The organism is Kribbella sp. NPDC055110, from assembly GCF_053607525.1.
Genome location: NZ_JBSGTS010000026.1, coordinates 1 through 56208 on the forward strand (window position 1 = coordinate 1; position 56208 = coordinate 56208).

At 68.5% G+C, this 56208-nt stretch carries 55 protein-coding genes; 18 read left to right on the forward strand and 37 right to left on the reverse strand.

Annotated elements, in window-relative coordinates; translation table 11 throughout:
• Positions 1-294: 294 nt before the first annotated feature.
• On the reverse strand, positions 295-2166 hold the full coding sequence (locus ACWF0M_RS30525) for a glycoside hydrolase family 76 protein (protein WP_452239179.1): 1872 nt from the start codon (positions 2164-2166) through the stop codon (positions 295-297).
• 114 nt (positions 2167-2280) lie between these two features.
• Positions 2281-3675: a DUF2252 domain-containing protein gene (locus ACWF0M_RS30530; RefSeq protein WP_452239180.1), complete on the reverse strand. Its 1395-nt coding sequence runs from the start codon at positions 3673-3675 to the stop codon at positions 2281-2283.
• Positions 3676-3780: 105 nt separating this feature from the next.
• On the opposite strand from ACWF0M_RS30530, the gene ACWF0M_RS30535 reads away from it, so the two are divergent.
• The 3 genes from ACWF0M_RS30535 to ACWF0M_RS30545 all read left to right on the forward strand — a co-directional run bounded on the left by ACWF0M_RS30535 (position 3781) and on the right by ACWF0M_RS30545 (position 6216).
• Positions 3781-4830 carry an LLM class flavin-dependent oxidoreductase gene (locus ACWF0M_RS30535; protein WP_452239181.1) on the forward strand — a complete coding sequence of 350 codons (1050 nt, stop codon included), beginning with the start codon at positions 3781-3783 and terminating at the stop codon, positions 4828-4830.
• 122 nt (positions 4831-4952) lie between these two features.
• A complete protein-coding gene (locus ACWF0M_RS30540) occupies positions 4953-5849 on the forward strand; it encodes a peptidoglycan recognition protein family protein (RefSeq protein WP_452239182.1) in 897 nt (298 codons plus the stop codon).
• A 61-nt stretch (positions 5850-5910) separates the two neighbouring features.
• The gene (locus ACWF0M_RS30545; RefSeq protein WP_452239183.1) at positions 5911-6216 is read left to right on the forward strand and encodes a pyrophosphatase; all 306 of its coding nucleotides are present in this window, start codon (positions 5911-5913) and stop codon (positions 6214-6216) included.
• On the opposite strand, the gene ACWF0M_RS30550 is transcribed toward ACWF0M_RS30545, so the two are convergent.
• The 6 genes from ACWF0M_RS30550 to ACWF0M_RS30575 all read right to left on the reverse strand — a co-directional run bounded on the left by ACWF0M_RS30550 (position 6204) and on the right by ACWF0M_RS30575 (position 10404).
• Positions 6204-6770 carry an HAAS signaling domain-containing protein gene (locus tag ACWF0M_RS30550; protein ID WP_452239184.1) on the reverse strand — a complete coding sequence of 189 codons (567 nt, stop codon included), beginning with the start codon at positions 6768-6770 and terminating at the stop codon, positions 6204-6206. The genes ACWF0M_RS30545 and ACWF0M_RS30550 overlap by 13 nt on opposite strands.
• Complete coding sequence (locus tag ACWF0M_RS30555; RefSeq protein ID WP_452239185.1) at positions 6767-7114, reverse strand: hypothetical protein; 348 nt, start codon at positions 7112-7114, stop codon at positions 6767-6769. The genes ACWF0M_RS30550 and ACWF0M_RS30555 overlap by 4 nt, the downstream gene beginning before the upstream one ends.
• A gap of 8 nt (positions 7115-7122) precedes the next feature.
• The gene (locus ACWF0M_RS30560; RefSeq protein ID WP_452239186.1) at positions 7123-7464 is read right to left on the reverse strand and encodes a PadR family transcriptional regulator; all 342 of its coding nucleotides are present in this window, start codon (positions 7462-7464) and stop codon (positions 7123-7125) included.
• Positions 7465-7536: 72 nt separating this feature from the next.
• Positions 7537-9117 carry a DUF6297 family protein gene (locus tag ACWF0M_RS30565; protein WP_452239187.1) on the reverse strand — a complete coding sequence of 527 codons (1581 nt, stop codon included), beginning with the start codon at positions 9115-9117 and terminating at the stop codon, positions 7537-7539.
• The gene (locus ACWF0M_RS30570) at positions 9114-9758 is read right to left on the reverse strand and encodes an ABC transporter ATP-binding protein (protein WP_452239188.1); all 645 of its coding nucleotides are present in this window, start codon (positions 9756-9758) and stop codon (positions 9114-9116) included. The genes ACWF0M_RS30565 and ACWF0M_RS30570 overlap by 4 nt, the downstream gene beginning before the upstream one ends.
• A gap of 10 nt (positions 9759-9768) precedes the next feature.
• Entirely contained in the window at positions 9769-10404 is a 636-nt protein-coding gene (locus ACWF0M_RS30575; protein ID WP_452239189.1) for an O-methyltransferase, read from the reverse strand.
• A gap of 96 nt (positions 10405-10500) precedes the next feature.
• Between ACWF0M_RS30575 and ACWF0M_RS30580 the strand changes: the two genes are divergently transcribed.
• Positions 10501-11499, forward strand: a complete 999-nt coding sequence (locus ACWF0M_RS30580; RefSeq protein ID WP_452239190.1) for a carbohydrate kinase family protein — start codon at positions 10501-10503, stop codon at positions 11497-11499.
• Here ACWF0M_RS30580 and ACWF0M_RS30585 read toward each other — a convergent pair.
• Positions 11496-12020 carry a hypothetical protein gene (locus ACWF0M_RS30585; protein WP_452239191.1) on the reverse strand — a complete coding sequence of 175 codons (525 nt, stop codon included), beginning with the start codon at positions 12018-12020 and terminating at the stop codon, positions 11496-11498. The genes ACWF0M_RS30580 and ACWF0M_RS30585 overlap by 4 nt on opposite strands.
• A gap of 364 nt (positions 12021-12384) precedes the next feature.
• Positions 12385-12615 (reverse strand): ester cyclase, encoded by a 231-nt coding sequence (locus ACWF0M_RS30590; RefSeq protein WP_452239275.1) that lies wholly within the window; start codon positions 12613-12615, stop codon positions 12385-12387.
• 17 nt (positions 12616-12632) lie between these two features.
• Here ACWF0M_RS30590 and ACWF0M_RS30595 point away from each other — a divergent pair, with 17 nt between their 5' ends.
• On the forward strand, positions 12633-12773 hold the full coding sequence (locus ACWF0M_RS30595) for a hypothetical protein (protein ID WP_452239192.1): 141 nt from the start codon (positions 12633-12635) through the stop codon (positions 12771-12773).
• On the opposite strand, the gene ACWF0M_RS30600 is transcribed toward ACWF0M_RS30595, so the two are convergent.
• The 10 genes from ACWF0M_RS30600 to ACWF0M_RS30645 form a co-directional block, all read right to left on the reverse strand.
• On the reverse strand, positions 12761-13447 hold the full coding sequence (locus ACWF0M_RS30600) for a GntR family transcriptional regulator (RefSeq protein WP_452239193.1): 687 nt from the start codon (positions 13445-13447) through the stop codon (positions 12761-12763). The genes ACWF0M_RS30595 and ACWF0M_RS30600 overlap by 13 nt on opposite strands.
• A 42-nt stretch (positions 13448-13489) precedes the next feature.
• Complete coding sequence (locus tag ACWF0M_RS30605; RefSeq protein WP_452239194.1) at positions 13490-14767, reverse strand: alpha/beta fold hydrolase; 1278 nt, start codon at positions 14765-14767, stop codon at positions 13490-13492.
• Complete coding sequence (locus tag ACWF0M_RS30610; protein WP_452239195.1) at positions 14764-15582, reverse strand: ATP-binding cassette domain-containing protein; 819 nt, start codon at positions 15580-15582, stop codon at positions 14764-14766. Before ACWF0M_RS30610 ends, ACWF0M_RS30605 begins: the two co-directional genes overlap by 4 nt.
• Positions 15579-16397 carry an ABC transporter ATP-binding protein gene (locus tag ACWF0M_RS30615; RefSeq protein WP_452239196.1) on the reverse strand — a complete coding sequence of 273 codons (819 nt, stop codon included), beginning with the start codon at positions 16395-16397 and terminating at the stop codon, positions 15579-15581. The genes ACWF0M_RS30610 and ACWF0M_RS30615 overlap by 4 nt, the downstream gene beginning before the upstream one ends.
• Complete coding sequence (locus ACWF0M_RS30620; protein WP_452239197.1) at positions 16394-17377, reverse strand: ABC transporter permease; 984 nt, start codon at positions 17375-17377, stop codon at positions 16394-16396. Before ACWF0M_RS30620 ends, ACWF0M_RS30615 begins: the two co-directional genes overlap by 4 nt.
• Positions 17374-18324: an ABC transporter permease gene (locus ACWF0M_RS30625; protein WP_452239198.1), complete on the reverse strand. Its 951-nt coding sequence runs from the start codon at positions 18322-18324 to the stop codon at positions 17374-17376. Before ACWF0M_RS30625 ends, ACWF0M_RS30620 begins: the two co-directional genes overlap by 4 nt.
• Positions 18325-18379: 55 nt before the next feature.
• Positions 18380-20092: an ABC transporter substrate-binding protein gene (locus tag ACWF0M_RS30630; protein ID WP_452239199.1), complete on the reverse strand. Its 1713-nt coding sequence runs from the start codon at positions 20090-20092 to the stop codon at positions 18380-18382.
• On the reverse strand, positions 20092-22068 hold the full coding sequence (locus tag ACWF0M_RS30635; RefSeq protein WP_452239200.1) for a glycoside hydrolase family 127 protein: 1977 nt from the start codon (positions 22066-22068) through the stop codon (positions 20092-20094). The genes ACWF0M_RS30630 and ACWF0M_RS30635 overlap by 1 nt, the downstream gene beginning before the upstream one ends.
• A 1228-nt stretch (positions 22069-23296) precedes the next feature.
• Positions 23297-25819 carry a polynucleotide kinase-phosphatase gene (locus tag ACWF0M_RS30640; RefSeq protein ID WP_452239201.1) on the reverse strand — a complete coding sequence of 841 codons (2523 nt, stop codon included), beginning with the start codon at positions 25817-25819 and terminating at the stop codon, positions 23297-23299.
• Complete coding sequence (locus tag ACWF0M_RS30645) at positions 25816-27216, reverse strand: 3' terminal RNA ribose 2'-O-methyltransferase Hen1 (RefSeq protein WP_452239202.1); 1401 nt, start codon at positions 27214-27216, stop codon at positions 25816-25818. Before ACWF0M_RS30645 ends, ACWF0M_RS30640 begins: the two co-directional genes overlap by 4 nt.
• A 218-nt stretch (positions 27217-27434) precedes the next feature.
• On the opposite strand from ACWF0M_RS30645, the gene ACWF0M_RS30650 reads away from it, so the two are divergent.
• Positions 27435-27758, forward strand: a complete 324-nt coding sequence (locus ACWF0M_RS30650) for a hypothetical protein (RefSeq protein WP_452239203.1) — start codon at positions 27435-27437, stop codon at positions 27756-27758.
• Positions 27759-27780: 22 nt separating this feature from the next.
• Here ACWF0M_RS30650 and folE read toward each other — a convergent pair whose 3' ends face one another.
• Positions 27781-28392 (reverse strand): GTP cyclohydrolase I FolE, encoded by a 612-nt coding sequence (gene folE / locus ACWF0M_RS30655; protein ID WP_452239204.1) that lies wholly within the window; start codon positions 28390-28392, stop codon positions 27781-27783.
• A gap of 75 nt (positions 28393-28467) precedes the next feature.
• On the opposite strand from folE, the gene ACWF0M_RS30660 reads away from it, so the two are divergent.
• Positions 28468-29184 (forward strand): helix-turn-helix transcriptional regulator, encoded by a 717-nt coding sequence (locus tag ACWF0M_RS30660; protein WP_452239205.1) that lies wholly within the window; start codon positions 28468-28470, stop codon positions 29182-29184.
• A 67-nt stretch (positions 29185-29251) separates the two neighbouring features.
• A complete protein-coding gene (gene ybaK, locus ACWF0M_RS30665; RefSeq protein ID WP_452239206.1) occupies positions 29252-29737 on the forward strand; it encodes a Cys-tRNA(Pro) deacylase in 486 nt (161 codons plus the stop codon).
• 72 nt (positions 29738-29809) lie between these two features.
• Here the strand turns inward: ybaK and ACWF0M_RS30670 are convergent, their stop codons facing one another.
• Positions 29810-31915: a phosphocholine-specific phospholipase C gene (locus ACWF0M_RS30670; RefSeq protein ID WP_452239207.1), complete on the reverse strand. Its 2106-nt coding sequence runs from the start codon at positions 31913-31915 to the stop codon at positions 29810-29812.
• Between the two features lie 53 nt (positions 31916-31968).
• A complete protein-coding gene (locus ACWF0M_RS30675) occupies positions 31969-33060 on the reverse strand; it encodes a 3-deoxy-7-phosphoheptulonate synthase (protein ID WP_452239208.1) in 1092 nt (363 codons plus the stop codon).
• 317 nt (positions 33061-33377) lie between these two features.
• On the opposite strand from ACWF0M_RS30675, the gene ACWF0M_RS30680 reads away from it, so the two are divergent.
• From ACWF0M_RS30680 to ACWF0M_RS30690, 3 genes are all read left to right on the forward strand, one after another.
• Positions 33378-33740 carry a hypothetical protein gene (locus tag ACWF0M_RS30680; RefSeq protein ID WP_452239209.1) on the forward strand — a complete coding sequence of 121 codons (363 nt, stop codon included), beginning with the start codon at positions 33378-33380 and terminating at the stop codon, positions 33738-33740.
• Between the two features lie 9 nt (positions 33741-33749).
• The gene (locus ACWF0M_RS30685; protein WP_452239210.1) at positions 33750-34298 is read left to right on the forward strand and encodes a histidine phosphatase family protein; all 549 of its coding nucleotides are present in this window, start codon (positions 33750-33752) and stop codon (positions 34296-34298) included.
• Positions 34299-34562: 264 nt separating this feature from the next.
• On the forward strand, positions 34563-34820 hold the full coding sequence (locus ACWF0M_RS30690) for a WhiB family transcriptional regulator (RefSeq protein ID WP_452239211.1): 258 nt from the start codon (positions 34563-34565) through the stop codon (positions 34818-34820).
• Positions 34821-34859: 39 nt separating this feature from the next.
• Here the strand turns inward: ACWF0M_RS30690 and ACWF0M_RS30695 are convergent, their stop codons facing one another.
• The 5 genes from ACWF0M_RS30695 to ACWF0M_RS30715 form a co-directional block, all read right to left on the reverse strand.
• Positions 34860-35273, reverse strand: coding sequence for a PLD nuclease N-terminal domain-containing protein (locus ACWF0M_RS30695; RefSeq protein WP_452239212.1), 414 nt, complete (start codon positions 35271-35273; stop codon positions 34860-34862).
• A gap of 26 nt (positions 35274-35299) precedes the next feature.
• Positions 35300-36172 carry an ABC transporter permease gene (locus tag ACWF0M_RS30700; protein ID WP_452239213.1) on the reverse strand — a complete coding sequence of 291 codons (873 nt, stop codon included), beginning with the start codon at positions 36170-36172 and terminating at the stop codon, positions 35300-35302.
• Positions 36162-36935, reverse strand: coding sequence for an ABC transporter ATP-binding protein (locus tag ACWF0M_RS30705; RefSeq protein ID WP_452239214.1), 774 nt, complete (start codon positions 36933-36935; stop codon positions 36162-36164). The genes ACWF0M_RS30700 and ACWF0M_RS30705 overlap by 11 nt, the downstream gene beginning before the upstream one ends.
• A 49-nt stretch (positions 36936-36984) precedes the next feature.
• Entirely contained in the window at positions 36985-38058 is a 1074-nt protein-coding gene (locus tag ACWF0M_RS30710) for an ABC transporter substrate-binding protein (protein WP_452239215.1), read from the reverse strand.
• 155 nt (positions 38059-38213) lie between these two features.
• Positions 38214-38300 (reverse strand): putative leader peptide, encoded by an 87-nt coding sequence (locus ACWF0M_RS30715; protein WP_452239276.1) that lies wholly within the window; start codon positions 38298-38300, stop codon positions 38214-38216.
• A 154-nt stretch (positions 38301-38454) separates the two neighbouring features.
• Between ACWF0M_RS30715 and ACWF0M_RS30720 the strand changes: the two genes are divergently transcribed.
• Positions 38455-41046 (forward strand): family 78 glycoside hydrolase catalytic domain, encoded by a 2592-nt coding sequence (locus ACWF0M_RS30720; protein WP_452239216.1) that lies wholly within the window; start codon positions 38455-38457, stop codon positions 41044-41046.
• Here ACWF0M_RS30720 and trmB read toward each other — a convergent pair.
• The 4 genes from trmB to ACWF0M_RS30740 all read right to left on the reverse strand — a co-directional run bounded on the left by trmB (position 41018) and on the right by ACWF0M_RS30740 (position 45605).
• Positions 41018-41722, reverse strand: coding sequence for a tRNA (guanosine(46)-N7)-methyltransferase TrmB (trmB, locus tag ACWF0M_RS30725; RefSeq protein WP_452239217.1), 705 nt, complete (start codon positions 41720-41722; stop codon positions 41018-41020). The genes ACWF0M_RS30720 and trmB overlap by 29 nt on opposite strands.
• A 10-nt stretch (positions 41723-41732) precedes the next feature.
• Entirely contained in the window at positions 41733-42167 is a 435-nt protein-coding gene (locus ACWF0M_RS30730; RefSeq protein ID WP_452239218.1) for an SRPBCC family protein, read from the reverse strand.
• Positions 42164-42475 carry an ArsR/SmtB family transcription factor gene (locus ACWF0M_RS30735; protein WP_452239219.1) on the reverse strand — a complete coding sequence of 104 codons (312 nt, stop codon included), beginning with the start codon at positions 42473-42475 and terminating at the stop codon, positions 42164-42166. Before ACWF0M_RS30735 ends, ACWF0M_RS30730 begins: the two co-directional genes overlap by 4 nt.
• 145 nt (positions 42476-42620) lie before the next feature.
• Positions 42621-45605: a bifunctional [glutamine synthetase] adenylyltransferase/[glutamine synthetase]-adenylyl-L-tyrosine phosphorylase gene (locus ACWF0M_RS30740; protein ID WP_452239220.1), complete on the reverse strand. Its 2985-nt coding sequence runs from the start codon at positions 45603-45605 to the stop codon at positions 42621-42623.
• Positions 45606-45768: 163 nt separating this feature from the next.
• Between ACWF0M_RS30740 and ACWF0M_RS30745 the strand changes: the two genes are divergently transcribed.
• Positions 45769-46263, forward strand: coding sequence for a hypothetical protein (locus ACWF0M_RS30745; RefSeq protein ID WP_452239221.1), 495 nt, complete (start codon positions 45769-45771; stop codon positions 46261-46263).
• Positions 46264-46301: 38 nt separating this feature from the next.
• On the opposite strand, the gene glnA is transcribed toward ACWF0M_RS30745, so the two are convergent.
• Positions 46302-47642: a type I glutamate--ammonia ligase gene (glnA, locus tag ACWF0M_RS30750; RefSeq protein ID WP_452239222.1), complete on the reverse strand. Its 1341-nt coding sequence runs from the start codon at positions 47640-47642 to the stop codon at positions 46302-46304.
• Between the two features lie 116 nt (positions 47643-47758).
• On the opposite strand from glnA, the gene ACWF0M_RS30755 reads away from it, so the two are divergent.
• Complete coding sequence (locus tag ACWF0M_RS30755; RefSeq protein ID WP_452239223.1) at positions 47759-48166, forward strand: hypothetical protein; 408 nt, start codon at positions 47759-47761, stop codon at positions 48164-48166.
• Here the strand turns inward: ACWF0M_RS30755 and ACWF0M_RS30760 are convergent.
• Entirely contained in the window at positions 48092-49033 is a 942-nt protein-coding gene (locus tag ACWF0M_RS30760) for an HTTM domain-containing protein (RefSeq protein ID WP_452239224.1), read from the reverse strand. The genes ACWF0M_RS30755 and ACWF0M_RS30760 overlap by 75 nt on opposite strands.
• Positions 49030-49500, reverse strand: coding sequence for a hypothetical protein (locus tag ACWF0M_RS30765; RefSeq protein ID WP_452239225.1), 471 nt, complete (start codon positions 49498-49500; stop codon positions 49030-49032). Before ACWF0M_RS30765 ends, ACWF0M_RS30760 begins: the two co-directional genes overlap by 4 nt.
• Positions 49501-49556: 56 nt before the next feature.
• On the opposite strand from ACWF0M_RS30765, the gene ACWF0M_RS30770 reads away from it, so the two are divergent.
• On the forward strand, positions 49557-50234 hold the full coding sequence (locus tag ACWF0M_RS30770; RefSeq protein ID WP_452239226.1) for a peptidoglycan recognition protein family protein: 678 nt from the start codon (positions 49557-49559) through the stop codon (positions 50232-50234).
• Here the strand turns inward: ACWF0M_RS30770 and ACWF0M_RS30775 are convergent.
• Positions 50180-51379, reverse strand: a complete 1200-nt coding sequence (locus ACWF0M_RS30775) for a DUF418 domain-containing protein (protein ID WP_452239227.1) — start codon at positions 51377-51379, stop codon at positions 50180-50182. The two genes, ACWF0M_RS30770 and ACWF0M_RS30775, sit on opposite strands and share 55 nt — an antisense overlap.
• 85 nt (positions 51380-51464) lie before the next feature.
• Between ACWF0M_RS30775 and ACWF0M_RS30780 the strand changes: the two genes are divergently transcribed.
• The 3 genes from ACWF0M_RS30780 to ACWF0M_RS30790 all read left to right on the forward strand — a co-directional run bounded on the left by ACWF0M_RS30780 (position 51465) and on the right by ACWF0M_RS30790 (position 54280).
• Positions 51465-51674 (forward strand): hypothetical protein, encoded by a 210-nt coding sequence (locus ACWF0M_RS30780; RefSeq protein ID WP_452239228.1) that lies wholly within the window; start codon positions 51465-51467, stop codon positions 51672-51674.
• Between the two features lie 259 nt (positions 51675-51933).
• Entirely contained in the window at positions 51934-52455 is a 522-nt protein-coding gene (locus tag ACWF0M_RS30785) for an AAA family ATPase (RefSeq protein WP_452239229.1), read from the forward strand.
• Between the two features lie 52 nt (positions 52456-52507).
• The gene (locus ACWF0M_RS30790) at positions 52508-54280 is read left to right on the forward strand and encodes an NAD+ synthase (protein WP_452239230.1); all 1773 of its coding nucleotides are present in this window, start codon (positions 52508-52510) and stop codon (positions 54278-54280) included.
• 1247 nt (positions 54281-55527) lie between these two features.
• On the opposite strand, the gene ACWF0M_RS30795 is transcribed toward ACWF0M_RS30790, so the two are convergent.
• Positions 55528-55962, reverse strand: a complete 435-nt coding sequence (locus ACWF0M_RS30795; protein WP_452239231.1) for a hypothetical protein — start codon at positions 55960-55962, stop codon at positions 55528-55530.
• Positions 55963-56208 lie beyond the last annotated feature (246 nt).

Genomic DNA, 56208 nt, shown 5'->3' on the forward strand with positions numbered 1-56208 from the left:
GAGCAAGACCCACCCGAACCAGCCTGTAACACTCCCCATTCGGAGCGGATCGACCCGCGGATCGCATCTTTGAGAACCCACCGACCATTCTCGCGGCTCGATGATGGTCGGTGGCTTCTCAAAGATGGAGCCTGCGGCCGCTTCCGGTGGTTTGGGGAGTGTTGCAGGCTGATTCGGGTGGGTACGGCTCCCCACACCGGTTTGGGGAGGCCCGAGTGCCGTGAATTCCTGGGCGTGCGTCGAACCCCGCCGAACTTATGGCGCGAACTTCCGACTCAGGACGCTAGAGAACGCTCAGCTGTAGATGGCGCTGACGTGGTAGACGCGGCCGCCCCAGCCGTCGTCGGGGAACGAGTCGGACACGCGGACGTAGCCGGCCTTGTCGGCGCCGAGGTAGGGCGTCAGGTCGAACGTCCGGGCCGCCTTGTTCTCGCCGTCGTGGTACGGGTTCGTCTCGGTCGCGACCGTCGTCCAGTTCTGCCCGTCGCCACTGACCTGTACGACGAACTCGTTGTCGATCGTCAGCGTCGCGGACGCCGACGTGGTGTCGGACGGGAACGGGAAGCGGTAGACGAAGTACGAGCGCCCGTCGGCGAACCGGTTCTGTACGCCGTTGCTCTGCGACCCGTCCGCGTCGTACAGCCACGGGGTTTCGGCCGCCGTACCGGTGTCGAAGTCGGCTGTGTGCGCGATGAGGATGTCGGACCGGGTCGTGAACGACAGCTGCGATCCGGACGTCGCGGACGCGGTCACCGAATGCAGGCCGTCCGGCGTACCCGCGGGAATCGTCACGTCGAGGTCGACGGACGCCTGCACCGGTACGGCGTTGCCGCGTGTTCTCAACGTCACGGTCGCCTTCGCAGGGGTGACCGTCCAGCCTGACGGGGCGGCCGCTTGGACATTCGCCGTGATGAGATCACCGACCGGACCAGTGGCCTGTACGTCGACCTTCACCTTCAAATGAGTCGCAGAACCGGTCGCGGGCATCACCACGGGCAGGGCCGGATCGGTTGTCGCGGACAACGATCGCACCGGCGGCGTCAGCGGTACGGCGGCGATCAGGGCGCTCAACGCGCTGGCCTGGGTTCGCCAGTCGAAGACGTTCGGCGTCGCGCCGGACCACCGCTCTCCGAGCCGGTCGGCCGCGTCGTGGTTGTTGTCCCAGATCGTGGCGGCCTGCTGCGCGACGAAGTCGGTGTAGCGACGGTCGTGCGTGGTGTCGGCGAGATCGGTCCAGTAGCGCAGGAAGATGCCCTTGAACTGCTTGCCGTTGTCGTCACACGTGCGGCCCGGCGCATCGCAGGCCTCCGTCAGTACGCCGTCGGTGACGAGTCCGCCCGGGGCGATCGCGGCGTCCGCCAGCCGCCGTACCGTGGTCAGCAGTTTCGGGTCGCGGGTCGCGCGCCACAGCTCGAGGCCGGCGCCGATCGCGAGGCCCTGGTTGTAGCTCCAGACCGTGTCGCCGTTGCTCTCGCAGTTGCTCTTCAGGCCGTCGTTGACGAGGCCGGCGGAGTTGATCATGCCGCTGCCGGTGAACCAGTTCCAGCCTTCCTGCGCACGGCCGAGCCAGCGCTTGTCGTGCGGCAGGCGGTTGTGCAGTTCGGCGGTCAGGCGGATCCAGAGCCCGTTGGTGACGGCGTTCTTGTAGGTGCGTTCGCCGTTCCACCACACTCCCCCGCCGCACGAGCTCGGGTCCCAGTAGCCCTCGACGTACTCCGCGATCGTGACCGCCATGTCCAGGTACTTGCGGTTCTTGGTCAAGTCGTACGCCTGGATCCAGGTCAGGCCCCACCACTCGGAGTCGTCGATAGCGCGGCTGGTGAAGTTGCCGAGCAGCGGGTCGCCGGACAGGTACCCGGCCGGGAACACGCGCTTGTCCTTCTCGAACGTGTTGTCCAGCTGCCCGAGATAGCGCCGGTCGCCGGTGCGCTGCATGTAGTCGCCGATGGTCTGCAACGCGACCGCTGAGTTCCACCAGCTGGACGGGAACCAGGCCTTGTTCGGCTCGTACGAGCCCATCAGTACGTCGGCTGCGACGCGCGCCCGCGCGGTTGCCGTCGCACCGCCGGACCCATCGGTGGCGCCGGCGGGTTGTGGCACGAGGGCCGCGGCGAGCAGGATCGCCCCGGCTGTCAGGACCTTCAGAATCTGGACACGACGATTCACGCGATCTCCTCGAGATGCTTCGTGGCGGCTCGGCTCACCGAGGTCTGGAAACGTTTCGAGAATGTATCGTCGTCGCGCCCGACAACGATGTCAATGCCCTGCTACCGGCTTTGTTCAGACTCCGGTGGTGGCTGCTACCCGGCCGGCGTTCACCGCTTCGGCGAAGGTGGTGTGGTCGTGGCTGTTCCGGTCGGCGTACGTGGTGGCGAACGTTGTCACGGCGTTGTCGAAGCGGTCGGACTTGCCGAGGTAGGCGGCCAGGGCGAAGCGGTCGCCGGAGCGGGCGTGGGCCCGGGCGAGGGTCCAGCCGCAGAGGCGGCCGTAGAGCGTCATGGCCTCGGGGTTCAGGTTCTCGATATCGGCGGAGAGCTTCCAGTCGCGCAACTGGCGGACGTAGTAGTCCTGTTCACCGTCGGCGGTGTCGGCGCGCATCCAGCCGAGGAAGATGTCGCTCGCGGCCTGCATCAGGCGTTGCCCGGTGACGACACGCTCCCCTTCGTTCGGGTACTCCGACGGATCGACGTACGACGACAACACCGACGGACCCGCCTGTTTCGCCTGCAGGAGCAGCGCTTCGTCGGCCACCGTCGACTCCATGAGGATGATCCACGCGCGCGTCCCGACGCTGCCGACACCGACCACCTTGTGTGCGACGTCGGTGAGCCGGAAGTGGTCGAGCAGGTGCCGTCGATCCGGCTGCAACGTCTCGCGATACCGGGCGACCAGGTCCTGCAACTGCCCGAGCACCCCTGCCCCGTCGACGAGCTCCCTCACAGGTACGACGAGCGGCGGGTCCGACACGATCCGGCGCCCGTCGCCGGCGGCAGTCGTGAGCTTCCCGATCGCCTGCAGGCTGTTGCGGGTGTACGCCTTCGCGAGCTTCCCCTCGGCCGCCTCGAAAACCTTCCGCTTCCGCTTCCCCGACGACAGCGTCGCCCTGTACCGCGTGACGAAATCCTCGATATCCATCCGCGCGTACCAGACCGAAAGAATCGTCTGCCCCGCGAACTCGCGCATCGCCTCGCGATAACTCCGTACGGCGGTCGACGCGACCTCCCGGCACTGCTTCGAACTGAATCCGTTGTCCCGCCCCGCCACCACGAAGCTGGTCGCGAGTCGCTTCACGTCCCACTCGAACGGCCCGGGCAGCGTCTCGTCGAAGTCGTTGATGTCGAACACCAGCCGTCGCTCGGGCGATGCGTAGGCGCCGAAATTCGACAGGTGCGCATCGCCGGACAACTGCACCGCGAGCCCGGTCGCCGGCGCCTCCGCCAGGTCGGCGGCCATGATCAGCGCGGCACCGCGGTAGAAGGTGAACGGCGAAACCAGCATCCGCCCGTGCCGAATCGGCACCAGCTCCGGCACTCGCCCCTCGGCCTGGGCCAGCAGCAGCGCGACCGGATCCCGGGTGTCGCTCGACCCGACTTCGGCATGCGACTCGCGCGGCACCTTCTGACGCTCGGCCTTCCCGCGCGCCGCCCGTTCCTCGACCGTCAACTGCTCGCCCATCCCGTCAGCGTCGCCCACCGATCGCCGATTTGCCAGCACCGGCACGACGACCAGCCTGCGAGACACCCCAAAGTGCATTAAAGGAGTGGACTTAATCTGCTTCCCATGACCTTTCTCTGGTACATCCCGAACCAGGTCGACCCCGGTCACCGCGGGGACGACACCGTCCAGGGACACAACAGCATCGAGCGCCTGACAGAGCTGGCCCGGCTCACCGAGGACCACGGGTGGTCCGGCGCGCTGCTCGGCACCGGGTGGGGCCGGCCCGACACGTTCACGGTCGCGACCGCGCTGGCCGCGCGCACCACGACGTTCCAGCCGCTGGCCGCCATTCGGCCCGGGTACTGGCATCCCGCCCACTTCGCGTCCGCGGCGAGCACGCTCGACCAGCTCACCGACGGGCGGCTCCTGGTCAACATCGTCTCCGGCCAGGACAACCTCGCGGCCTACGGCGACAGCGAGGGCGATCAGCCGCAGCGCTACGCCCGTACCAAGGAGTTTCTCCAACTGGTACGGCGCTTGTGGACCGAGGAGGACGTGACGTACGCCGGCGAGTACTTCTCCGTCACCGGCTCCACGGTCGCGACACGTCCCGTCGTACGGGAAGGTCGGCCGCATCCCAGGCTGTACTTCGGCGGCGCATCGGATGCGGCGCAACGGGTCGCCGCGACGGATGCCGACGTACAACTGTTCTGGGGTGAGCCGCTGGACGGGGTCGCCGCGCGGATCGCTCGACTGCGCGAACTGGAGAACGAGCTCGGTCGCGAGCATCCGCCGCTGGAATTCGGGCTGCGCATCACCACGCTCGTCCGCGACACCACCGATGAGGCCTGGGCCGACGCCGAGGCGAAGGTCGCGAAGATGGCCGAAACGCAGGGCTCGCGGGACAAGCGCTGGTTCAAGGCGGTCGGGCAGCAACGCCTTCTCGACCTGGCCGAACGCGGCGAGATCCTCGACGACAACCTCTACACCGCTCCCGGCAAGTACGGCGGTGGCGGCGCCGGCACCACCTGGCTGGTCGGCTCCCCCGACGACGTCGCCAAGTCCCTGAACAAGTACCGCGATCTCGGCATCACCCACTTCATCCTCTCCGACACGCCGTACCGCGAGGAGATCGTCCGCGTCGGCGACCAGCTCCTCCCGTTGCTGTCCTGACGTCGAACCCTCGGCCTGATTGGATGTGATCATCGCTTGACGGACGCATGCCGAGTGTGATCGGTTGATTACCGAGCGCCAACGGTGGGTATGTGGCGCTGTGAGGCATGTGAGGAGCACTGATGGTCGTATACCTGCCCAGGTCCGCGTGGAACGCGCGCCCGCCGAACGGCGGACCGGGCAACCTGACCGTGTCGCGGGTCGAAGGCGCGGTCATCCACTGGCCAGGAACCGGATCGACGAGTGTCATCCACACCAAGGCGGCCGTCGCGTCCGCGTTGCGTGGCTGGCAGGACTACCACATGGACACCCGCGGCTGGTCGGACATCGCGTACCAGATCGCGGTCGACCAGGCCGGACGGGCCTGGACGCTGCGCGGCCTGCGGACCCAGTCCGGCGCCAACGGCGACACCGACGTGAACGAACGGTACGGCGCGATTCTGCTGGTCCTGGTCACCGGGGAGCAGCCGTCGGCCGCGATGAAGGCGACCACCCGCGCGGTGATCGCCGACTTCCGCAGCATCTACCCGCGCGGTACGGCGATCCGGCCGCACTCCGCAGTACGCCCGGAGCCGACCGACTGCCCCGGAGACCCCGCCCGCGCCGCGATCGCCCGCGGCGAATTCACCCCCGGCCACTCGGAGGACGACGACATGACCCCGGCCCAGATGCAGGAACTGAAGAACTTCATCGAGGCCCGGACGCAGGCTTACGCGCTCTGGACCCACCGGCAGTTGCGCAAGGACCTGTCGGCGGTAGTGAAGGCGTACGCGCTCGACATCAAGAACTACGAGCGTCAGACCGACGCCGCCGACGCCGCCCGCGCCGCCGCCGCGGTCTGGGCGACCGCCCCGAAGAGCCTGCAGGTCGACGGTGCCGCCGCGGCGCAGCCGGCCGCCCCGGACCCGAACACCGATCCGGACCTCAGCCTCCCGGACCTCGAGCCGTTCCCCGAGGCCCCCGCCGCCGCAGCTGATCCTTCGTCCGACGAAGCACCCGCCGCGGAGGCCGCTCAGTAGATCGCCCCTCCGGCCAGGTCCTGCCGCGCACTTTGTCGGTGGGACCTGGTTGGCTGTGCCGGTGGATCTCGTAGAGCTGACAGCACGGTTGGAGAAGATCTCGGTCGGGTACGGCGAGCGACTGGGCTTCGACCGCGACCCCGACTGGTTCCTCCTGAAACTCCAGGAGGAAGTCGGCGAACTCACGCAGGCCTACCTCCAGCACACCGGCCGCGCGCGATCCAAGGGCGCGACGCCGGACGACATCCGCACCACGTTCCACCAGGAGTTCGCCGACGTACTCTGCCAACTCCTCCTGTTCGCACACCAGCACGACGTCGACCTCCCGCAGGAGATCAAAGCCAAATGGCTGGTCTACGAGGCCTGAGTGCTGCGCCCCGGCCGGGCGTTCTTGATCAGCAGGCCCAGCACGACCAGCGGCGCGAGGCCGACCAGGATCGCGATCGGGATCCCGAGCCAGACCGGCAAGGTGAAGCCGGTCTGCAACGTCACGATGAAGTAGACGAACACGAAACCGAACGGCCAAACGAGGGTCCCCAGCCACTTCTCGCCCCGGGTCCACCGGTCCGACGTCCACAGCAGTACGGCGCCGACGACCCAGCCGACCAGCACGAGGAACCCACCGAGCGCGAGCAGGGTCAGCGCCAGGACCTCCCGCCCGCGGAACGTCGGCCGGTACCGATCGACCAGCACCAGCCCGTCCGTGGACGCCGCGACCAGATCGTCCGGATCGCCCAGCCGCTGCAGCATCCGCCGTACGTCGTCCTCCGAGGTCGCGCCCGCCGCGCGGGCCTCCGCGATGTGCGACGTGACGTCGGCCAACAGGTCGGTACGCCGGGACTCGGGCAACGGCTCCGCCGCCTTGGTCAGGTACTTCAGGTAGGCGTCGACGAGGCGATCGCCATCCTGCTGCACGTTCATGCGCCGGTCTCCTTGGGGACGCGCGCCTCCTTGAAGAGGGCGACGTACGCGGCGAGCTCGACGACGCCCGCGATCAGCATGCTGAGCCAGAGCGGCGGCCCGAAGAACTCGGCGCCGGCCGCCGCGGCCCACCCGACCGGCCAGGCGATCGTGCCGATGATCTTCCAGACGATGGTCCAGCGGTTCGAGGCCCACAGGAACCAGACTCCGATCAGCCAGCCGACCATCAGCAGGAACGGCCCGAACACCAGCAGCGCCAGCGCGCCCCAGTCCCACGGGCGCAGGCGCGGCTCGGCGACCGGCTGCGCCGGTCCGGCGGTCGCGGACAGTTGACCATCGTTCATTTCCACGTTCATCCCCGTCTTCCACTCTCAAGAATCGCGTCGACCGAGGCGCAGAACCGTTGCCAGTCCGCGGTGAACGCAGCCAGCGCCTGGCTGCCCTCGGCCGTCGATGTGTAGTACCGCCGCGGTGGGCCGGACTCGGACTCGCGCCAGCTCGTCTCCACCAGGCCTTCCCGTCGTAGCCGGGCCAGCAGTGGGTAAATCGTCCCCTCGGTGGTCACCAGACCGTCGACGTCGCCCAGCGCCTTCACCAACTCGAAACCGTAACGGGGCTGTCCCTGCAACAGCGCGAGCACGCAGAACTCCAGCGTCCCGCGGCGCAGCTGGGTGAAGACCTTCTCCGCTACCATGCGACACAAGGTACCTGTTGGCACCGAGAACCCGCAACAACCGCTGAGCCGTCAGCCAGTTCAGCCAGTCGGTCAGGCGGTTTTGGGGCGGACCGAGAACATCAGCATCAGCACGACGCTCGGGATGACGACGACCCAGAGGCCACTGAGGTTGAACAGGACCGGGGCCAGGCACACGACCAGGAGGTCGAACCCGCGGGCCGGCTGCGAGAACAGGCCGGGCGGGATCGCGCCCATCGGGGACGTGACAAGCGGTCCGGCGTACGACGGCGGCCGGGCGGACGCCTGCCGGACGGTACCGGAAATGATCGCGGCGGCCACGGCGAAGCTGGAGCTCGCGCTGCCGATCGCGGGATAGGCGCAGGCCGCCCAGACGATCGTGAACAGGCCGGGGACGACAGCCATCATCACCCGCAGGTCGCGGAGGTCCCAGCCGAGCGCACGCACCAGGCCGGTCGAGCGGCAGGCGCTGCGGAGTCCGTCGAGCATCGGCCGTACGGCGATGAAGCCGGCGATCGCGGCCGCGATCGGTACCAGGACGTGGAAGCCGGCGCCGTGGACCGCGTACGGGACGACGAGCAGCGCGAACGCGACCGCGATCCGCCGCGGCCAACGCAGGATCCGATGGAACTCGCGATGCACGATCGCGGCCCCGTCCGCACCCCGACCACGGCGCGAGCGCACCCGCCCCTTCAACCGCCAGTGCCGCCCGGCGATCACGTCTCCGAGCATGCTGACATCAAGGCTGCTCGCCGCCCCCGCAAGCCCCGCCAGCAGCTCACCCCCAGCAATCACACTGATCCGCCCCAGCCGATCAAGCGTCCGCGAGGCGAGGAAGGTCAGCAAAGCGCACGCGACTACCGCCGCGGCGCAGAAAAACAGCAGGTACCCCTGACTGGATGTCAGCGCGTCTGCCTCCTGAACCGCGCCGAGGTGCAGCGTCGGAGAGGGCTCTCGACCGGTGAACGTCGACGGGATGATTTCGTTGGTGAAACTGTCCTCGCGTGGGACGAAGGCCAGGAGCACCGCCGGGATCACGGCGGCCACCAGCAGCACGTCCGAAACCCTCAAAGCCCACTTGGAACGACGCGCGGTCTGTTGCGCCCACACCGACGCGACCGCAGCGCACACGAGCGCTCCCCCGATCAGCATCGCCGCCGTGAAGACGTCGAACAAAGACCTCCCCAGGAGAGCCCAGGTCACCGCTCCGACGACCACCCCGATAATGGCGACCGCCGCGATCACCAAGCGGAAGGCCGGTCGTAGCAACGCCGACCGGTTCACTGGCGTACCCAGCAACCAGAACCCAGTTGCCCGCGACGCCGACACCGGGCCGACCGCGAGCAGCACCCGGATTGCGGTTGCCAGGAGCAACGGTACGGCGATCCACGGCATCGCGGCGGTCAGTTGTCCGCACGTGGACGTCGTACACCCGGAGGCGTTCGAGTTCAGGTGTCGTACGACGTTGCCGCCGGTCGCGCCGACCATCGCCAGGGTGAACAGGACGAGGTACACGTCCTCGAAGATCTCCCAGAACGACCGGTCCGCGTGCTGCCGCCGCGTCGTACGCATCCACTGCCGCAACGCACGCGACGACGGGATCGCCCCGAAGTCCGATGGATCGAACCGTACCGGCTCGTCAGCAGCGCTCATGGGAGCGGAGTGAGGGTGACGACGGAGTCCGCGACCGTTTCGACCAGAGCCGGGTCGTGGCTCGCGAAGAGGATCGCCGTACCCGACTTCTTCTCCTGGACGAGCCGGTCGGACAGCCACTGGACGCCGCCGGTGTCGAGGCGGGCCTCGGGCTCGTCGAGGACCATCAGCTTGCGCGGGCGAACCAGCGCCGTGGCCAGCGCGAGCCGGCGGCGCTGGCCGGACGACAGCGAGCCGGGCAACTGGTCGGCAGCCGACAGGAGACCGATGTCGTGCAGCGTCGTGTCCACCAGGTCTTCCGGCGACGAGTTGCCGTGCGCGCGGGCGAGCAGGTCGAGATGCTCGGCCGCGGTCAGGTCCGGGAAGAAGTCCAGGTCGTCGAGGAGGGTGGCGACGTCCCGGCGTACCGCTTCGGCGCGCTCGTCGATCGGCAGACCGTCGAGCAGGATCTTGCCGGCCGCCGGTTCGGCCGCGCCGACGATGCACTTCAGCACGGTCGTCTTGCCCGCGCCGTTCGGCCCGACCAGAGCGATCGCCTGGCCGGCCCGCAACGTGAACGTGAGGCCCTCGATCACCGGACGGTCGCCGTACTTGTGCTGCAGATCCGTCACGGCCAGCCGGGGCGCCGCCTTCTTGCTCATTGCTTGCCGCTCACTTCTTCCGGACCAGCGTCAGCCCGTCGCCGATGCCGAGCATGATCACGTCGACGCGCTCGTCCTTGGCGATCTGCGCGTTGAACTCCTTACGGTCCGCCGGACCGTCCGCGTCCACCACCCGGCCGCCGGCCAGCGTGTTGTCGAACAGCAGCAGCCCGTTCGGCCGGATCAGCGGCAGCACCGCCTCGAAGTACCGGATGTACCAGTCCTTGTCGGCGTCGACGAAGGCCAGGTCGAACTCGCCGTCGAGCTTCGTCACCGACTCGTGCGCGTCACCGATCCGCAGGTCGATCTTGCCCGCGACGCCGGCCCGCTCCCAGTACTTGCGGCCGATCGAGGTCCACTCGTCGCTCACGTCCAGGCAGATCAGCTCGCCGTCGTCCGGCAGCCCGCGGGAGATCGCCAGCGCGGAGAAGCCGGTGAAGGTCCCGATCTCGACGGCCCGGCGGGCGCCGATCAGGCGGGTCAGCGTGGTCAGCAGACCGGCCTGGTCCGCGGTGGTCAGCATCCCCGCGGGGTTGCCGAGCTTCTCGGTCTCGGCGCGCAACTCGGTCGCGATCTCGTCCAGCGGCATGCCGTGAGCGAGCATGTAATCGTGCAGTTCCTCGGTCACCGGTACCTGATGGCCCATGGAAATCCACCCCTCCGTGTATTAGATCGGTCGCCTGTAGTCTCTATGGGTTGTTCGTTCGCCTGACACCCACCCCACCTCGAGGGAGCACCCCGTATGCGCATCGCCGTCGCCGGCTCGATCGCGACCGACATCCTGATGACGTTCCCGGGCCGGTTCAAGGACCAGTTCCTCGAGGAGCAGATGCACAAGGTCTCCCTCTCGTTCCTGGTCGACGAGCTGGTCGTCCACCGCGGCGGCGTCGGCGCGAACATCTGCTACGGCATGGCCCAGCTCGGGTTCCCGTCGCTGCTCGTCGGCTCGGTGGGCGCCGACTTCGCCGAGTACGGCGCGGCGCTGACGGCGGCCGGCGTCGACATCTCGCACGTCCGCGTCTGCGGAGGAGTACACACCGCGCGGTTCACCTGTACGACGGACCTCGACGCGAACCAGATCGCCTCGTTCTACACCGGCGCGATGGCCGAGGCGCGCGAGCTCGACCTGGGCGCGATCCATCAGGCCGCCGGCGGTGTCGACCTGGTGCTGATCGGCGCCGACGACCCGGACGCGATGCTCAAGCACACCCGGCTGGCCAAGCAGCACGGGATCGCGGTCGCGGCCGACCCGTCGCAGCAGATGGCGCGCATGGACGGCGCCGACATCCGCACGCTCGTCGACGGCGCGGCGTACCTGTTCAGCAACGAGTACGAGGCCGGGCTGATGGTGCAGAAGACCGGCTGGAGCCACGACGAGATCCTCCAGCGGGTCGGCGTACGCATCACGACCCACGGCGGCGACGGCGTCGTGATCGAAGCTGGTGGACTTTCCGGTGGCAGCGGGATCCTCGCGAAGGTCCCGGCGGTGCCCGCACCGAACCTGGTCGACCCGACCGGCGGCGGCGACGCCTTCCGCGCCGGCTACCTCACCGGCCGCGCCGCCGACCTCGACCACGAAGCAGCCGCCCACCTCGGCTGCACACTGGCGACCACGGTGCTCGAGACGGTCGGCACCCAGGAGTACACCCTGGACCACCCGACCTTCCTCGACCGACTCACGAGCACGTACGGCGCCGAAGCTGCCACCACTGCGAAGCAGGCGCTGGGCGTCCGCGCTTAAGTCGACGTGATCCGGTCGATCGTGAACGCGGCCTGTTTGCTGTTCGCGATGCCGACCCGGATCCGGTAGCCGCCGATCGCCGCGGACTTCTTCGGCCCGAGCGTGACGTGCTTGTTGCCGACGTAGAACGTGACGGCGGTCTTGTGCCGCTCGTACCCGACCATCTGCCCGCCGTTGCAGGTGAAGCCCTGGTCGGAGATGAAGATGTTGTTGCCCGAGAAGTCGAACCTGCCGTCCTTGAGCGTCCCGGTGCAGTCCGCCTCCGGCACCACCGGCCTGGGCTTCACCGTCGGCTTCGGAGTCGGCTTCGGGGCCGGTGGCGGAGTCGGCGTGACGACGGGCGTCGGCGTACCGCTGTCCGACGTACTGCTGTCCGACGTACTGCTGTCCGACGTACTGCTGGACGACGTACTGCTAGCTGGCGTCGACCCAGCGCCCGACCAGGTCCCTGACCCGCCGCCCCCACATCCCGCCAGCACCAACACCGCACCCACCACGCCGACCCACCGCAGGTCACCCATACCGCCAGCGTCCCAACGCCCCACCGGCTGGACTTCTGGATGTCCGCAACCTGTCACAGCCATCTGGGGAGGATTTCGGGCCGAATCGGGCGCAAAATCCTCCCCAACCCACCCCGGTGGGGCGGCGCCAGGACCCGACGAGACAGCTGGGTGGTTTGCAGGCACTCACCAACCCGTGGCGCCACCGCCGAGCGACGGCGCCTCACGCCTGATCCTGCACAGCCGCGATCGGTTCTTGAGTGGCACACGTCCGGATATCCCCTCGCGTTGGGGGTTCTCCCCTCCCAGACCAACAGAGAACCCACAACGCGAAGGGATAACCCTTCGTCTGCCCGAGGTGCCGGCACGTGTGGGTGGCTGTCCCTCAGGACAGCCGTGCGAGGGTTCCTGTCTGGGCCAATAGCGCGAAGCGGTCCGGGCAGCCCCAGTGTTCGACGATCCGGCCGTCCACGACGCGCGCCTGCTCGAACAGCGCGATGTCGATCGGGGCGTTGCTCGGCGGCCCGAAGAACGATCCGGTCGCCGTGCCCCGGGCGCGGCCGCGGGCCCAGACCAGGTCGCCGACGACGACCGAATCCTCCAGCGTGTAGACGATGTCCGCGGGCGCTGCGGGTGCCGCTCAAGCGGGCGCAGGCCGTCTACCGTGCGCTTGCGGCGCCCGGTGTCTACCAGGAGCTGGTCGACGAGTCCGGTTGGACGCCGGCCGAGTTCGAGACATTCGTCGCCGACTCACTTCAGCGTCAGGTGCTCTGAGAGCGGGCCCACAGCCCTCGGACGTGGCCGATGTGCTGCCGCATCAGTTGTTCGGCGCCTTCGGCGTTGCCGGCTTCTATGAGGTCCAGGAGGTCGTGGTGTTCGGTGGCGGACGGGACCAGGCGGCCGCTTTCGACCAGCGGGGTGAGGCCGAGCAAGCGTGTCTGGGAGCGTAGGTCCGAGACGACGTCGACGAGTTTCTGGTTGCCGGAGTACGCGAGCAGCGTGACGTGGAAGACCCGGTCGGCCTCGATGTACGCGATCAGGTCGCCGGCCTGGGCGGCCACCACGATGTCCTCCGCCAGTCGCCGCAGCCGCGGGTAATCGGCAGGCGGGATCACGGGTACGACGTCCCGGATCGTCGGCGGCTCGATCAGCTGCCGCAGCGCGGCCAGGTTGTCGAGGTCATCGTCGGACACGTCGGTGACCCGGAAGCCCTTGTTCCGCAGCGAGATCACCAGGCCCTCGCGGACCAGGTCCAGCATCGCCTCGCGGACCGGCGTCGCGGAGACCCCGAACCGCGCGCCGAGCGTCGGCGCCGAGTACACCTCCCCTGGCTTCAGCTCGCCGGAGATCACCGCCGCCCGCAGCGCGTTGGCGACGCTGTCACGCAGGTTCTCGCGCTGCGCGAGCCGCCGTACGCTCGGCAGCGGCCCGATCGAATCGGCAGCCATGGTTCACCTCCTGGGTCGCCGCCTATTGTGAAGCACTTGCCGTCAGTGATTCGGGATGCCACCCCCGACGGACGCGACCAGCTCGGTCAGCCGCTCGAAGACCCGCTGCGTTCCCAGCCCGTCGTGCTCGTACTCGTTGGTCACCCACGCCTGCACGTTGCCGACCCGGTGTGCGGTGTCCAGCTGCAGCCCGGAGTCGACGTACATGTCGTCGAAATACACCGCGGCGGCGACCGGTACGTCGTTCGCGGCGAGCCGCTCGAGGTCGTACAGCTCCGGCCACCGCGGCCGCTGTGCCAGCACCTCGACGGCGCCCTGGAACGGCCGCAACCCGCGGATCTCCTCGAACATCCAGGGGTACATCATCTCGCCGGTGAACAGCAGCGGCCGCGCGTCCTCGGCGAACTCCGGGTGCCGCGCCCGCTCCGCCTCGGCCGCCCATCCGGTCGCGCCGTCACCGGATCCGTAGATGCTCTCCTGCAGCGCCGCGAACAGCGGTCCGTCGAGGTACGACGACGATGCCAGCACCTGCCCCAGGAAGCCGTCGGACAGTTCGTCGCCGTCGAAGGCCTCGTCGATCAGCCAGTGGATGCGCTCGTACCCGGGTTTCATCCCGAAGTCGATCCCGAGTGACTGCAACCGCCGTACCGTCAGCCGATCGCCGTCCGGCAGCCGTACGTCGGACTCCGCCAGCCCGTCCGCGATCCGGCCGACCCGCTCCACGTTGTGCGGGTACCGCCGGTAGAACTCGCGGTTCTTGGCCGCCACCCGCGGATAGGTCCGCCGGTACACCTCGGCCGCCGACGGGTCGAGCGACGCGAGCCCACCGGTCACGTAGCACGCGGTCAAAGCGTCAGGCGCCTTGGACAAGTAGGTGAGCGTGAGGAAACCGCCGTAGCTCTGGCCGAGGGTCGACCATCGATTGCCTTTGAAGACGGTTTTTCGCAGGTGCTCCGCGTCCGCGACGATCGAGTCCGCCCGGAAGCAGGCCAGGTAATCGGCGCCTTCCTCGGCCGTCATCGACGCCATCCGCCGACCACTGACCGGCGTACTCCGGCCCGTCCCGCGCTGGTCCATCAGCACGACCCGGTACTTCTTCAACGCGTGCTCGATCCACCCCGACACCCCGGTCGGCCGCGGCCCCTTCCCACCGGGACCGCCCTGCAGGAACAGCAGGCACGGCAGGTCCTCGTCCTTCCGCGTCGGATCGATCAGCTCCCGCGTGAACACGGTGATCGACTCGCCCGGATCCGCCCAGTCCAGCGGCACCTCCACGCTGTGCTCGCGGACGTGCATACCTGGGATCGTGTAACTGGTCATCGAGCCTGCCTTCGTCTGGCGTCCCATTCCGGGTTGATCCGCGGTACGGCGGCCAGCAGCGTCTTCGTGTACTCGTCCTGAGGATCCCCGAACACCTGGTCCCTTGTCCCAACCTCGACGATTCTGCCCCGGTTCATCACGGCGACGCGCTGCGAGATCTGCCGTACGACGGCCAGATCGTGCGCGATGAACACGTAGCTGAACCCGCTCTCCCGCTGCAGCCGCATCAACAGCTCCAGCACCTGCGCCTGGATCGACACGTCGAGCGCCGACACCGCCTCGTCGCAGATCACCAGCTTCGGGTTCACCGCGAGCGCGCGGGCGATCCCGATCCGCTGCGCCTGCCCGCCGGAGAACTGCGCCGGGTACCGCCGGCAGTGGTCCGGGTTCAGACCGACCCGCTCCATCAGCTCCTGCGTGAACGCGCGCCGGCCTTTGGCAGGTGTGATCCCCTGGTACGTCAGCGGCGCGGTGATGATCCGCTCCACCGTGTACCGCGGGTTGAGCGACGAGAACGGGTCCTGGAACACCACCTGCACGTCGTTCCGGAACGACGCCAGCTCCTTGCCCCGCGCGCGAGTCACGTCCTGCCCGTCGAACACGACCGTACCGGCCGTCGGCTCGAGCAACCGCGCCGCGATCCGCGCGGTCGTGGACTTGCCACTGCCCGACTCCCCCACGATCGCGAGCGTCTCGCCGAGCTCGACCTCGAAACTCACGTCGTCGACGGCCGTGAACGTCGACCTGCGAGCCATCGTCCCTTCGCCCCGGGTGACGAACTCCTTCGTCACGCCCTTCACTTCCAGCAACGTCATGCTGAGTCTCTTCCTTGGGCAACCTCGTCATCGATCCGCGGTACGGCGTCCAGCAGCATCCGCGTGTACTCGTGCCGGGGATCCGAGAACACCTGCTCCGCGGTCCCGTACTCGACCGGATCACCCGACTGCATCACCAGCACCCGCTGGGCGATCGAACTGATCACCGCGAGGTCGTGGGTGATGAACATCATCCCGGTTCCGGTCGTCGCCTGCAGCTCACCGAGCAGCTCCAGGATCTGCGCCTGAACAGTCACGTCGAGCGCGGTCGTCGGCTCGTCCGCGATCAGCAAGGACGGCGAGCAGCACAGCGCCATCGCGATCATCACCCGTTGCCGCATGCCGCCGGAGAACTGGTGCGGGTAGTGGTCGACCCGGCGCGCCGCATCCGGGATGTGCACCCGCTCCAGCGCCTCGATCGCAACCTTCCGAGCAGCGCTCCGCGACCCGCCGCGGTGCGTCCGGTACATCTCGGAGATCTGCAATCCGACGGTGTAGTAGGGATTCAGCGACGACAGCGGGTCCTGGAACACCATCGAGATCGCGTTGCCACGCACGGATCTGAGGTCGCGGTCCGAGCGGCCTAGCAACTCGGTACCGTCCAGTCGGACGCTTCCCGACGTACGGGCGCCGCGCGGAAGCAGCCCGAGTACGGCGAGGGCCGTCATCGACTTGCCCGACCCGGACTCGCCGACGATCCCGACCGTCTCGTCCCGGCCCACCGTGAACGACACGTTCTTCACCACGTCGACCGGCCCGCGGCTGGTCGGCAAAGTGACAGTCAAATTGTCGACGACGAACAGTTCGTCACTCATGACGACACCACCCGCACCCGCGGATCGAGGGCCGTGTACAGCAGGTCCACCACAACGTTGCCGATGACAACGAAGAAGGCGGCGAGCAGGGTGACCGCCATGATCACCGGCTGGTCGTTCTTGGCGATCGAGTCGGCGGCCATCTTGCCGATCCCGTTCAGCCCGAACACGGTTTCCGTGATCAGCGCGCCGCCGAGCAGCCCGGCGAAGTCCATCCCGAAGATCGTGGTGATCGGCGTCAACGCGGGCCGCAACGCGTGCCGGCGCATGATCAGCGCACCGCTCAGTCCCTTGGCCCGCGCGGTCCGGTAGTAGTTCTCCGCCAGCGTGTCGATGACGTTGCTCCGGGTCAACCGCGCGTACAGACAGGCGTAGCCGACGGCGAGCACGACCCACGGCATCAGGTACGACTCGAACCACAGCAGCGGGTTGTCCGCGAACGGCACCGCCGACGGGAACGGCAGCAGCTGCAGCTTCACGACCAGCACGTACTGCAGCACCAGCGCGAGCACGTAGTTCGGCACGCTCACACCGCCGAGCGCGAGGCCCATGGCGGACCGGTCCCACCACGTGCCCTGCTTGACCGCGCTGACCAGACCACCGATCACGCCGACGAGCAGCCACAGTACTGCGGCACCGACCGCGACCGTGATGCTCACCGGGAGCCGTGCGGTGATCATGCTCCACACCGACTCGTTGGTCTGGAAGCTGTACCCGAGACACGGCGCCGAGCAGTGCACCGAGCCGTAGTCACGGCCCGCGAAGATCCCACTCAGGAAATCCCAGAACTGCGTGAGGAGCGGCTGGTTGAGCCCGAGCACGTCACGGATCGAGTCGATGCGTTCCGGCGTACACGTCTTGCCGCAGATCATCACCGCGGGATCCGGCGACAGCTTGAAGAAGATCAGATACGTGAACAGACAGACGGCGAGCAGGATCAGTACGACGCCCCCGAGCCGGCCGAGGACATAGCGCATCATGCGGCTTCTCCTTGGTCGATGACGGTGCGGATCTTGTCGCCGAGGACGGTCAGCGAGAGGACGGTGAGGAACAGGAACAGGCCGGGGATCGCGAAGAACATCGGGTCCACCGAGTACCAGCTCACCGAGCTCGAGATCATCTGGCCCCAGGACGCGGTCGGCGGCGAGACACCGACGCCGAGGAAGGACAGGCCCGCCTCGGTGCCGATGTAGCCGGGGATCGCGAGCGTCGTCATCACGACGATCGAGCCGCGCAGGTTCGGCAGGATCTCCCGGAACACCACCTGGGAGTCCTTGGCCCCGGACGCCCGCGCCGCCTCGACGAACTCACGGTTCGCCAGCGTCATGGTCTGGCCGCGGATCACTCGCGCCAGGTACGGCCAGCCGAACGCGCTGATCACCACGACCAGCAGCACCGGCCGGTTCCCGGACGGCAGCGACGACAGGATCGCGATCATGAAGATCAGCGCCGGGAACGCCATCAGGAAGTCCATCAGCCGGGAGATCACCTGGTCGACCCAGCCGCGGTAGAACCCGGCGAGCATACCGAGCACGACACCGAGGATCCCGGCCAGCAGGGTCGCCGAGAGCGAGATCGTGATCGACACGCGGGCGCCGTACACGATCCGCGCGAACAGATCACGGCCGTTCTGCGGTTCGACGCCGAACCAGTGCGAGCCGCTGATCCCGCCGAGCGAGCCGTGCGGTACGCCGCCGAGGTCGGAGTTGATCGCGGCCGAGTCGAACTGGTAAGGCCCCCAGCCGCTGAGCTTGGTGATCAGCGGCGCGGCGACCGCCATCAGAACCACGATCGCCAGGAACACCAGGCAGGCCAGCGCGCCCTTGTCCCGCGTGATCCTGGTGAGAATCCGCCGGCCCGAGGTAGGCGGCGCCGACGACGGCACCACCTCCTCGACCTCGACGAGCGCCGGGCTGGTTGTCACCACTCGCCCCACCTTCTTCTTCTTTCCTTCTCCCCCAACCACCCGCTTTTTCTTTCCTTCACTTGCCGCTGTCTTTCAGCCCGACCGACACGAGGTCGATCCCGCCCGAGAACCCGTCGTGCAGGTAGGCGCCACCAATGTTGCTGCCGACAAGCATCAGGACCTTCTCGTAGAGCAGCGGAACGACCGGCGCCAGCGCCATGATCTGCTTGTCCAGTTCGCCGTACGCCTTGTTCGCCGCCTGGACGTCGGTCAGCTTCGCGATCTCGTCGATCTTCGCGTTCACACCCGGGTCGTTCAGCTGCGACAGGTTGCTGTTGCCCTTCGGCGTGATGTTGCGGCCGTCGAACAACGGCGGCAGGAAGGTCGCGCCGGACGGCCAGTCCGGGCACCAGCCGGTGATGGCCGCGTCGTGCTGCTGCGACGTCGTACCGATCACCTCGTAGTACGTCGCGGTGTCGATCGTGTTGATCTTCACGGTGATCTTCAGCGGCTCGAGCGCCTGCTGGATCGCGACCGCCATCGCCTGCATCTTCGGTTGCGCGCGGGTGTCGAGCGTCATCGTGAAGCCGTTGGCGAAGCCGGCCTCGGTGAGCAGCTTGCGAGCGCCGTCGACGTCACCCTTGTGGTCCGGGCTCGGGTACGGGTCGTAGTCCACGCGGCCCGCGATGGTCGGCGGCTGGATGCTCGTGGCGATCTCGGCGAGCGTCGACCCACCGACCGCGTCGCGGACGGTCTGCTTGTTCACGGCGAGATTGATTGCCTGCCGCACCTTCACGTTGTCGAGCGGCTTCTTCGTCGAGTTCAGCCCCATGTACGTCGTACATCCGCCGAGACCGCTCATCGTGCGCTGCTTGAGCTGCGCGGTCTGGACCCGGGCCACCGTGGCGGCCTGGATCGTGCCGGCGATCGCGTCGGCGTCGGTGCCTTGCCCTGCGATCATCCGCTCGTCGATCGTCGCCGGGTCGAGACCGAACGTCCACTGGAACGCGTCCGGGTTCGCCGTCCGCACATCGTCGGTCTTCTTGTCCCACTTGTCGTTGCGGACCAGTTTGAGCGACGCACCCGGCTTGTACTCGGAGACCTTGTACGGTCCCGATGCGATCGGCTTGCTGTCCAGCGCGTTCCCCGCACCCTGCCCCTTCGGCACCGGCGTGAACGTGTTCTGCGCGACCACACTGCCGAAGTCCGCGTACGCCTTCTTCAGATGGAACACGATCGTCTTCGCGTCCGGAGTCGCGATCGTTGCCAGGTCACCCGACTTGTAGGGGCCTTGGTACGACGCGGGCGCGTCGATCAACTGCTTCGCGTACGGCGAGCCGATGCCGATCTCCGGATCCCAGGCACGCGAAACACCCCACTTCACGTCGGCACTCGTGATCGGCGCACCCGTCTCGAAGAACAGGCCGTCCTTCAGCGTGAACGTCCAGGTCTTACCGCCATCGGACGGCTTGCCCGTGTCGGTGGCGAGATCCGGCACGATCTTGGTGCCGTCGGCACCCGGTGCGGCGCCCTGCGTGGTGAGCGTGCGATAGATCAGCCGGTAGAAGTTGTTGACGCCGCCGTCGAAACCGCGGGCCGGGTCGAGGTGCGAGAAGGCCGCGTTCGCGAGCACCTGGAGCGTGCCGCCCTGCGCGGCCTTGGCGCCGGGGCCGGCAGATGCACCGTTCGCGCCGTTCGATCCGTTCGCGCCGGATGTGCCGCCGCCGCACGCGGTCAGCGCGAGCGCCGCCGATGCCACGAGCCCCACCAGCATGGAAGTTCTCTTCATCAGTCGTCTCTTTCGGTTCGCAGCCACACACGCATGGCCAGGGCCTGACGGTTCCCCCAGAGGAAGTACGGCACGAACGTCACCGGTACCTCGTCGATGGCGGATCCTGGGGTCTGTTCGGTGATCACGGGGTAGAGCTCGGAGGGCGGCGACGGTGCGACACCGGCGGTCAGCTCGAGTACGAGATGGTCGTCCTGCTGGCGGGTGGTCGCCTTGGATACGGCGGTCGGTGAGAGCAGCAGGTCGTCGATCGGTGCGGTGGAATCTTGTTGCTCGACGCAATAGACCAGCGGCCCACGGGCGACGGCGATCGCGCCGCGGGTCGCGTCGAGATACGGGTGCGACCCGTGCGCCCGCGGCACCATCGGCAACGTCAACCGCAGTACGTCCCCGACCGCAAACGTCCGCCGCACCACCGCCCAACCATCCACAACCCCCACCTGCTCCGCGTCACCCACTTCAGCTCCGCCCGCCCCGCCCGTCCCGGGCGCTCCAGACGCTCCGACCGCTCCGGCGGCTCCGGGCGCTTCGGCCGCTTCGGCCGCTTCGGGCGCTTCGGATGGTTCGGGCGCTCCGGATGGTTCGGGCGCTTCGGGTGCGGACAGCTCGGCGTCGGGTGCCCACCACGGGATGCGGAGGGCGATCGCTCGTTCCTCGGGCGGTGCGTTCTCGACGGTGAGGGTGATCTCGCCGTCCCACGGGTAGTCGGTGGCGACCTTGACGGTGAGATCACCCGCGGTGATGCGGGCGTCGGCGTAGATCCCGACGTACAGGATGTTGTCGCGGGCAACGGCTACGTGGTCCTGCAGCTCGGACATCCAGCGGATGATGTTCGGCGGGCAGCACGGGCAGCCGAACCACGCGCGCCGCAGCAGTTCCCCGCCGTCCTCCATCCCGGAACGTTGCTCGTGGTCCGGCCGGCGCTGCAGCGGGTTGTCGTAGAAGAACGCCGTACCGTCGGCCGAAAGCCCTACCGCATAAGCGTTGTAGAGCACAGTCTCGTACACGTCGAGGTACGACGCCTTGCCGGTGGCGCGGAACATCCGCCAGGCCCACTGCATCGTCGCGATCGCCGCGCACGTCTCGGCGTACGCGCGCTCCGACGGCAGCTCGTACCGGTCGCCGATCGCCTCGTCGGAGTGCCGGCTTCCCAGCCCGCCGGTGAGGTACAGCTTGGTCGCGACCATGTCGTCCCACAGCCGCTCCAGCGCCGCAAGCAGCGTCGGATCACCGGTCTCCAGGTGTACGTCGGCCGCTCCCGCCGCGAGGTACGCCATCCGTACGGCGTGACCAGTGACGGACGGCAACTCGCGAAACGGCACGTGATCCTGGAAGTACTCCCCCGCAAAGATCGTGTGCTTGAGCTTCCCGCGCCCGCGCCGGTCGACGAACAGCCGAGCCTGCGTCAGGTAGTCCTCGACGCCGGTTTCACGATAAAGCTCGACCAGCGCCATCTCCACCTCGGGATGCCCGTCGACAACCTCCTCGCCGTGCTCGCCGTACTTGGTGACGACGAGATCCGCGAACCTGCGAGCGACGGTCAGCAGCCGATCGTCGCCGAGTTGCCGTTGCGCGGCGACCGCCGCCTGGATGAGGTGACCGAGGTTGTAGAGCTCATGTCCCCAGCCGAGGTCCGACCAGGGCTGCTTCGGCTGGTCGGGGTCCTGGAAGTACGAGTTCAGGTAGCCGTCCTGAGCCTGCGCCTGCTCGAGCAATTCGACGACCTCGTCGTAGAACTCCCGCGCACCGGCCGGCGCATCGACGCGCTCGACCTCGTAGGCGAGTCCTTCGAGCGTCTTGTAGAGATCGGTATCCAGAAACGGGTACCGCCCGCGGTACGCCCCGACCGACGGGTCAGCCAGCCGCCGGAGGTTCTCCAGATTCCCCGCCTTCCGCAGCTCCGCGATCGCGTGCGGGATAGTCGCCCGCCGGTTCTGCCGCTGCCAGTCATGCAGCAACCCACCGGTAAGCTCCACGCCCAACTCTGTGCCGTGTGACATTGCACAGACACTAAGTGCAAATGTCACACCTTGCCAAGCGATAACGCCAGACATTTACACCCCGGACACAACCACCACCCCCAATCCGCCCTCCCCACCCCCGCCCACCACAGGTCTACCCCCGCTCTCCAGTCCGATGTGCAGACGTAGTTGATGGCCCACGAGCACTCGAAACAAGCCCTGGGGCGCCAAAACCCGACATACCCTCTCCCCACCCACCAGCGCCTGTCCCCAGTCCCACCGCACGCACCGCACGCACGCACCCGTCGCACGCACGCACCCACCGCACCACCGCGCGCACGCCCGGCACGACCGCACGCACCCGCCCACACGCCATGCGCCAACCGCTCGCACGCACGCACGCATCAGCGCACGCACGCCCCGCACCACCGCACGCACCCCGCGCCAACCGCACGCACCACGACCACCGCACGCACCGGACACACCGCCGCATCCCGCCTACGCCGAGCGGTCCGTGCGACTGCCCGACCCCGATCGAGCGCCCCCGGCCGCACACGAGGGGATATCCGTCGGTGTTGTGCCTTATCCGCTGGTATTAGAGCGGAGAACCCACCACACCAGGGGATATTCGGTCTTCTGTCGGATGGGTGGGTGTCGCGGTGCCAGCTGGCGGGTGGCCTGAGGCTGCCCCCGTCGACGGCCCCGCCGGGTGGCCGGGTTCGTGGCCGGGTTCGTGGCCGGGTTCGTGGCCGGGTTCGTGGTCGGGCTGGTGGCCGGCTGGGTGGTCGGGTTCGTGGTCGGCGCGGCTGCATGCGAGGGGATATCCGGCGGTGTTGTGGGTTCTCCGTTGGTACTAGAGGGGAGAACCCACAACGCCAAGGGATATCCGGTCTTCTGTCGGATGGGTGGGAGTTGGAGTGCCGGGAGGCGGGTGGCCTGGGGCTGCCCGTGTCGACAGACCCGCCGGTAGCCGGCTGGGCGATCGGCTGGGCGATCGGCTGGGTGGCCGGCGGGCGATCGGGTTGGTGATCGGGGTGGCGGCGGCGCGGGTGCTGGCGGTGGTGGGATGGGCACGGTCGACAGGTAGTGCACTGGTGAGACGGTGTACGCGCGGGCGTGTTCGCGCTCAGGTGCACTACCTGGCTACCTGACATGTCCTGTCGAGCTTGCACATCACAGCCGGCCCGCACCTCCCTGGAACCGGCCACCGCCCACGCATCAGTCACCGGAGCCGGGCGGCGCGTCAGAGGCGGGGGTCGATGGGCTCCGACTCGAGGGCTAGTACGGCGAAGACGCATTCGTGGATGCGCCACAGCGGTTCTCCGCGGGCGGCGCGGTCGAGGGATTCCAGGCCTAGGGCGTACTCGCGGAGCGCCAGGGAGCGTTTGTGGCCGAGGTTGCGGTCGCGGAGGCGGGTGAAGTTGGCGGGCTCGGTGTAGTCGGGGCCGTAGATGAGCCGCAGGTACTCCTGCCCGCGCACCTTCAGCCCCGGCTGGGCGAGGCCCTTCGCCGTGCGGGTCAGGTTCGCGGCGGGCTTCACCACCATGCCTTCTCCCCCGGCCCCGGTCAGCTCCTCCCACCACGCGATCCCGGCATCCCAGTTGTCCGCGTCAACGAACAGCCGCCGCGTCTGCGTCATCAACTCGGAGCCTGCGGCAACCATCCGGTCCGCGACACCGAGGTGCCAAGCGTGCGGTCGTTCCTGGTACGTCGCCCCTTCGGACGCAAGCACCTGGAACGGCGCGACGCGTACGCCGTCGAGCCCGTCGGTCGGCCAGCAGTACCGTCGGTACGCCGCCGTGAACCGTTCCGCATTCGCCGTACGCCGCTCCGCCGACGCCAGCAGCTCACCGACATCCAGCCCGCTCGCCCGAGCGGAACGTAGCGCAGCGGTTGCTGCTGGCAACGACGTACGGGCGGCCGCGCCGACGGCGGCGTACTGGTTCCGGAGGAGGTCCTCGGCCTTCGCGCTCCACGGCAGCAGCTCCGCATCGAGCAGCAGCCAGGACGTGTCAAGCTCCTCGAAGACACCAGCATCAGCCACAACCGATCGCAGCCGGAGCAGCAACTCGTTGGTCAGGTCCGCGTCGAAGAATGACCGCCCGGTGCGGGTGTGGATCGCGCCGCGGCCGGCCAGACCGAACCGCTTCTCGGCCACGTCGTCGTGCCGCGTCAGCAGTACGACCGCCCGCGAACCCATGTGCTTCTCCTCGCACACCAGCTCGGTGACGCCCTGCGCCCGGTACGTTTCGAACGCCTGCCTCGGGTGCTCCAGCAACCCCGGCTCCGGCGAGGTCGCGACTGGGCTCATCGTCGGCGGCAGGTACAGCAGGAACCGTGGGTCGATCGCGAACCGGCTCATCACCTCAAGCGCCGCACCGGCCTGCTCGGCCCGGATGCTCAGCCGTCCGTGCGACGCGGTCTCGATGACGCGGCGCCCGGTCACGTCGGTCAGCTCGAGTACGTCGGGCTCGCGCGTCGGTGCCGTTGCCACATGCAACGGTTTCGCCGGCGCGTAGTACTCCTCGGCCGCCTGCACCGCCACCAGCTCCCGTTCCGGGTAGCGCAGCGCGGTCAGCGATCCGCCGAAGACGCAGCCCGTGTCGAGGCAGATCGTGTTGTTGATCCACTCCGGCTCGGGTGTCGGCGTGTGGCCGTACACGACCATCGCGCGACCGCGGTAGTCGTTCGCCCACGGGTAGCGCACCGGCAGCCCGAACTCGTCGGTCTCCCCCGTCGTCTCGCCGTACAGGCAGAACGAGCGGACGCGACCCGACGTACGACCGTGCATCCGTTCGACGAGCCCCGCGTGCGACACGACCAGGTTGCCGCCGTCGAACACGTAGTGCGAGATCAGTCCGTCGATGAACGCCGCGACCTCGTCACGGAACTCCGCAGGCTCGTCGGCCAGCTGCTCGAGCGTCGTCTCGAGGCCGTGGCTGATCTTCACGTTCTTGCCGCGCAGCGCGCGCAGCAGCTTGTCCTCGTGGTTGCCGGGGACGCAGTAAGCGTTGCCGGCCGCAACCATTCCCATGACAAGCCGCAGTACGCCGGGAGAGTCGGGACCCCTGTCAACGAGGTCACCGACGAAGATCGCCCGCCGCTCCGGGTGAACCGCGTCCACCGGACGGCCGGCGTCGTCGCGGGTCAGCGTGTACCCGAGATCCGTGAGCAGCCGCTCGAGCTCCGGACGGCACCCGTGCACGTCGCCGATGATGTCGAACGGGCCGGTCTGGTCGGTCATGTCGTTGTACAGCCGTGTCCGTTCGATGCTGACGGCATCGATATCCACGACGCTCTCCAGCACATGAACGGTCCGGAAACCTTCACGCTTCAGGCTGCGCAGCCCGCGCTTCAGCTGCGAGCGCTGCCGGGCGATCACCTTCGACCCGAACTGCCGGTCGGTCCGCTGCTCGTTCCGCTCGACACACACGCGCTCCGGCGGGTCGAGCACGATCGCCACCGGGAGTACGTCGTACTCGCGGGCCAGGTTCACGAGCTCCTTGCGAGCCTCGGGCTGCACGTTGGTGGCGTCGATCACCGTCAACCGCCCGGCGGCCAGCCGCTTCCCGGCGATGAATTGCAGGACCTCGAAGGCGTCCTTCGTCGCGGCCTGGTCGTTCTCGTCGTCCGACACGAGCCCGCGGCAGAAGTCGCTCGAGATCACCTCGGTCGCCAGGAAGTGCTTGCGCGCGAACGTGGACTTGCCGGAGCCGCTGGCACCGACCAGCACGATCAGCGAGAGCGCTGGTACGTCGATCCTCATCGGGCGTCCTCCCGGCGGAACAGTGCGAGCTGGGTCGGCGGTCCTACCTCAGGGTCCTCGGCGCCGACGGCCCGGAACTCCACGGTGTAGCCGAAGCGGTCCGCGACCTGCTCGGACCAGGTCCGGAACTCCGCACCGGTCCACTCGAAGCGGTGGTCCGGGTGCCGGAACTTGCCGGCCGGGAGGGACGGGAAGCGCACGTTGTACTCGCTGTTCGGGGTGGTGACGACGACCGCGGCCGGGCGGGCCGCGCGGAACACCGAGTCCGCCAGGGCGGGCAGGCGTGGCGGGTCGACGTGCTCGACGACCTCCATCAGTACGACGGCGTCGAGCCCGGCGAGCCGCTCGTCGGCGTACGTGACTGACGACTGCAGGAACTTCAGGCGGTCCCGCTGGCGATCCGGCAGGTCGTCGTAGTGCAGCCGCCGCTTGGCCGCGATCAGCGCCCGCGCCGACACGTCCGTCGCGATCAGCTCGCCGATCATGGGGTCCTTCAGCAGCTCGCCGACGAGCGCGCCCTCGCCACATCCGATGTCCGCGATCCGGCGTGCACCGAGCTCGCGCAGTACGTCGGCCACCGTCGTACGGCGTTCAACGGCCAGCGACACCGAGCCCTCATCCGATCCCTCGTCCGCGAGCTCGACCCCGTCCGCCTCGGCCAGCCGTTCGAGCGCCGCGTCGGCCAGGTAGCGCCGGTGTGCGAGGTAGCGGTGCGAGATCAGGTCCTTCTCGGGATGCGCGCCCAGCCAGCCCTCACCGGCGCGGACGAGCTTGTCCACCTCGTCCGATCCGACCCAGTAGTGCTTGGCGTCGTCGAGGACCGGGAGCATCACATACAAGTGCTTGAGTGCATCGGCCAGCAGCAGTACGCCGGTCAGCCGCAGGTCGACGTACCGCGAATCACCCCACGCGGGAATCTCCGGATCGAGCGGGACCGGCCGCGCGTCGACGGTCCAGCCGAGTGGCGCGAACAACCGCTCCGCGAGCTCGGTGCCGCCGTTGCACGGGAGCGCCGGGACGTGCACTTCGAGCGGGATCGGGCGCGCGGCGAGCTCCGGGCGGGCGTCGCAGCGGCCGTTCATCGCCGTACGGAAGAGTTTCCCGAGCGCGACGGCGAGCAGGCTGGAGGCGGCGTACGGGCGGTCGTTGACGTACTGGCCGAGTGTGAAGCCTTCGGCGGCCTTGCCGCGGCCGGACTTCACCAGTCCGATCGGGTCGATCTCGAGCAGCACCGCCGCCGTACACCGCTCGCCGGTCGCCTCCGGGTAGAACACATGGGCCGATCCCCCGGTGACGTCGATCGCCTGCGGACGGGCCGGGTTCTTGTGCAACAGGAACCCGAAATCACTCGCGGGCGCGCCAACTCCGGCCAGATCGGTACCAATCGTCAGGAACACCGTGGTATTCGATCACGGGCCACGGATCGAGACACGCGGATTAGGGTCTGGCGTGTTCGGGGGGTTTGGTTCTAGCTTGTGTTGAGAAGATGAGTCGCTACAGACCGTCCTTCCCCGCTGACAGTCGGTAAATGTCCCCGGTTTGTGGCGAAAGCCCAATCACGCCACTACGGGGAAAGGACCATGGCAACTTCTTTGTGCCACATGGGGTGTCGCCGGTGAAGCCCCAGACCTTCGAACTAGTCCGCTACACCGACATCAGTGGGATCTCCGGGACCGGCGTCGTCGCCGAAGGCTGTGTGTTCACCGACGGCTCGGTCGCACTGCGCTGGCACGGCGCCAACCCGTCGACGGCCGTCTGGCCGGACCTGGACTCCATCCTCGCCGTTCACGGCCACTGCGGCGCCACCGTGGTGCGCTGGCTGGACGTCTCCGAGATGGAACCGGTACCAGGCACCGACCTCCTGCCCGGCGAACTCACGCACATCCTGGCCACTGGCCGCCGCACCCACCACCACCCGCCGGCAGCCGCGTCTGCCTGACCGAGACTTCGTCTGACTGCCCTTACGGGGTGAGGCCGGTCAGCGCGAAGAACTCCTGCCGCGAACTGGGGCTGTCGCGCAGGATCCCGTGCAACGAGGACGTGACCGTCCGCGAACCTGCCGCGCGTACGCCGCGCAACGACATGCACTGATGCTCGGCCTCGATCACGACGCCGACGCCCTTCGGGTCGAGGTGGTCCTGGAGCCAGTCGGCGACCTGCTTGGTCAGCCGCTCCTGCACCTGGAAGTCCCGCGCGAACAACTCCACCACCCGGGCCAGCTTCGAGAGCCCGAGGATCCGGTCGCCGGGCAGGTACCCGACGTGGGCGACGCCCTGGAACGGCAGCAGGTGGTGCTCGCACAGCGACTGCACCGGGATGTCCTTGGCCAGGACGAGCTCGTCGTACCCCTCGTCGTTCGGGAACGTGGTCAGCTCGAACTCGCGCGGCGTCAGCATCTCCGCGTACGCGTTCGCGACCCGGCGCGGGGTGTCCGCCAGGTGCGCGCTCTGCGGGTCCCGCCCGAGAGCGGTCAGCAGGTCCGCGACCGCCCGCTGCGCGGCCGGCAGGTCGATCTCCGCCCGGCGCGCGACGATATGGAGGGGCACGGACTCGAGGTCGGCCGAGATCGCCATCTGCACACTCCCTGAAACGTCAACGAACCGCCATCATACTGTTAGACCAACCGATGTTGTCGATAGAATCATTCCGTGGACACGTCCTGGGACGCCGCTGTTCAGGCGGTCGCCGTACTCGAGGAGCCGACCCGTCGCCGGCTGTACGAGTACGTCGTCGGCCGGTCCGGACCGGTGAGCCGGGACGACGCCGCGAGCGCGCTCGGACTCCCGCGGACCACGGCCGCGTTCCACCTCGACAAGCTCACCGAAGAGGGCCTGCTCGACACCTGCTACGAGCGCCGCACCGGCCGCACCGGCCCGGGCGCTGGCCGCCCCGCGAAGCTGTACCACCGGTCCGACCGCGAAATCGAGATCACCCTCCCCGAACGCCAGTACGCCGTCGCCGGCCACCTCCTCGCCACCGCAATCCAGGACGCCGAAACCAGCAACCTCAGCCCTCGCGAGGCGGTGAACCGCCGAGCCCACGAGTACGGCGAAGCACTGGGCCGAGCCGCCCGCGACCGCGGCGAGGAAGACCTGTTGGTGCAGGTACTCGAGGCGCACGGGTTCGAGCCGCGGCCGGAAGCGGACGGGATCGCGCTGGCCAACTGCCCGTTCCGGCGACTGGCGAAGGACCACCCGCAACTGGTCTGCGGCATGAACCTCCACCTGGTCGCCGGCCTCCTCACCAGCCTCGACACCCCGTTCCAGGCGGAGCTCGCCCCCACTGCCGGTCACTGCTGTGTCCGGATCACCGGACGTGCAACACTCACCAACCCCGCCTGCGACTCGCAAGCAACGGACAGCTGAGCGTGCAGCGCCTACGCGGCGGACGGTTGCTGAGTGGCGGAGGTCCGCCCGTCATTAAGCTCACCCTGTGGCGAAGAAGCAGAGTCAAGGGACGCCGGCGACCGTTGCGCTGACGAAGGCGAAGGTCGACTTCACGACGCATGCGTACGAGCACGACCCGGCGGCGAAGTCGTTCGGGCTGGAGGCCGCGGAGGCGCTCGGGCTGGCGCCGGAGCAGGTGTTCAAGACGCTGCTCGTCGAGGTCGACGGGAAGCTCACGGTCGGCGTCGTACCGGTCGACAAGCAGCTCGACCTGAAGGCGATCGCGGCCGCGGCGGGCGGGAAGAAGGCGGTGATGGCCGACCCGGCCGCCGCCGAGCGCACCACCGGGTACGTCGTCGGCGGCATCAGCCCGATCGGCCAGAAGCGCGCCCTGCCCACGGTCGTCGACAGCACCGCCACCGACCACCCGACTGTCTACGTGTCAGGCGGCCGGCGCGGACTCGACATCGGCCTGTCCCCCACCGCCCTGATCACCGTGACCAACGCCCGTACGGCCGCTATCGCACGGTGAGGTCCTGACAACCGCTAACGTCCGAAGATGTGGGGCCTCCAGCCCTCACATCTTCGGACGCAACGGGGCGGGTCAGCCGGTGATGGTGGGTTTGCCGGTTTCCAGGTGGCCCGAGAGGCGGCGGCGGTACGTCGGGTCGTCGGGGGTCGTGACCTCGACGTCGTACCAGCCGCTGTCGGTCGGCCAGAAGATCGGGCGGGACTGCTTGCCGCGCAGCTCGATCGTCGTGGTCTTGCTGCCGTAGCCGCGGGACTTGAGCTTCACGGTCAGCTGCTTCCGCGAGGCGTTGACCAGGTGCAACTGCAGGGCACCGGCGCGGTTCTCGATGCGTACGTCGAGGCCCGCCGCGGGGCCGGAGGACGTACCGGCGATCTCCGCCCAGAACCGGTTCGGGCCTTGGACTGCGAGCTCGAACGGACCGTCGACGGGGATCGCGATCGCGGTCGGGTTGTCCCCCGGCGTCTTGTCCGCGTGCGTGTGGTGGACATCGAAGTGCGCCGGTGCCGGGAGCTCACCGCCGTACGGGTAGACGGCGAAGTGCGCCGACTGCGGGCCGTGGTTGCTGAGGGCAAGCATCAGCTTGCCGTCGGCCACTGACCCCGAAACCGCTGGTCCGTAAGGGAGTGCGCGGGCGGGGCGCCGGCCGGGTTCCTGCGCCGGGACAGCCTGGTCGGTGGGCGGCGCCGGGTGCCAGCGGTTGATGGGCGCCGGGACCGGTCCGGGCTTGTCGACGGACGGCTGCCGGTAGGTGCGGTCGAAGTCGAACGTCGAGGTCAGGTCACCGCAGACCGTCCGCCGCCAGGAGCTGATGTTCGGCTCGCGGACACCGGTCCAGAGTTCGAGGAACCGCAGTACCGAGGTGTGGTCGAAGACCTGCGAGTTCACGTGACCGCCGACCGTCCACGGTGACACGACGGTCATCGGGACCCGCGGGCCGAGCCCGATCGGCTTCCCGGCGTACCAGTCGTCGCCCTCACCCGACGGGGGCTGCGGTGCGACCGGCGGCGGGACATGGTCGAAGTACCCGTCGTTCTCGTCGAAGTTGATCAGCAGCACGGTCTTCGACCAGGTCTCCGGGTCGGAGGCGATCGCGTCGAGCACGTCGTAGATCAGGTTCGCGCTGCCGACCGGCGTCGACGAGCCGGGGTGCTCGGAATCGACCGCGGACGGGACCAGCCAGCTCACCTTCGGCAGCGTGCCGGCCTTGATGTCGGCGCGCAGCCGCGGCACCAGCGACTCCGGCTCGGACCGGTACATCGCCTTGCGGAACAGGTCCTGCTCGTCGGCCGGGAGCTTCCCGACCGCCGCGTCGAGCTGCTGCAGCGCGACGGTCCGCTCGGCCTCGGTCTTCGCGAAGAGCTTGTCGTAGAACTCCTCGGTCGTCCGGTACCCGCCCGGCACGTTCTCCAGGATCCGGTGCCCGATGTCCTTGAACGTCTTGAAGTACTCGACCGCGTTGTCGGTGAAGTTGTCCCACTCCTGGTAGATCTGCCAGGAGACACCGGCCTGCTCCAGCCGTTCCGGGTACGCCGTCCAGTCGTAGCCCTTGTGGTCGTACGAGTACGCCGCGTTCGTCACCGCGCGCTGCGTCGTACCGGGCTCGTAGCCGACCGTGCCGGACCACAGGTAGTTGCGGTTCGGGTTGGTCGAACCGTTGATCGAGCAGTGGTACGCGTCGCAGATCGTGAACGTCTCGGCGAGCTCGTACTGCAGCGGAATGTCGCGGCGGTCGTAGTAGGTCATCGTGGCGGCCGTCTTGGCCTGCACCCAGTCGTCGTTCCAGCCGCCCGCCCAGGCCTGCGTGGCGTCACCGAACCCGTGCGCCAGCGCGCCGAGGTACTGGATGTCGTCCGGCTTGCGACCCGCGTCGGCGGCGGCCTTCCGGAGCGAGAACGGCAGCACCTCGCCGCCGCCCGTCTTCGGTTGGTGGAAGATGCTCTTGCCGTTGCGCAGCCGCAGCGGCTGACGGTCGCCGTATCCGCGGATTCCGCGCAGCGCACCGTAGTAGTGGTCGAACGATCGGTTCTCCTGCATCAGCACGATCACGTGCTCGATCGCGCGCAGACCACCACGCCTCACAGGTTGCGCCATCGCGGTGTGCAGTGACGGTGGGAGCAGCGAGACCGCTGCCCCACCCGCCACCGAACCGAGCACCAGACGCCGGGAGAGTTCACTCATGGTCCGGACCTTAGGGGTGGTCCGTAGCCGAAGCGAGACCTCGAGGTGAACAGCTATCCGCGTCGGGCGATTGCTGCGTCACGCAGCTTCTCGAGCGTCTGCTCGGTCGTCTCCCAGCTCATGCAGGCGTCGGTGATCGACTGACCGTAGACGAGCTCCCGGGTCGGGTCGAGGTCCTGGCGACCCTCCTGCAGGAACGACTCCAGCATCACGCCGACGATCGCCTGGTTGCCGGCCGCGACCTGCGCACCGATCTCCTCGGCCACCACCGGCTGCCGACGGTGGTCCTTGCGGCTGTTGCCGTGGCTGGCGTCGATGACGACCCGCTCGGCCAGTCCGGCCTTGCGCAGCAGCTCCTGCGCGCCGGCGACGGACTCCGCGTCGTAGTTCGGGCCGCTGTCCGAGCCACGAAGTACCAGATGGCAGTCCGGGTTGCCGCGGGTGTGCAGGATCGCGGGCGCGCCGTCGTGGTCGATACCGGTGAAGACATGCGGTACGGCGGCCGCCTTGATCGCGTCGACGGCAGTGGCGATCGATCCGTCGGGGCGGTTCTTCATCCCGATTGGCATCGACAGGCCCGACGACAGCTGCCGGTGGACCTGGCTCTCCACGGTCCGGGCGCCGATCGCACCCCAGCCGACGGTGTCCGCGATGTACTGCGGTGTGATCGGGTCGAGGAACTCGCAACCGACCGGGAGGCCGAGCTCGCTGACCTGCACGAGCAGCCGCCGGGCGATCCGCAGACCGCGGTTCACGTCACCGGAGCCGTCCAGGCCCGGGTCGTTGATCAGGCCCTTCCAGCCCAGCGTCGAGCGCGGCTTTTCGAAGTACACGCGCATCACGACGAGGAGGCCGTCGGACAGCCGCTCCGCGAGTGGGCGGAGGCGTTCGGCGTACTCGAGGGCCGCGTCGGCGTCGTGGACCGAGCACGGGCCGACGACGACGAGCAGGCGGTCGTCGACACCGTTCAGTACGTCGGCCACGGCCTGACGACCGTCGGCGACGGTCCGGGCGACGTCGTCGCTGAGCGGGAACTCGTCGTGCAGGGCAAGCGGGGTGACCAGCGGGACGGTCTTCTCGATCCGTCGGTCGACGACTCGGGCCTGTTCGCGGCTCTGTTCGCTCGGTTTCGGGAGGGTGTTCATTCTGGGGACCTTTCCGCCGGTCCGCATGCGTGCGACGCAGTCAGCCGGCTGGGAACGAGAAAAGGCAAGGACGGTTGTCCTTGCCTTCGTGCCGGCTCTGGTGTCTGCGGGTGGGCGTCAGCGATCGGCTGAGTCGCCCGGCACCAGGGCCGGCCACTCAAAAAATCGCCAATAGCTACGCGTCACGGGTAGGACAGTACCACCCTCGACAGTGGAGCGCGTTTTCAGGCGTCGGTCGGTTGCTCGCCAGTAACCACCTGACGGTCGCCGTCGTTGACTGCTGCAAGACCGGGTCGAGACATCGGGGAGTGCAGCAGGTGGTGAGGCCGCGAACCTTCGAGTTGGTTCGGTACCGAGATCCCAGTGGCGTTTCCGGGACCGGCGTGGTGGCGGAAGGGTGTGAGTTCACCGACGGCTCGGTGGCCCTGCGCTGGCGCGGCGACAACCCGGCGACAGCCGTCTGGCCGAACGTCGAGGCGATCCTGGCCGTGCACGGCCACCAGGGTGCGACCGAGATCCGCTGGATCGAGGCACAGACGGCACAGACCGGGCCGGCCGCGCCACGAGCCGGCCTCGACAACCTCTTCGACGAGCTGCACCAGGTGCGGCCGCCGTCCCTGACCGACTCGCCACCGCCCGGCCACACCCGTGGATGGGCGGGGGCCAGACATCTCAGGTAGAACATGCCCGTGACGCAGATCTACCTCGTTCGGCATGGTGAGCCGGACTACGGGCCGATCGACTCCCGCGGCTGGCCGGGGATGGCGGCCGACTCCGCCCCGCTCACCGCGCTCGGCATGAAACAGGCCGAGGAGCTCGCCGACGTACTCAGCGGCATCCGCGCGACGTACCTGGTCAGCTCCCCATTCACCCGGGCTCTGCACAGCGCCGCGATCATCGGCCACCGGCTCGCGCTCGGCGTGAAGGTCGACTACGACCTGCGCGACTGGCTGCCGGACCACACCGGTCTGTGGCGCAGCGCCGCCGACGTCCGCGCGGCGAAGGCCGAGCTCGAGGCGTACGACGGGGAGTGGCCGGACGGCATCCAGCGTCCCTGGGAGCCGCTGTCCCGGGTCCGTGAACGCGCCCGCGCCGCCCTCGCCCGGCACACCGCCAGCACCGACGGACCGGTTCTGGCGATCACGCACGCGACGGTGATCCGGGCTCTGACCGGGGAACGCGACACACCGCACGGCGCCCACGAGTACTACCGGATCGACCGTGAAATCGGTGCCTGAGGCATCTGCACGTGCAGACGAACTTGCACCGTTAAAGTGACCTATGTCACATCAGGTGATGACGTGAACACGCCCGCCGCCTGAAATCCGCCGATCACGGCCCGCGACGACACGCGGGGATAACGAATGGCCCGAACTTCGAGACAACAAGGGTTGAACTCGCTCTGAGATGAGCATAGTTTTCACCGAGCGCCCGTCCGCGCTTACGGTGAGTCATAGGAGGTTGCCATGTCGAGAGGGATGCCTCGCCTGCCCCGCCCGCTCATGGATCTATGGGACTGGCAGTCGCAAGCGGCTTGCCGCGACGTCAACCCGGAGCTGTTCTTCTCGCCCGAATCGGAGCGTGGCGTTCGCAAACGCGCCCGCGAGATGGTGGCGAAGTCGCTCTGCGGGACCTGCCCGGTCCAGCCCGAATGCCGCCAGCACGCCCTCGCCGTCGGTGAGCCGTACGGCGTCTGGGGCGGCACGACGGAGTCCGAGCGCGACAACACCCTCCTGCCCGAACACCGGAAGTCCGCGTAGGCGCAGCCGACGACCGCCGCGTAAGGCCTGTGTGAAAACTCAGGCCTTACCGTCGTCGGTCTCGGACGGGGAGTCCTCGGACCCCTTCGTGTCCTTCGGCTTCTTCGGCGGTTTCGGCTCGTCCGCCGGGTCCTCGGGCTCGGGCGGTCGCACGGTCGTGCGCGGGTCCCGGTAGCGGTCCAGTGACTTGAGGAAGTCCGGATCGTCGTCGGGCGCCGCCGGCCGCGGGGCGTGCTGTGTCGGTTCCCGCCGTACGACGGTCTCCTCGCGGTCGACGTACGCGCGCGACATCAGCAGCCAGACGATCGGCCCCGCGAACGGGACGAACACGATCAGGACGATCCACAGCAGCTTCGGCAGATGCGGCACGTCTTCGTCGGGTGTCTGGATGCACGAGAACAGCGCGTAGACGGTGAGCACCAGGCTGATCAGGAACGGCAGAAATCGGACCACGTTCCAACAGTACGGCCACGGCTGTGTCAGCGAGCGGACGTGGTGAGTCCTCGCGCGCGCAGCACCGAGTTCTCCAGCGGCCGGAACACCAGCAGTTCGATGCCGACGCCGACCACGAAGATCAGCACGATCCCGGCGAACACCATCGAGATGTCCGACAGCGACATGCCGTCGTGCAGGTACTGGCCGAGGCCCTTGCCGAGCTCCGGCGAGGTCGCGATCAGCTCGGCCGCCATCAGCGACCGCCACGAGAACGCCCAGCCCTGCTTGAGTCCGCCGAGGAACCCGGGCAGCGCGGCCGGCAGCAGGATGTACCGGATCCCGCCGAAGCGGCCCGCTCCGAGCGCCTTGCCGACGCGCGGCAGGATGGGCGGCACCTGGTCGAGACCGGACACCAGCCCGTTCGCGATCGACGGCACCGCGCCGAGCAGCACCACCCAGTAGATCGCCCGGTCGTTCAGCCCGAACCACAGGATCGCCGCCGGCACCCACGCCACCGACGGCAGGCTCTGCAGGCCCGACACGAGCGGCCCGATCCCCCGCCGTACGACCTGGATGTTCGCGATCGCGAGCCCCAGCGGCACGGCGATCAGCAGCGAGATCGCGAACCCGATGACGGCGCGGTGCACGGACACCCAGAACAGTTCGACGATGTCGCCGCTCGTCACCAGCTGCCAGATCTGCCCCCACACGTCGATCGGCGCGGGCAGTTTGAACTCGGGCCAGAACGCGGCCGCCCAGAGCGCCTGCCAGATCGCCAGCAGGACGACGATCGCTCCGACCGGTGGCAGTACGCGCGCAGCGATCCGCCGTACCCGCGAGCCCTCGGGCGCGTTGACGGGTGTGTCGAGGGCGTCCAGGCCGGCCTCGACGGATCCTTCCTGGACGTCAAGCGGCATGACTGCTGATCACCTTGCGCAGCGCGGTGTTGATCTCGTCGACCGCACTGTCGGGGGCGTCGTCGACCTCCCACTGCTGCACGACGCGCCCAGGACGCGACGACAGCAGTACGACGCGTTGCCCGAGCCGCACCGCTTCGCGGACGTCGTGCGTGACGAACAGGATCGCCGTACCGGTGGCACGCCAGATGCGCAGCAGCTCACCCTGGAGTACGTCGCGGGTGATCGCGTCGAGCGCCGAGAACGGCTCGTCCATCAGCAGCAACGACGGCTTCCCGGCGTCAGCGCTGTCCGTGGTGGACGCGAGCGCGCGGGCCAGGGCGACCCGCTGCCGCATGCCGCCGGACAGCTCGTGCGGCCGCTTGTCGCCGAGGCCGGCGAGCCGCACGAGCTCCAGCAGCTCTGCGGCCTTGGTCCGCCGCTGAGCCTTCGGTACGCCGGCCATTCGCAGCGGAAGCTCGACGTTCCCGGCCGCCGTCAGCCACGGCATCAGCGCGGGCTCCTGGAAGACGACCGCCGGGCGCGACGAGTTCAGCTCGATCCGGCCGCTCGTCGGCCGGTCCAGCCCGGCGACCAGGTTGAGCAGCGTGGTCTTGCCGCACCCGGAGGCCCCGAGCAGGCAGACGAACTCGCCGGCACCGACCTCGAGATCGACACCGTCCAGCGCGACAACCGCCTTCCGGCCGCTGCCGAACGCCTTCCCTACTTGGTGAAACCGCACCGGAGTGAGCTGATCGGGCGGCGCGTCGACTGTGGCGGTCATCGAGCTCTCCTTACGACTACGCGGCTGCTACTTGGCTGCTACTTGGCTGCTACTTGGTGTCCAGGCCGGCGGCGTCGACCGCCGGCTTGCCTGCCTGGGTGAGGACCTGGTTCAGCGGCCCGAGGTCCGCGAAGCCCGCGACGTTCGGCGCCTGCTTCGCGATCCCCGCGGTGACCTGGTCCTTGGCCAGCTGCGGGAAAGTGGAGGCGATCGGATCCGCGGTGATCTTGATGTGCTCCCACGCCCGGTCGATCACGGCCGGCTTCAACGACTTGCCGGTCGCTGCCTTGAGCTGGTCGTTCACCACGGTCTTCGCCTGGGCGGCGTCCGACGTACTGAAGTCGATCGCCGCGTTCAGCCCCTTCAGCAGCGCCGTCACCGTCGCCGGGTGCTCCTTCAGGAACTGCGTCCGCACGATCAGCACGGTCGTCGGGAACTGCCCACCGGGCCACAGCGTCGCCTCGTCGAGGAGCACCTTCGCGCCCGCGTCCAGGACCAGCCGGGACGACCAGGGCTCGGGCAGCCAGGCCGCGTCCACATCGCCCTTCTTGAACGCGTCCAGCGTCTGCGCGTTCTCCAGGTTGGTCACCTTGACCTTGCCGGTCAGCTGGTTCTGCGCGAGCCACTTCTTCAGCGACACGTCCTGCGTGTTGCCGAGCTGCGGCGTGACGACGGTCTTGCCGACCAGGTCAGCCGGCTTGGTGATCGTCGGCTTGACCACGAGCTGCGCGCCGCCGGACGTGGCGCCGGCGATCAGCCGGACCGCCTCGCCGTTCGACTTCGCGTAGGCGTTGATCGCCGGGCCGGAGCCGATGAACGACGCGTCCAGCGAGCCGCCGAGCAGCGCGCCGACGGCCTCGGGGCCGGCGTTGAACTTGGTCGGCACCAGCTTCGTGCTGCCGAGTTCCTTGGTGAACAGGCCCTTGCCGAGACCGATCAGCGCGGCGGCGTGGGTGACGTTCGGGAAGTAGCCGAGCCGTAGCTCGGTGGCGGGCCCCTTGTCGGTCGACGCGGCGGCTGTCTCGTTGCTGTCGGAGCGCGAGCAGCCGGCAGCGGTGACAGCGACCGTGAGGGCCAAGGCGGCGGCGAGCAGACGGAACGGACGGGTGGCGGAGATGCTCACAGGAGAACCTTTTGTCTTGAAGGAAGGTGCAGCTCAGGAAGCGGGCTCGAGCTCGGTTTCGTCGAGCAGCCGTTCGGCCGCGCGGACGGTACGGCGAGCCGCGGCGCGAACGCCGTACGGGCGGGAAGGACGCGGGCCGGAAGGTACGCCGGCGGTCAACAACCTGAGGAGTTCACGCGGAGCAGATCGACGTGCCGACGCCGCGTGAGGGCGTCACCGGGCGCGTTCGAGACGATCTGCATAGGACTATGAAAGCGGACAAAGTCGAGCAAGATGCTGAGGTTTCATTATTTGGACTTGTCAATCACTTACCGAGACAAACGATCAAATGTGATCATCGGCCGGATCTGGTCAGGCGGTTGAAAGCCGGGCGCGCGACTGCCTACGGTCCTGAGCGTGCTAGTCCCCCGATCTCTCAAGACCGAGTACGCCGCTCAGCCCCTGGGCGTCGACGTGTCTCGGCCACGCTTCAGCTGGATCGCCGTCGCACCCGGGTACGGCGCCACGCAGACGGCGTACCAGATCCTGGTCGCCACCGCGCCGGAGTTGCTGACGCCGGAGCGCGCCGACGTGTGGGACTCGGGGAAGGTCGAGTCGGCGCGGACCTTCGGGATCGAGTACGACGGTCCGACGGCGGCGCGGACGCGGTACCACTGGGCCGTGCGGCTGTGGGACGACCTGCCTGGTGAGTGGGCTGCACCGGAATGGTTCGAGACCGGGCTGCTCGACGAGGGGTTCGGCACGGCACGGTGGATCGGCGGCGTGACCGACAGCGCTCCCTTGTTGCGGCGTGGATTTGCCGTCGACGGGACCGTCCGCCGAGCGCGGTTGTATGCGAGCGGTCTCGGGTACGCCGACCTGCGGGTCAACGGGCACGCGGTGAGTGACGCCGTACTCGATCCGGGCTTCACCGCCTACGACCGCACGGTTCTCTACGTCACGCACGACGTGACCGGGCTCCTGCGGGCCGACGACAACGTGGTCGGCGCCGAACTCGGGCGCGGGTTCTTCGGACTGACCTCGGTGAACGTCTGGCGCTGGCACGACACTCCGTGGACCGCCGACCCGCGGCTGATCGCCCGGTTGGTCGTCGAGTACGACGACGGTCGCGTGGACGAGGTCGTCACGGACGAGTCGTGGCGCATCATGGGCGGTCCGACGCTGTCGGACTCGCTCTACACCGGTGAGACGTACGACGCCCGCCGCGCGCTGCCCGGCTGGGACACGGCCGGCTTCGACGACTCCGCCTGGTCCGCCGCATCGGTCGTCGAAGCGCCCAAGGGGAAGCTGACCGCACAGGCCCACGAACCGATCCGAGTCGTCGAGACCGTCGACCCGGTCGAGGTCACCGAGGTGCGGCCGGGCGTGTGGATCGTGGACTTCGGGCGAACCGTGGCGGGCTGGACGAGGCTGTCGACCAGCGCGCCGGCCGGGACGACGATCAGCCTCACGCACGGCGAGACGGTTGCTGATGGCAACGTCGTGGCGAAGAACGAGCACGTCCAGGGCGATCGGATCCAGCGCGACGAGTATGTTGCAGCCGGCAACGGTACCGAGACGTGGGAGCCCCGGTTCTCGTACAAGGGTTTCCGATACGTGCAGGTCGAGGGCGCGCGGGCCGAGGTGCAGATGCGGGTGGTGAACTCGGACGTCCCGTCGGTGACCCGGTTCGCCTCGACGCAGGCGCCGTACGAGCAGTTCGAGCACGCGATGCGGCGGACGATCCTGAGCAATCTGCACGGGATCCCGACCGATACGCCGTACTTCGAGAAGAACGGCTGGACCGGCGACGCGCAGGTCGGCGCGCCGACGATGCTCGCGACCCTCGACCTGGCGCGGTTCTTCACCAAGTGGCTCGGCGACATCCGGGACAGTCAGGCCGACTTCGGGCAACTCCCGGTGATCGTGCCGACCAGCGGCTGGGGCTTCACCGACCTCTCCCCCGCGACCGAATGGCCGACTGTCTATCCGTTCCTGTTGCGCGAAATGTACCGCTGGTACGGCGACGAGCGGCTGCTTCGCGAGCACTGGGACTCGCTGACGCGGTACCTCGCGTGGGAGCTGGACCGGGTCGAGGACGGCTTGTCGGTGAGTGTGCTCGGCGACTGGCTGCCGCCTGGGTACGGGAGCGGTCCGGCGCCGGAGGACCGGCGACTGACGGGTACGGCGTACCTGTACCGGGCGCTCGTGGTCGCGGCCGAGATCGGCGAGCTGATTGGGCAGCCCAACGAATACGTGAAGGCGGCGGGTGAACTCGCCGACGGGCTGAACCGGACGTTCCTGGATCGCGCAGAGGGTCGGTACCGGTCGGCCGACGACCCGGACTACCGGCAGACGTCGAACGCCGTACCGCTGGCGTTCGGGATCGTGCCACCCGAGTTCGTCGAGCGGGTCGCGGCCGGGCTGGCCGCCGACGTCGAGGCGCGTGGCTTCCATCTCAACACCGGCTGCCTGGGCGTCGGCGTACTGCTGCCGGTGCTGACCGCGCACGGGTACGGCGACGTGGCAACAAAGGTCGCGCTACAGCGGAGCTACCCGAGCTGGGGCTACTGGTTCGACCAGGGCGCGGACACCATGTGGGAGAAGTGGGAGGACGATTCGCGGTCGCGCAACCACTACTTCCAGGGCACGGTCGTGCAGTGGATCTTCGAGAACGTCGCCGGGCTGCGCGTCGTCGACGCCGGCAGCGAGCGGATCGTCGTACGGCCGGACGCCCGCGACGAGGTGGACTCGGCGAGCATCCGGACCGAGACGATCCGCGGGCGGGTGGCGGTCTCGTGGAAGAAGACCGGACGGGTGCTGTCGCTGGACGTCCAGGTGCCGGTCGGTACGACGGCCGAGGTGCATGTGCCGTCAGCGCGGGCCGCGGACGTCGACGCGGTGCCGCGGGCGTTCGCGGGTACGCCGACGTACGCCGACGGGTACACGATCTACAGCGTCGGGGCCGGGCAGTGGTCCTTCACGAGCCGGTCCGCTTCTTATAGATGAGGTCGCGGACCTCGCGGCCCTCCGCCTGCGCGCGGGACTCGAACTTGGTCACCGGGCGCCACTCGGGCCGCGGGGCCCAGCCGCCGTGCTCGTTACGCAGCGACGGTTCGGCCTCGCACACTTCGAGCATGCGGTCGGCGTAGTCCGCCCAGTCCGTTGCCAGGTGCAACGTTCCGCCCGGCCGGAGGCGGTCGGCGATCAGCCCGACGAACGGCCCCGTGACGAGGCGGCGCTTGTGGTGCCGCTTCTTCGGCCACGGGTCCGGGAAATAGATCCGTACGCCGGCCAGCGCGCCGGGAGCGACGTGATCACGCAGGAAATCCACCGCGTCGCCCTGCAGCAGGCGGACGTTGTCGAGGTCGTACTTCTCCACCCACAGCATCAGCTGACCGAGGCCGGCCGGGTACACCTCCGCGGCCACGTGGTTCACCTCCGGCGCGGCGACGGCGAGCTGCGCGGTCGCCTCTCCCATCCCGGAGCCGATCTCCAGCACGGTCGGCGCCGTACGACCGAACCAATCGGCCAGATCCAGCTCACCGGGCGGCAGATCCTCTTGCGTCCGGCCGAGCTCCGGCCACCGCGTCTCCCAGACACGCGTCTGCCCGGCCGTCATCCGCACACTGCGGCGGACGGTGCTGAAGACGCCCGGTTGCCTGACCTGCTGTACCGCTTCCACCAGGTCAATTCTAGGAGAACGTGAACTCTAGGGTTCGGGAGGTCTCCAGGTAGGTCTTCAGGTTGGCGAGGATCGGGGCCCAGCCGTTCCGCCAGCCCTCGATGGTGTCCTCGGCGATCCGGTCGTGTACGACCTGCAGTTTCACCACGTTCTTCCCGGCCGGCTCGATCGTGAACGTGACGCGGCCCGGGTCATCTGTCTGAGCTTCGTTCTTGAATGTGTAGGCGAGCGTCTTCGGTTCGTCGTACACCAGGACCTCGCCGGAATCGGTCAGACTGTCGTTCGCGCTGTCGAAGAAGCGGACGGGCGAACCGACCGTCCAGTCGGACTCGATGCGGCGGCCGAACCAGTACAGCTGGGTGAACGCGCCCGAGGTGAGCGCCTCCCACAGCTTCTCCGGGGTGGTCGCGATGTAGGTCACATGGATCATTGCCGGCTTGCTCATTCTTCCTCCAAAGCCGCCTTGAGCGCGCTGAGCGCACGCAACTTGTCGCGTTCGTAGTTGCTCAGCCACCGTTCGGCGATCTCGTTGATCGGCACCGGGTTCAGGTAGTGGAGTTTGTGGCGTCCGCGTCTGACCGTCACCACGAGGTTCGCGTCCTCGAGGATCCGGACATGCTTCGTCACGCCCTGACGCGTCAGATCCGGCAACAGCTCACACAGCTCCTGCAGGCTCTGCCCGTTGCGCTCCCGCAAAGCGTCCAGCAACCGCCGCCGACCCTCGTCGGCCAACGCCTTGAACACCAACTCCACGCGTTCGACCATAGGCAACCAAAAGGTTGCCTGTCAATGCTGCGGACCGAAGAACGGGTAGTGGTCGGCTCCGGCCTGCGGGCTCGGGCGGGGTGGAGTGGGAGATGGATCGCCGGGCGGGAGGACTACCCGTTCTTCGGTACGGTCAGTCGTCCCAGAAGAGACGGGCGACGGTGTTGTGGGCGCGGCGGGTGGTGCGGAGGTAGTCGTCGGAGAAGCGACCCGACTCGCCGGGCGGGTAGCCGCAGATCTGGGCCACGGCGGCCAGGTCGCGCGGATCGCGCGGGAGGGAGTCGCCGGGACGGCCGCGGACGAGCATGATCGCGTTGCGGATCCGGGTGGCCAGCACCCAGGCCGCCTGCAGTGTCTCGGCCTCGGCGGGGTCGACGAGCTTGGCTTCCACCCCGGCCCGGAGCGCGGTGAGTGTGCGCGTCGTACGGAGACTGGGAACGCGATGCGCCTCGCGGAGTTGCAGGAGCTGAACGGTCCACTCGATGTCGGCGAGCCCACCGCGACCGAGCTTGGTGTGCGTACTGCGGTCGGCGCCGCGCGGCAGCCGCTCGGCATCGACGCGCGCCTTGATCCGGCGGATCTCCATCACGTCGCGCTCGCTCACACCGTTCACCGGATAGCGCAGCGGGTCGATCAGATCGCGGAACGCCTGGCACAGGTCGGCGTCGCCGCACAACGGCTCGGCGCGGAGCAGTGCCTGCGCTTCCCATACGGCCGACCAGCGCGCGTAGTAGGAGGCGTACGACGCCAACGTCCGAACCAACGGTCCTTGCCGGCCCTCGGGGCGCAGGTCCGCATCGATCGCGACGGCCGGATCGGCGCCGGGCAACGCCAGCATCCGGCGCAGCTCGGTCGCCGCCTGGGTCGCGAAGTCGGTCGCCTTCTTCTCGTCCGCGCCCGGGAGCGGGTCGTGCACGAACATCACGTCCGCGTCGCTGCCGTACCCGAGCTCGTGACCGCCGAACCGGCCCATCGCGACGATCGACATCCGGGTCGGTTCCGGCTCGCCCTTGGCGACGGCTCTGCGCGCGACCTCGAGCGCGGCCGTCAACGTGACGACGGCGATATCGGTCAGCCCGTCGCCGACGGTCTCGACGTCCAGCAGGCCGGACAGGTCCGCGGCCGCGGTCCGGAACAGTTCACGGCGACGTACGGCGCGGATCGCGGCGACCGCGGCCTCCGGCGAATCCTGCCGTCGGGCGGCGGCGGACATCTCGACGAGCAGGGCCTCCTGGGTGCGCGGCGTCAGCTCTCGCTCGTCGGCGAACATCGCGGTCGCTTCCGGGGCGCGCTGCAACAGGTCGACGGCGTACCGGCCGCTGGCCAGTAGGTGGGCCAGGCGCTCGGCCGACGCGCCCTCGTCGCGCAGCTGGCGCAGGTACCAGGGCGTCGAGCCGAGGGCGTCGGAGATCGTGCGGAACGCGAGCAGACCGGCGTCCGGATCGGGCGATTCGGCGAACCAGCCGAGCATCGCGGGCAGCAACGCCTTCTGGATCGACGAACGCCGCGAGACCCCCTCGGACAGGGCTTCGATATGCCGCAGCGCCGACGCGGGATCGGCGTACCCGAGGGCCGTCAGCCGCTGCTTGGCCGCCTCGGGCGTCAGACGCACTTCGTCGCCCGGGATCCGCGCGACCGCCGCAAGCAGCGGGCGGTAGAACAGCTTCTCGTGCAGGCGCCGTACCTCCAGCGCGTGCTTCTTCCACGCCGCGGTCAGATCGGCGACCGGGTTCTTCGTGAAGCCGAGCGAGCGGCCGAGCCGTCGCAGGTCGGCCTCGTCGTCCGGGACCTGATGCGTACGGCGCAGGCGGAACAGCTGGATGCGGTGCTCCATCGACCGCAGGAAGCGGTACGCATCCGCGAGTACGGCGCCATCCGTGCGGCCGACGTACCCGCTGCTCGTCAGGGCCTCCAGCGCGACCAGCGTCGTACCGCTGCGGACCGACTCGTCGCTGCGACCGTGCACGAGCTGCAGGAGCTGTACGGCGAACTCCACATCGCGCAATCCACCGGGACCGAGTTTGAGCTGGCGGTCCACGTCCGCTGCCGGAATGTGGTCGATGACGCGCCGGCGCATCGCCTGGACGTCGGCGACGAACCCTTCGCGATCGGCCGCGGACCAGGTGAGCTTGCCGATCTTCTCGGAGTACTGACGGCCGAGCTCCTGGTCGCCCGCGACCGGGCGGGCCTTGAGCAGGGCCTGGAACTCCCAGGTCTTCGCCCAGCGCTGGTAGTACGCGAGGTGGCTGTCGAGCGTGCGGACGAGCGGACCGGACTTGCCCTCCGGACGGAGCGCGGCGTCGACCGGCCAGAGCGTGCCCTCGCCGGTGTGCGCCGAGCAGATGCGCATGGCGGCCGCGGCCAGCTGCGTAGCGGTCTTGATGGCCGGCAGCTCCGGTTCGCCGTCGAGCGGCTCGGCGACGAACAGTACGTCGACATCGCTGACGTAGTTGAGTTCCCGGCCACCGCACTTGCCCATGGCAATGATCGCGAGGCGGCAGTCGGCGGCGCCGGGATGCGCGGCGAAGTACTGGTTGCGGGCGATGTGCAGCGCTGTTTCGAGCGCTCCCCCGGCGAGGTCCGCGAGTACGGCGGCCACCTCGTCGACGAGCAATCCCTCGGCGAGATCCCGGGCCGCGAGCCGGAGCAGCAGGCGGCGGTACTCGACCCGCAGCGCGTCGACCGGGTTGTCCGCGTCGACGGCGGTCGCTAGCTTGGCGGCGACGTCCTCCACCGACGGCCGGGCCCCCGCGAGCGCAGGATCGGCGAGGTCGTACCAGTGCCGCGGATGTACGCCGAGATGCCGCCCGAGCGCCTCGCTCGCGCCGAGCACGTACACGAGCCGGCGCCGGAACCCGTCGTCCATCTCGAGCGTCCGGGCGAACGCGGCGAGGTCGTGCCTATTGCGGTGCAGCGCCTCGGCCATCCCGCACAGACTCTGCAGCGCCAGATCGGGATCGGCCGACTCCGACAGCGTCGTGATCAGCTGCTCGGTGGCCAGCGGACTGTGCGAGTCCAGCGCATCCAGGTCCTCGAGCATCCAGGCCGCCCGCCGCGGGTCCTCGAACCCCAGCCGAACCAGCCGCCCCTCCCACGACCCCCTACGCCCGTCAGCCACCCCCGCAGGCTACCCAATCCCCAACTTTGAGAAGCCACCAACCGTTTCCGGCGGCCCGAAATGGTTGGTGGCTTCTCAAAGTCGCGGCTGGATCTCGGGTTGGTTGCGGGGAATACACGGTGTCGTGTAGCGAATTCGCTCAGTAGTGGCATGATGGACGTCCATGGTGATGATGACGGGGTCGCTCGCCGTGCGCGGCACGGTGCTGTGGTTGACACCCCAGCAGGGCGGACGAGTCTCCGGGCCGCCGGATCCGGACTACGACTACGACTACACGGCGACCGCGTACCTCCCGCCCCGCACCCCCGAGGACGGCCAGGCCGGCATCGCGCTACGCCACTTCTCGCCCGGCGCCTGGCGGACACAGGCCGAGGGGATTCTCGTTCCTGCCAAGGGAAACCGGGCCCAGCAGGTGATCCCCGGCTGCATCGTGATCATCACCGAAGGCGTCCGCCCCGTCGGCCTCCTCACAGTCGAGGAAGTCAACGCTCTGGCCCCCGACGGCACCCCGGTCGTTGCCGCCACCCCCACACTCGAAGCAGCTGTCCAGACGCCCCCGGTCGCCACCGAGCCGCCGTACCGGCACTCCACCGCAGCCTCCCGCTGGACCTCCCAACACGCCTCCGACGACGCCCCACCCCAACCCGCCGGCGTCTGAAACCCTGGGTACGGGCGTTCCTCGCGATCCCCGGCGTACTAGAGGACTGGGAGGAGTTTGTTGAGTTCGAAGGGGGTTACCTGGCGGCGGTAGTCCTGCCATTCGGCGCGTTTGTTGCGGAGGAAGAAGTCGAAGACGTGCTCGCCGAGGGTTTCGGCGACCAGTTCGCTGTCCTCCATGGCGCTGATCGCTTCGGCGAGGCTGCCGGGCAGGGGCTTGATACCGAGGGCCTTGCGTTCGCGCGGCGTCAGGGACCAGATGTCTTCCTCGACCTCGACGGGGAGCTCGTAGCCTTCCTCGATCCCCTTCAGGCCGGCGGCGAGCATCAGCGCGAAGGCGAGGTACGGGTTCGCGGCCGAGTCGAGCGACCGGAACTCGACGCGCGAGGACTGGCCCTTGTGCGGCTTGTACATCGGCACCCGCACGAGCGCGGACCGGTTGTTGTGACCCCACGACACGAACGACGGTGCTTCGTCGCCGACCGCTAGCCGCTTGTACGAGTTCACCCACTGGTTCGTCACCGCGGTGATCTCGGCCGCGTGCTGGAGCAGGCCGGCGATGAACGCCCGCCCGGTCTTCGACAGCTGGTACTGCGCACCGCCTTCGAAGAACGCGTTCCGGTCACCTTCGAACAGCGACATGTGGGTGTGCATCCCGGAGCCGGGCTGATCGCTCAACGGCTTCGGCATGAACGACGCGTAGATGCCCTGCGACAGCGCCACCTCCTTCACCACGACGCGGAACGTCATGATGTTGTCGGCGGTCGACAGCGCGTCGGCGTACCGCAGGTCGATCTCCTGCTGACCCGGGCCGCCCTCGTGGTGACTGAACTCGACCGAGATCCCCATCGACTCGAGCATCGTGATCGCCTCGCGGCGGAAGTCGTTGCCGATGCCCTGCGGCGTGTGGTCGAAGTACCCGGACGAGTCGACCGGCTCCGGCGTCGTACCGGGCGCGCCGACCAGCGACTTGAACAGGTAGAACTCGATCTCCGGATGCGTGTAGAACGTGAACCCGAGATCGGCGGCCTTCGACAGGGTGCGCTTCAGCACGTGCCGCGGGTCGGCGAACGACGCGGAGCCGTCCGGCATGTTGATGTCGCAGAACATCCGCGCGGTGCCCATCGTCTCGCCCCGCCAGGGCAGGATCTGGAACGTCGACGGGTCCGGCTTGGCCAGCATGTCGGCCTCGGTCACCCGGGCGAACCCCTCGATCGCCGACCCGTCGAAACCGAGTCCCTCCGCGAACGCGCTCTCCAGCTCCGGCGGCGCGACCGCCACCGACTTCAGGAACCCGAGCACGTCGGTGAACCAGAGCCGCACGAAACGTACGTCGCGCTCCTCCAGCGCGCGCAGTACGAACTCCTGCTGCTTGTCCATCAGTCCACCTCTCACGAGCTCAACCCGGCGTCTCTCACAGTGTGCCCCGCCCTTGTTAAGCAGACGTTACGTGGCCGCGAGGACATGACCGCATTCAGGGCCTAGCGTGTCTCCTCGTGCAGACGATCTTCCACGCCGCCCTGATCGTGGCCGCGGTCCTCTGCCTCAGCGACCTGATCGTCAGCACCGCCCGTTTCGCGCAGTCGCTGCGGCGTACCCGACCTGCCGAGCGCGACGTGCTCGGGCGCCGCTGGCTGCCGGTCCCGGAGCTCGGGTTCGGCATGGTCGCGTTCTGCTGCCCGGGCCTCGTCACGCTCGGGCTGACGCATCACAACGCCGACAACCTGCCGACCCGCCAGATCCTGCTCGCCGCTCTGGTCTTCGGGTACGCCGGTGCCGTGCTGTCCCGCGTCGTCCGGACCCCTGGCCCCGGCGGACGCCGGTTCAAGCTACGCGCTGGCCTGCTGCTCGGCCTGCCGGCCGTGTTCGGCCTGGTCTTCGGCCTCTCGGGCATCGCGGTCTGAACTGCTCGACCTCCGCGCCTGGAACCACGGAGCAATACGTTCGAGCGGCGCGAACGCGAGCCAGCACACCACGGTCGGCAGGAAGTGGATCAGCAGGATCGCCGTGTTCGCCACGTGGAACCCGATGAAGAACAGCGCCCCGAGCAGCTGCCACCGCCCCTTGAGCCACAGGATCACCGGCGAGCAGAACTCCCCGATGATGCCCACCCACTGCATCACGTGCAGCATCCACGGGTGATGCAGCAACCACTCTCCGACCGGGTGCGGCCGCCGTACGATCGCCCAGGTCAGGATGGCGCTGTTCGGCCAGGCGAGCGTCCAGCCGGCACCGCGGAGCTTGGCGATCGCGGACAGGAAGTAGGTCGCGATCACCGAGATCTGGATGCACCGGATCGCCCAGCCGGCCGCCTCGGACTTCGTCTGGTCCGCGTACGGCGAGACGTCGCGACGCCACCGTAGGCTCCAGCCGCTGCGCCGGGGCGCCACCGTCGGCAGGACCCAGAGGGCTACGACGAGGGCGAGATGGTCGTGATCGACCTTGCCGTCGCTCATGCCGATCAGCACCCACCAGGTGAACGCCGGAGCGACCACCCAGCCCGCGAGTCGCGGCAGCCGGTTGGTCGCTGCGATCAGGCAGGCCGCGATCAGTACGACGTACAGGGCGGTCGTGTTCGCGACGGACGGCTTGGGTAGGTCGAGGAGCCTGGCCAGCAGCAGCGGCTGGTACAGGCCGGGGTGCTCGCCCTTGTCGCGGGTGTCGCGGACGAACGCGTGCATGTCGAGGATGACGAACAGGTACAGAATCGTCCGCAGCCACGCGATCCGGGCGAGGGCGATCGTCGGCGTGAACCAGTCGGCGAACTTCATCGACGTACCTCCCAGGTCGCCAGCACCTGGGACGTCGGCGGTCCTTCGACCCGGCCCTTCACCAGTTGGGTCGTGTCGCGGATCAGTTCGAGCTTCACGTACTTCGGCTGGTCAGGATGCTTGCGCGCCCACCCGTCGGCGACCTGCTGTAACAACGACGGGTCGTTCGCGATCTCCCCGGCCCGCGCCTCGATCTCGGCCCGCGCGACCCCGGCGCCCTCGATGTTCAGCGGTACGTCGACCGTGGTGCCGGCGTCCGTCACCGCGCTGACCCGCGTGAAGTCGATCTTGGCGTCGTCCGCGACCGATCCGGCGTACTGCGACATCGGCCCGAACGGCCAGGCGTCGTCAGTGGCCCGCACCGATCCGTTGATCAGCAGGCCGATGCCGACAACCGCGACGAGCACCCGCAGTCCCTTGCCGGCCCGCCTCACCCGCACCACGTCCGGCGCCTGACTCTGTGTCACCACGTCATTAGATCATTCCGGTTTGGGGCACTCGATGGTAGGGGATTTTCTATAACATGACCGCCCCAGAAAGATTCCAACGTGAGCAGGCATCAGCACTGGTGTCCCGGCGTACGATCCTCGGCGCGACCGCCGGCGGCGTACTGCTCGGTGGCATCACCGTTCCGACAGCAGCGCACGCCGCCCCCGCGCCGCGCTGCTACACGCGCACCGAATGGTCGGCGCGCCCGCCCAAGTCCGCGACGCAGGTGATCGCCAAACCCGATCACATCGTCATCCACCACACCGCGAGCCCGAACGTCACCGACTACTCGCTCGCCGCGGCGTACAAGGTCCAGCACTGGATCCAGGACCTGCACATGGACACCAACGGCTGGATCGACATCGGCAACCAGCTGACGATCAGCCGCGGCGGGTTCCTGATGGAGGGCCGGAGCAAGTCGCTGTCATCGATCAACAACGGGCAGAACGTGCTCGGCGCGCAGACCGCGAACAACAACAGTCACACGATCGGCATCGAGCACGAAGGCATCTACGTCAGCGAGGACGTGCCGGTCGCACTGTTCGACATGTCGGCGCTGACGTGCGCGTGGTTGTGCACGAAGTACGGTCTGGATCCGCAGGTTGCGATCGTCGGGCACCGGGACTACAACTCGACGCAGTGCCCGGGTGACGTGTTCTACGCGCGGCTCCCGGAGTTGCGCGATCGCGTGTCCGCGATCCTCCTGGGCTGATACGTGATCCTTCGGATCAGCAGCTCGAACGGTCCGCGGTAGTTGGCGCGTCGCAGCCGGTCGGCGATCAGTACGGTCGCCAGCCAGGTCGCGACGGCGAGCAGAGCCGTCGTGGTCGTGGTGAGTGTGTGCGACAGATCAAGCAGGTACGGCGTGAACACGATCGCCCAGACGACGGACTGGGCCAGGTAGCACGTCAACGATCGTTGTCCGACGGCGGCGATCGCCCGGGTCACAGCGCCCCGGCGGTCGCCCCCAGAACGGCTCAGCCGGTGCGCGATCAGGACGATGAGAGCGGCGTACCCGAATCCGCCGAAGACACCGGTTGCGTCGTGCAACGGTCCGAGGATCGTCAGCGCGTGGTCGCTCGGCCGGGTGAGTACGCCGCCCACGACGAGCGAGACCGGGAGGGCGCCGAGGATCGCGATCGTGAGGCCGAGCAGGGCCGTCGTACGCAGCAACGTGCGGTGCTCAGCCGGACGTTCGAGGATCCGGCGGCGGCCCGCCCACAAGCCGATCAGGAACGGCGTGACGAACCCGATCCAGGCGAGGCCGGCGATGAACGGTTGCACGGTCAACCGGTCGGCGAGCTGCCCGAGGAAGGTTGCCGGGAGCATCGAAGGGTCAGGCCCTTCGGCGGAGCCGGCGAGGGTGTCGTCGCTGGGCAGTGCGGTGAGGACGAGGACGACGGTGGCGACGACGAACAGCCAACGGGCCTTCCAGCGCAGGGCCCACACGCCGAGGAACAGGAGTACGCCGTACGCCGCGAGGATGTCGCCGATGTAGAGCAGCATCGCGTGCAGGAACCCGAGCACGATCAGGACGAGACTGCGGCGCCACAGCAGCTTGCGGATCGGCCACCAAGCATTACCAGCTTCGCGTTGGCGGCGGACGATCTGCGCCACGCCGTACCCGAAGAGGACGCCGAACATCGGGAACGCGCGACCGTCGACGAGAGTCGAGATCAGCAGGCCGAGCACGCGGTCGACCGGTGATCCGGAGGTCGGGAAGCCGCCGAAGTAGGCGTTGCCGGAGATGAAGTAGTGCGAGTTCGCGAGGGCGATGAACAGCAGCATGAAGCCGCGGGCGAGATCCGGTCCCAGTGCGCGTTCGCTCAGCCCGGTCGGTCCGCCCTGGATGCTCATGACTCCCAGTCAATCCGCCCACCGCCGGCGACACATCCAACGAAAGTCCCTACGCAGTGAACCTTCGTCGCTGTTCGATATCTACATGCACGGTACGTCGTGGCTCACGATCGCCACCGCCGACCCGGCGCGCGTCGCCACCGAACTCAGGCCACTCGAGATCGCCCGCACCGAATGGCTGATGACGATCGCGCCGGCCGACCAGGTGGCGCATCCGGTGCCGCCGCCGTACACCCTCAACTCTTTGGGCTGGACCACCGTCACGCCCCTGCTGGTCGCCCGTACAGAGTCCTGAACAGCCTCGACCAGCCGACGCCCGTCGCCACACACCGTCCCGCACCCGAACTACGGACCTGGGGAGGATTTCTTCCCGGATCGGGCAGGAAATCCTCCCCATACCCTCGCGGTGTGCAGCTCGACAGGACGTGTCGGGTGGCTGGGTAGTGCAGTTGAGCGTGATCGGGTCCGCGCGTACGGCGTCTCGCCGGTGCACTACCTGTCGAGCTGCACACCAGCCCCTTGCTGGTAGCCCGCACCTCGGTAGCCTCGAGACGGTGAAGCAGATCATCGCGTTCACCGGACTGCCGGGAACCGGAAAGTCGACCCTGGCCGAACGCCTGGCGACGGAAACCGGAGTCCCGGCTTTCGCCGGTGACTGGTTGCTCGGAGCACTCAGACCGCACGGCGTCCTCGACGGCCTCGACCGTCCGGCGTTCCTGGCGATGTACTACGACCTCCTCGGAAGCCTCGTCGAACGGCAGCTGATGCTCGGGCAGTCCGCAATCGTCGACTGTCTGATCAATCAGGAGATCGCGGAGCGGTGGGGGCGACTGGCCGGACGGTACGGCGGGCAGTTGCGGATCGTGGAATGCGTCTGCAGTGATGAAAGCGAGCATCGCCGGCGGCTCGAAGGGCGACGGCGGGGGATCCCTGGGTGGCATGAGGTGGGGTGGGATCACGTTGTACGGATGCGGAGTGAGTATGCGCAGTTGGAGGGGGTGCGGGTGACTGTGGATGCGATGGAGGGGATGGAAGAGAACCTTGATCGGGTGCGGAGTTTCCTTCGGCGTTGGTAAGAGGTTGGTGAGGGGCGTGGGGTCGGGCCTGGTGAACCAGTAATGTGCTCTCGTGCCTCAGCTTCGGGTAGCGCTTGCTCAGCTCAATGTGACCGTGGGTGATATCGACGGGAACACCGACAAGATCGTCGCGTGGACCCGGAACGCGGTCGAGCGAGGTGCGCACGTGGTCGCGTTCCCGGAGCTCGGGCTGACCGGTTACCCGGTGGAGGATCTCGCGCTGCGCGCGTCGTTCGTGGACGCCTCACAGTCCCGGATCCACTCGCTCGCGCAGCGGCTCGCCGACGAAGGACTCGGCGACATCGTGGTGATCTGCGGGTACCTCGACCGGGCCGGCGGTACGGCGATGGGCATCGACCGCCTCGGCCGCCCGAAGGGCTCCCCCACCAACGCCGCCGCGGTCATCCATCAGGGTCGCGTCGTCACGAGCGCCGTGAAGCACCACCTGCCGAACTACGGCGTCTTCGACGAGTTCCGGCACTTCGTTCCCGGCAACACGTTGCAGGTCGTCCGCATCCACGGCGTCGACGTCGCCCTGGTGATCTGCGAGGACCTCTGGCAGGACGGCGGCCCGGTCGCGGTCACCCGCGAGGCCGGCGCGGGCCTGCTGCTCGTCGTCAACAGTTCGCCGTACGAGGCCAACAAGGACGACGTCCGCGGTGATCTCGTACGGCGCCGCGCCCGCGAGGCCGGCTGCGCGCTCGCGTACGTGAACCTGGTCGGCGGCCAGGACGAACTGGTCTTCGACGGCGACTCGCTGATCGCCGATGCCGAGGGCACGGTCTTCGCCCGCGCACCGCAGTTCGAGCAGGGCAGCATGGTCGTCGACCTCGACCTCCCGGCCGCCTCGGGTACGCCGTCCGGCACCCACGAAGGCATCGAGATCGTGCACACGGTCCTCCAGGACGACGAGCTCCCGCCGTACGACGCGATCGAGGCGAACATCGCGCCGCGGCTGTCCGACGAGGCCGAGATGTACGGCGCGATCGTCACCGGCCTGCGCGACTACGTGCAGAAGAACGGCTTCAAGTCGGTGCTGCTCGGACTGTCCGGCGGAATCGACTCCTCGCTGGTCGCCGCGATCGCCTGCGACGCGATCGGCGCCGAGCACGTGTTCGGGATCTCCAACCCGAGCGTGTACTCCAGCGACCACTCCAAGGACGACGCCGCCGACCTCGCCGCGCGCACCGGCCTGAACTACCGCGTCGTACCGATCCAGCCGATGGTGCAGCCGTTCCTGGACACGCTCGGACTGACCGGGCTCGCCGAGGAGAACCTGCAGGCGCGGGTCCGCGCGGTGATCTGGATGGGCCTGTCGAACGCCGACGGCCACCTGGTGCTTGCCTGCGGCAACAAGTCGGAGCTGTCGGTCGGGTACTCGACGATCTACGGCGACGCGGTCGGCGGGTACGCGCCGCTGAAGGACGTCCCGAAGACGCTCGTCTGGCGGCTCGCGAAATGGCGGAACGCCGACGCGAAGGAGAAGGGTCAGCAGCCCCCGATCCCGGCGAACTCGATCGCCAAGCCGCCGTCCGCCGAGCTTCGCCCCGGGCAGCAGGACACCGACTCGCTGCCGCCGTACGACCTGCTCGACGACATGCTGGACGACTACGTCGAGCAGGACCGCGGCAGTGCGGAGCTCGTCGCCGCCGGGTTCGACACCGAGTTGGTCACCAAGGTGATCCAGCTCGTCGACCGGGCCGAGTACAAGCGCCGGCAGTACCCGCCGGGCCCGAAGATCACCCACAAGGCCTTCGGCCGGGACCGCCGGTTGCCGATCACCAATGCATGGCGTGAGGACGCACGAAAGGCGGCCGAGCACTGAGCGACTCCTGGCGGTACCGACCGTCCGAACCCGACCCTTGGGCCCAGGACCAGCCTTGGGGCTCCACCGAGGAGACCCACGACCGCTCCGGCCTGCCCAAAGAGACGTACCGCGACGATGTGAGCGATCGCTCACCTACAGGCGGTGGCGCTCACCCTCCGCATCGGTGGGACGATGAAGGCATGGTTGACAACTACCTGTCGGCCGGTACCCAGGGTGACGACGAGGAGTTGCCCTCGCCGTACGGGACCGGACCGGCGCAACGGGCAACCGAGGAACACCGCCGCTCGGACTACGACAACGACGCCTGGCGGGACCGCGACTCTGCTACGTCTGGGTGGGGTCTCGACCCATCGCCGTCACTGCCGAACGCGCCGCGGACATACGAACGCGGCCCGGTGCCGCAACAGCCGTACGTCCCGAAACCGCCGTACCTGCCTAGCGCGCCACCCCCTTCACAGCAGCCGCCACGGGTAGAGCCGCGGGAGTACTACGGGGAGTCGCGGGAGGAGTCGTACGGGCGGGAGTACCAGGAGCAGAACCCGTTCCGGCCGCAGCCGCCGGCGCAACAGCCTCCGCAGGCACCGCCGCCGGGGCGGCCAAGTCCGTTCGGGCCTGGGAGTAACGGTGTGTCAGGTGGGGCGCAGGCGCGGCCGGCTCAGCCGCCGGTGCCTCCGTCTTCGGCGCCTCCGTCTCAGGCGCCTTCGGCTCCGGGTGGCAGCGGTACGCCGCAGCGCCCGTCGAACGGCAGCGCGAACTGGAGCAGTCCGGCACCACAGACCAGCCCGTTCCCTCCACAGCCGCCTACTGGTGGTCAACCTGCGGCGAGCAACGGAACAGGCAACGGGCTGAACCATGGGTCAAGCAATGGGCTTGGTGGCCACGGCTCGAGCAACGGCCTGGGTAGTCACGGGTCGAGTAACGGCAATGGGTTCAGCAGCAACGGGTCTGGTAATGGGTTGAGTAACGGGTTGGGTTCGCAGCAGCCGCCGCGGCCTCCGCAGCGTCTGCAACCACCAGACGGGCCGCGTGCCCAGGAGTCGAGCCGCGGTCAGGAACCACCCCGGCGCTACGAGCCAGGCCCTGGCCCCGAACCGATCTGGAGCCACGACCGCGCCCCCGAGCCGACTCGCCCACCCGAGCCGCCCCGCCCAGCTGAGCCACTCCGCTCGGCCGAGTCGGACGACGCTCGTCACCAAGAAGAAGCAGTCCGGCAAGAGCCGCCCCGTCAGCAGGAAGACACACGCTTAGCAGAAGAACACCAACGACGCGTGGAGGCTCTGCAGCGCGAAGGCGCCCAGCGACGCGAGGAAGCCCACCGCCGCGAAGAGGCACAACGGCGCGAAGAAGCTCAGCGACGTGAAGAGGCACAACGGCGCGAGGATGCGCAACGGCGTGAAGAAGCCCAGCGACGCGAAGAGGCTCAGCGGCGCGAGGACGCTCTGCGGCGGGAGGATGCGCAGCGGCGGGAGGATGCGCAGCGGCGTGAGGAGATACTGCGGCGCGAAGAAGCTCAGCGGCGTGGTGAGGTTGAGGAGACTCAGCCTCAGGAGATTCGGCTTCGGGCGGGTGGGCCGGACGCGGCTCCTGGTGTGCGGGACAACGGGTATCTGTCGGACCCGAGTGCCGAGTACGAAAGCAACGCACCGGTGAGCGACGAGCCTGTTGGCGATCAGCCACACGTACCTGGCGCGGCTCGCCCGATCGGCGCCCGTCGGCGCGCGGGCGTCCAGCAGGACGCCCCCAGCCGGGTCTCCCCAGAACAGGCCACCTCACACCGAGCCGGACGCCGCGCACAACCAACCAGTCCGTTGCCAAACAACCCCCTCGGCACCGGCGCAGCTGCAGGCGGCGGGGCGGCAGCGGGCAGCGGCGCGGCAGCTGGTGCAGTTGCCGGCAACGCGTCCGCGGGCGGCGTGGGCTCAGCA

Excerpts from the sequence above, each read along its gene's own strand:
- ACWF0M_RS30565 (WP_452239187.1), bottom strand. The coding sequence starts at position 9,117 with ATGAGCGCTGCTGACGAGCCGGTACGGTTCGATCCATCGGACTTCGGG.
- ACWF0M_RS30580 (WP_452239190.1), top strand. The coding sequence starts at position 10,501 with ATGCGCATCGCCGTCGCCGGCTCGATCGCGACCGACATCCTGATGACG.
- ACWF0M_RS30780 (WP_452239228.1), top strand. The coding sequence starts at position 51,465 with ATGCACGGTACGTCGTGGCTCACGATCGCCACCGCCGACCCGGCGCGC.
- ACWF0M_RS30570 (WP_452239188.1), bottom strand. The coding sequence starts at position 9,758 with ATGAGCAAGAAGGCGGCGCCCCGGCTGGCCGTGACGGATCTGCAGCAC.
- ACWF0M_RS30770 (WP_452239226.1), top strand. The coding sequence starts at position 49,557 with ATGACCGCCCCAGAAAGATTCCAACGTGAGCAGGCATCAGCACTGGTG.
- ACWF0M_RS30610 (WP_452239195.1), bottom strand. The coding sequence starts at position 15,582 with ATGACGTTGCTGGAAGTGAAGGGCGTGACGAAGGAGTTCGTCACCCGG.
- ACWF0M_RS30585 (WP_452239191.1), bottom strand. The coding sequence starts at position 12,020 with ATGGGTGACCTGCGGTGGGTCGGCGTGGTGGGTGCGGTGTTGGTGCTG.
- ACWF0M_RS30640 (WP_452239201.1), bottom strand. The coding sequence starts at position 25,819 with ATGAGGATCGACGTACCAGCGCTCTCGCTGATCGTGCTGGTCGGTGCC.
- ACWF0M_RS30550 (WP_452239184.1), bottom strand. The coding sequence starts at position 6,770 with ATGAACGTGCAGCAGGATGGCGATCGCCTCGTCGACGCCTACCTGAAG.
- ACWF0M_RS30670 (WP_452239207.1), bottom strand. The coding sequence starts at position 31,915 with ATGAGTGAACTCTCCCGGCGTCTGGTGCTCGGTTCGGTGGCGGGTGGG.
- ACWF0M_RS30535 (WP_452239181.1), top strand. The coding sequence starts at position 3,781 with ATGACCTTTCTCTGGTACATCCCGAACCAGGTCGACCCCGGTCACCGC.
- ACWF0M_RS30700 (WP_452239213.1), bottom strand. The coding sequence starts at position 36,172 with ATGCCGCTTGACGTCCAGGAAGGATCCGTCGAGGCCGGCCTGGACGCC.
- ACWF0M_RS30745 (WP_452239221.1), top strand. The coding sequence starts at position 45,769 with ATGGTGATGATGACGGGGTCGCTCGCCGTGCGCGGCACGGTGCTGTGG.
- ACWF0M_RS30630 (WP_452239199.1), bottom strand. The coding sequence starts at position 20,092 with ATGAAGAGAACTTCCATGCTGGTGGGGCTCGTGGCATCGGCGGCGCTC.
- ACWF0M_RS30600 (WP_452239193.1), bottom strand. The coding sequence starts at position 13,447 with ATGGCTGCCGATTCGATCGGGCCGCTGCCGAGCGTACGGCGGCTCGCG.
- ACWF0M_RS30690 (WP_452239211.1), top strand. The coding sequence starts at position 34,563 with ATGGATCTATGGGACTGGCAGTCGCAAGCGGCTTGCCGCGACGTCAAC.
- ACWF0M_RS30540 (WP_452239182.1), top strand. The coding sequence starts at position 4,953 with ATGGTCGTATACCTGCCCAGGTCCGCGTGGAACGCGCGCCCGCCGAAC.
- ACWF0M_RS30620 (WP_452239197.1), bottom strand. The coding sequence starts at position 17,377 with ATGATGCGCTATGTCCTCGGCCGGCTCGGGGGCGTCGTACTGATCCTG.
- ACWF0M_RS30560 (WP_452239186.1), bottom strand. The coding sequence starts at position 7,464 with ATGGTAGCGGAGAAGGTCTTCACCCAGCTGCGCCGCGGGACGCTGGAG.
- ACWF0M_RS30605 (WP_452239194.1), bottom strand. The coding sequence starts at position 14,767 with ATGACCAGTTACACGATCCCAGGTATGCACGTCCGCGAGCACAGCGTG.
- ACWF0M_RS30730 (WP_452239218.1), bottom strand. The coding sequence starts at position 42,167 with ATGAGCAAGCCGGCAATGATCCATGTGACCTACATCGCGACCACCCCG.
- folE (WP_452239204.1), bottom strand. The coding sequence starts at position 28,392 with ATGGCGATCTCGGCCGACCTCGAGTCCGTGCCCCTCCATATCGTCGCG.
- ACWF0M_RS30575 (WP_452239189.1), bottom strand. The coding sequence starts at position 10,404 with ATGGGCCATCAGGTACCGGTGACCGAGGAACTGCACGATTACATGCTC.
- ACWF0M_RS30705 (WP_452239214.1), bottom strand. The coding sequence starts at position 36,935 with ATGACCGCCACAGTCGACGCGCCGCCCGATCAGCTCACTCCGGTGCGG.
- ACWF0M_RS30775 (WP_452239227.1), bottom strand. The coding sequence starts at position 51,379 with ATGAGCATCCAGGGCGGACCGACCGGGCTGAGCGAACGCGCACTGGGA.
- ACWF0M_RS30675 (WP_452239208.1), bottom strand. The coding sequence starts at position 33,060 with ATGAACACCCTCCCGAAACCGAGCGAACAGAGCCGCGAACAGGCCCGA.
- ACWF0M_RS30615 (WP_452239196.1), bottom strand. The coding sequence starts at position 16,397 with ATGAGTGACGAACTGTTCGTCGTCGACAATTTGACTGTCACTTTGCCG.
- ACWF0M_RS30715 (WP_452239276.1), bottom strand. The coding sequence starts at position 38,300 with ATGCAGATCGTCTCGAACGCGCCCGGTGACGCCCTCACGCGGCGTCGG.
- ACWF0M_RS30555 (WP_452239185.1), bottom strand. The coding sequence starts at position 7,114 with ATGAACGATGGTCAACTGTCCGCGACCGCCGGACCGGCGCAGCCGGTC.
- glnA (WP_452239222.1), bottom strand. The coding sequence starts at position 47,642 with ATGGACAAGCAGCAGGAGTTCGTACTGCGCGCGCTGGAGGAGCGCGAC.
- ACWF0M_RS30760 (WP_452239224.1), bottom strand. The coding sequence starts at position 49,033 with ATGAAGTTCGCCGACTGGTTCACGCCGACGATCGCCCTCGCCCGGATC.
- ACWF0M_RS30530 (WP_452239180.1), bottom strand. The coding sequence starts at position 3,675 with ATGGGCGAGCAGTTGACGGTCGAGGAACGGGCGGCGCGCGGGAAGGCC.